Genomic DNA, 56320 nt, shown 5'->3' with positions numbered 1-56320 from the left:
GCTCCAGGCCGGGCACAAGGCCGTCGGCCTGTGCAACGTCGCCATCGGCTTCCAGCGGAAGTTCGCCGCGCACCTGGGCGTCGAGCCCGGCCAGGTCCACCTGGACCACGTCGGCCTCAACCACCTCACCTGGGAGCTGGGCGTGCGCCTGGGCGGCCCCGACGGCGAGAACGTCCTTCCGAAGCTGCTCGCCGAGCACGGCGAGGCCATCGCCGAGGACCTGCACATGCCGCAGGCCATCGTCGACCGCCTCGGCGTCGTCCCGTCCTACTACCTGCGCTACTACTACCAGCACGACGCGGTCGTACAAGAGCTGCGCACCAAGCCCTCCCGCGCCGCCGAAGTGGCCGCGATGGAGGCCGAGTTGCTGAAGATGTACGGCGACCCGACCCTGGACGAGAAGCCGGAGCTGCTCGCCAGGCGGGGCGGCGCGTTCTACTCCGAGGCGGCCGTGGACCTGGCGGCGTCGCTCCTGGGCGGAGGCGGCAGCCCGTACCAGGTGGTCAACACCCACAACAACGGCACGCTGCCCTTCCTCCCCGACGACGCCGTGATCGAGGTCCAGGCGGCCGTGGACGGATCCGGCGCGACGCCGCTGCCCGTCCCCACCCTCGACTCCCTCTTCTCCGGCCTGATCGCGAACGTCACCGCGTACGAGGACCTGGCGCTGCACGCCGCCCTGCACGGCGGCCGCGACCGCGTCTTCAAGGCGCTGCTCGCCCACCCGCTGGTGGGTCAGTACGCGTACGCGGAGAAGCTCACGGACGATCTCGTCGCACACAACCGGGAGCACCTGGCGTGGGCCTGAGCACACCGCACGGCGCGGGCCCTTCGGCGTCCACGTCACTGCTCGCCATCGACGCGGGCAACAGCAAGACCGACGTCGCGGTGGTCACGGCGGCCGGCGAGGTCGTCGGCACGGCCCGCGGGGGCGGCTTCCAGCCCCCGCTGGTCGGCGTGGAGACAGCCGTGGACAGCCTCGCCGAGGCGGTCGACGCCGCCCTCGGCGAGGCCGGTCTGCCCTCGGTCGGGCATGTCTCGGCGTGCCTGGCCAACGCCGATCTCCCGGTGGAGGAACGGGAGTTGGCGGCCGCGCTGCGGCGGCGCCGCTGGAGCACCAGCGTGGACGTGCGCAACGACACCTTCGCCATCCTCAGGGCCGGTCTGGTCGAGGACGCCGAGCCGCGCGGGGTCGCGGTGGTGTGCGGGGCGGGCATCAACTGCGTGGGCATGCTGCCCGACGGCCGCACGGCCCGCTTCCCGGCGATCGGCAAGATCTCCGGCGACTGGGGCGGCGGCGCCCACCTCGCCCAGGAGGCGCTGTGGCACGCGGCCCGCGCGGAGGACGGCAGGGGCGGCCCCACGGCCCTCATGACGGCCCTCCCCGCACACTTCGGCCTGCCCTCCATGTACGCCCTCATCGAGGCCCTCCACCTCGGCCACATCGAGCCCGCCCGCCAACACGAGCTCACTCCCGTCCTGTTCACGACCGCCGCCACCGGCGACCCCGTCGCCTGCTCCCTCGTCGACCGCATGGCCGAGGAGGTCGTCGCCATGTCCGCGGTCGCCCTCACCCGCCTGGACCTCCTGGACGAGGCGGCCCCCGTCCTCCTGGGCGGCAGCGTCCTGGCAGCCCGCCACCCCCGCCTGGACAACGCCATCCGCACCCTCCTCTCCGACCGCGCCCCCAAGGCCACCCCCCGCGTGGTGACGGAACGCCCGGTCCTGGGCGCGATCCTCCTGGGCCTGGACGAGGTGGGCGCTCCGGCCCGGGTGCACGCACGGGTACGGGAGCACTACCGCGCGGACAGCTAGCGCCCCGGGCCGGGCCGAGACCTCAGCCCGGCCCGGCAAATATTCAGCCCGTCCGGCGTTTGAGGACGAGGCGCGAAGCGCCGATTCGGCGGAGGCCCGTCCCACCCGAGGGGGCCATCGGCGGGGGGCTGGGGTCCAGGGGGCGCAGCGCCCCTGGTTACGGGAAGGGGCGGGACTGGGGAGCCTCCGGCAAGGCCCCCGGCCCGCCCTCGTACAGGGAACCGAACACGCCCCCGAGGCGTGTTCAAAGACGCCCGACGGCCGACCAATCCGCACAAGATCGAGTCAAGCCCTGTGCGGATGTCAGTCCCTACGGCGATACTTGCGGCCGTGCACTGCTTCCACCGCCACCACGGCCCGGAAGAAGGGCAGTCCACAGACCAAGGGGGAGGTCGAGGTCAGGTGACACACCCACCACAGGCACCACCGCACGCGCCCGCACCGAACCACCCGCCACTGCCGACGCAGCAGGCGGCACACCCACCACACCAGGCGCCCACGCCCGCGCGAGGCACCGCGTGGGCGGAGGGAGTGGACCGCCTGCGCGCGGCGGCGACGACGGAGCCGGGCAGACTGCGCGCCATCGGCGCGATGCTCGCGGCCCTGGTCCTGGTGTTCGGCGCGGTCACGGCCTGGCAGACGACCTCCCGGGCGGACGCGGCGGACCGCGTCCTGAACCGCAGCCAGCCGCTGAGCAACGACGCCGCCGCGATCTACCGCTCGCTGGCGGACGCCAACACGGCGGCTTCGAGCGGCTTCCTGGCGGGCGGCCAGGAGCCCGCGAAGGTCCGTGAGCGGTATCAGCGGGACGTCGACCGGGCCAGCGAGAAGCTCGCGACGGCCGCGTCGAACGCGGGCTCGGACTCCTCGTCGGCGGCGTCGGTGAGCCGCCTGAACAAGCTCCTCCCCCAGTACACGGCCCTGATCGAGCGGGCCCGCGCCAACAACCGCCAGGGCCTGCCGCTGGGCGGCGCCTATCTGCGGTACGCGAACGACACGATGCAGACCCGCATGCTCCCGGCCGCCGAGAAGCTCTACAAGGCGGAGAACGAGCGCCTGACCGACGACTACGCGGACGCGAAGCCGTATCCGTGGCTGGCGATCGCCTTCGGAGTGCTGGCCCTGGCCGCCCTCGGCTGGGCCCAGCACCGCAACTACCGCCGGACGAACCGGGTGTTCAACACGGGCCTGGTGGCCGCGACGACGGCCGCGGCGGTGGCGCTGCTGTGGCTGCTCGCCGGACACACCTTCGCCCGCTCCGGCCTGAACGAGTCCTACGACCGGGGAGTGAAGTCCCTGAACGTCCTGAACGACGCCCGCATCAGCTCCCTGAAGGCCCGGGGCAACGAGAACCTGACGCTGGTCAGCCGAGGCGCCGAGACCGTCGTCGTGGGCGACGCCACGAAGGACAAGTTCGACGTGGCCTACCAGCGGCAGATGGCGCGCCTCGCGGGCGCGAAGGCGGGCGAGAAGGGGCTGCTCGGCCGGGCGGCGGAGCTGGCCGACGACGACTCGGGCAAGCGCCCCGTGGCGGCCGCCGCGGCGAACGTGACCGAGTGGAAGGACCGCCACAAGTCGGCCCGCGCGAGCGACGACTCGGGTGACTACGAGGGCGCGCTGGACAAGGTCATAGGCGCGAAGAGCGACCGGCCGACCGGCGAGTCCTTCGACAACGTGGACGCGGCCCTCGATGTCGCGCTCGCGCACGAGCAGCGGGAGTTCAAGCGGGCCGCCGAGGACGGCAAGGGCGCCATGACGGGCCTGCCCATCGGCGCGGCCGTGCTCGCGGTCGTCGGCGCGGCGGCCGCCGTGCTCGGCATCGGCCGCAGGCTTTCGGAGTACCGGTGATGGGGGGCGCGCGGACGATGCGTACGCGACCTGGCGAGACGGAACAGCACGTCGCCGCGGCGATCCGGCGCGCGGCGCGCCCGCGCCGCGGCCTCGCGGCCCTGCGCGGCTGGGGCGGGGTCGCCTCGATGGCCCTCGCCTGCCTCCTGGCGACCGCCCTGATCCTCGCGCTGCCGCATCTGCGCGGCGGCAACGGCCCGGGGGGCGGCGGCGGTTCGGCCGACGCGGACCGGCTGACGCAGGCCGCGCCCGCGCGCGCCGACGAGTGCGAGGCGCCCGAGCGCAGCCTGCGGCCCGCCACCAAGGACGGCCCGACGATCGAGAAGATCAAGCAGCGCAAGGTCAGGAAGCTCGTCGTCGGCGTCGACCAGAACAGCTACCGCTGGGGCTACCGCGACCCCAACAAGGGCGTCGGCAAGCTGGAGGGCTTCGACATCGACCTGGCGCACGAGATCGCGGAGCGGCTGCTCGGCGACCGCGACGCCGTGGTGTTCCGCGCGATCCCCACCAACCAGCGCATCCCCGCGATCCAGAGCGGCCAGGTCGACATGGTCGTGCGCACGATGACCGTCAACTGCGACCGCATCAAGGACGTCGCCTTCTCCACGGCGTACTTCGAGACCGGCCAGCAGGTCCTCGCCCCGAAGACCTCCGACATCACCGGCTACAACACCACCCTGAAGGGCAAGAAGGTCTGCTCCGCGGCGGGCTCCACGGCGGAGACGGCCCTCAAGGAGAACAGCTTCGGTGCCGACATCAGGACCACGGTGCCGAACCAACTCGACTGCCTGGTAAGGCTCCAGCTCGGCGAGGTGGACGCGGTGGTCACCGACAGCGCGCTCGCCGCGGGCCAGGCCGCCCAGGACCCGACGGTGGAGCTGAAGGGCGCCAAGCCGTTCACCACGGAGTACTACGGCGTGGCGATGAAGAAGGACGCGGACGACCTGGTGCGGCGTGTGAACGACGTACTGGACGACTTCCGCAAGGACAAGGACGGCTGGCGCGCCTCCTACGACAGGTGGCTCGCGGACGACCTCGGCGACTCGGCGGGCCCGCCGAAGCCTAAGTACAAGGACTGATCCCGCAGGACCCGAAGCACACGGAACGCAGAGCGGAGAGGTGATCGATGAGCGTCGCGGGACCCCCCGGCCCTGTCATGGACCGGGACGAGGTGGACCGTGCGCTGGTGCGGCTCGACGCCGAGCACGAGGCGATCGAGACGTCGCTCCTCGCCCTCCAGGACCACGCGGGCCGCCGCCTCCTCGAAGGCGCGCGGCTCACCGGCACCACGCACGAACGCTGGCTCGGCACGGAAGCCCAGATCACGCTGCTCTGGACGTACTTCGACGCGTACGCGGGCGCCCTGAACACCGCCCGCGAGGTGCGCGAGCGCAGGCGCTGGCCCAACCGCGACGACCTGCTCGAACTGACCCGGCTGCTGCGCGGCCGGAGCGTCACCGTCGCGGGCGGCTCGGCGTCCGGCGCGGCGCCGTCGATCACGGGGCCCGCGAAGCTCACCGAACAGTTCACGCTCGAAGAGCTGGTCGCGCGCATGAACGACCTGTACGCGCACTCCCTGGACATGGTGGTTGCCGCCGACGCCGTCTGGTCCGCGCTGCCCGCCCGCATCGACCTGCTCGCCGCCGAACTCCAGCGCACCCGCCAGCTCGCGCACTCCGTCGGCGTGCGCCCCGGCGAGCACCCCTCGGGCGACGACCTGGAGCACATCACGCGGGAGCTGACGGCGCTGCGCGAGCAGGTCGTGTCCGACCCGCTCGCGTTCTGGCAGCCCGCGCGCGGCAGTTCGGCCCCCGGCGGCGGCCGCCCGCACACCGACCGCTACGACCACGCGGCCCGCGCCCTGGAGGACGTGCGCCGCGAGATCGACGCCGTGCTCACGGTCCGCCAGGACGCCGAGGCCCGCCTGGGCAGGCTGCGCGACGTGCTGTCCCGCGCGGACCGCACGCTGGCCGAGGCCCGCTCGGCGCGCGGCGAGGTGCTCGCGAAGATCGCCGCCTCCGAGGTGCCCGCCGTGTCCGGGCCGCCCACGGCGCTCCAGGAGCAGCTCGCGATGGCCGCGGACTACCGCAGGAACGCCCAGTGGCACCGCCTCTCGCCGCTCCTCGAATCCCTGGAGGAGAAGGCCGAGGACGAACTGCTGCGCGCCCGCGAGTCGTTGACGGCGGTCACCGCGCCGCTCGCGGTCCGCGCGGAGCTGCGCGGCCGCCTCGACGCGTACAAGGCGAAGGTCGCCCGGCACGGCCACGCGGAGGACCCGGTCCTCATCGAGCGGTACGACGCGGCGCGCCGCATGCTCTGGAGCGCGCCCTGCGACCTGCGCGTGGCCGAGCAGGCGGTGTTGCGCTACCAACAGGCGGCGGCCGACACGCTGGCGCCGAGGGTCCCGCACCAGAGCGGGCCCACCGACCGGAGGGGGGAAGCATGAGCGAGGAGAACGGCGGACAGCAGCCGTGCCAGCGGCCCAAGTGCACGGGTTCGTACGAGGACGTGGGCGGCGGCGAGCTGTACTGCGACACGTGCGGCCTCGCCCCGGTCGTGTCGGCGAGCGGGATGGTGGGCTCACCGGCCACCGGCATCACGGTCGGCGGGCGCAGCGCCCGGGGCTCGCGGGCCTCGTCCAGCGTCGGCTCGCGCGGCACCCGCGGCAGCACCCGCTCCTCCCGGTCCGCCTCGTCGCGCCGCTCGGTCTCGGGGCGCCTCTCGCGCTCCACGTCGGCCAGTACGTCGGCGCGTTCGGTGTCGGTGCGCAGCTCCGGCTCGTCGGCGGCGTCGTCGGCCCGCAGCAGGCTCGGCGTCGGCCTGGTCTCGGTGCCGCAGGTGCCGCGCCCGGACCCGCGCGGCGCGGTGCAGCAGAACCCCGAGGTGCCCGAGCGGAAGCGGTTCTGCTCGCGCTCCGACTGCGGCGCCCCGGTGGGCCGCGCGCGCGGTGAGCGCTCCGGCCGCACGGAAGGTTTCTGCACCAAGTGCGGGCACCCCTACTCCTTCGTGCCGAAGCTGGCCGCGGGCGACATCGTGCACGGCCAGTACGAGGTCGTGGGCTGTCTCGCGCACGGCGGCCTCGGCTGGGTGTATCTCGCCGTGGACCGCGCGGTGTCCGACCGCTGGGTGGTCCTCAAGGGCCTGCTCGACACCGGCGACCAGGACGCGATGGCCGCGGCGATCTCCGAGCGCCGCTTCCTCGCCGAGATCGAGCACGCCAACATCGTGCGGATCTACAACTTCGTCGAGCACCTGGACCAGCGCACCGGCTCCATGGACGGCTACATCGTCATGGAGTACGTCGGCGGCAAGTCCCTCAAGGAGATCGCCAACGGCCGCCGCACGCCCACCGGCAAGCGCGACCCGCTGCCCGTCGAGCAGGCCTGCGCGTACGGCATCGAGGCCCTGGAGGCCCTCGGCCATCTGCACAGCCGCAACCTGCTGTACTGCGACTTCAAGGTCGACAACGCCATCCAGACCGAGGACCAGCTCAAGCTCATCGACATGGGCGCGGTCCGCCGCATGGACGACGACGAGTCGGCGATCTACGGCACCGTGGGCTACCAGGCCCCGGAGGTCGCGGAGGTCGGCCCCTCGGTGGCCTCCGACCTGTACACGGTCGCGCGCACGCTGGCCGTGCTCACCTTCGACTTCCAGGGCTACACGAACGTCTTCGTGGACTCGCTGCCCGACCCGGACAACATCGAGGTCTTCCGGACGTACGAGTCGTTCTACCGGCTGCTCGTCCGGGCCACGGACCCCGACCCGGCCCGGCGCTTCAGCTCCGCCCAGGAGATGGCCGAGCAGCTGACCGGTGTGCTGCGGGAGGTCGTGGCCGTGCAGAGCGGGCGACCCCGGCCCGCGCTGTCCACGCTGTTCGGGCCCGAAGTGAAGGTCACGGACACGGAGTTGTTCGCGGAGCTGGCCGGGGAGGTGTCGGTGCTCGGGGCGCGGGGGCCGGTGGTGCGGGCTCCGGAGGGCGCCGGGGACGACGGGATCCTCGGTGGCGGAGCCGCGAGCGTGCTGGGTCTTGAGGCGTTCGAGGAAGGTTCTGGCGGTGGTGGGGGCGACGCCGGTGCGCCGCCCGGCGGGGCCGGTCGCGGCGGTCGCGGCGCAGCCGGGGAAGGCACCGCGCCCGTGTCGCTGGTGCGGACCCTCGACGCGCCCGTGACGTCGCTCGCCCTGCCCGTGCCCCGGGTCGACCCCGGCGACGCCAACGCCGGTTTCCTCGCCGGGCTCGTGGACTCGTCGGGAGCCGAGCTGATCGCCGCGCTCGGGGCCGCCCCCGCGCCCTCCACCGAGCTGCGCCTGCGCGAGCTGCGGGCGCTGCTCACCATGGGCGACCCCGCCGCCGCGGGCAAGACGCTGGAGTCCCTGGAGATCGACCACCCCGACGACTGGCGGGTGATCTGGTACCGCGGCGTCGCCTCGCTCACCAACGGCGACCACGAGATCGCGGCGCTCTCCTTCGACGCGGTGTACGACGCGTTCCCGGGCGAGCCCGCGCCCAAGCTCGCCCTCGGCGTCTGCGCGGAGGTGCTCGGCCAGCTCGACAACGCCGCCGAGTACTACCGCCTGGTGTGGGCGACCGACCCGAGTTACGTCAGCGCCGCCTTCGGGCTCGCCCGGGTGCAGCTCGCCACGGGCGACCGGAGCGGAGCGGTGCGTACGCTGGAGTCCGTGCCGGAGTCGTCCATCCACTACACGGCGGCGCGCGTCGCCGCGGTGCGGGCGCGGCTGCGGCGGCGTATGACGTTCGACACGGCGACCGGGCCCGGAGCCCGGTTCCTCGACGACCTGACGGCCGCCGCCGGGCAGGTCGAGGCGCTCGCGGGCTTCGGCCTCGACGCGGTGCGCAGAGAGCGCCTTTCGACGGAAGTCCTCGGTACGGCGCTCGACTGGGTACTCTCCGGTAGCCACCACTCCGGCCATGCCGCAGCGTCCTCGGGGCCCTCGGCGGCCGCGGGCGACGGGCGTACGGGAGCCGTACTGCTCGGCAGCGAGCTGGACGAGCGGGGCCTCCGGTTCGGTCTGGAACGTTCGTACCGGACCCTGGCCCGGCTCGCACAGGGTGGCGAGGAAAGGATCGAACTGGTGGAGCGGGCCAACCGTTTCCGCCCCCGGACGTGGGTGTGAAGATGGCGCAAATGCACCAACCGGCGGCCTTGTCCACGTGTCCGAGCTGCGAGGAGCCCCTGGAGACGGGCGACTTGTTCTGCGGCGCGTGCGGCTACGACCTCTCGGCGGTCCCGGCGCCGCCGGACGACCGGCCCACACTCGCGATCAACGGCCTGCCTCCACGGTCGGACTCCGCACCTCAGGCCGGACCGGGCTCCGGCCAGGGGGCCGCGTCCGGCCAGGGCTCCCCGTCCGGCCCAGGTTCCGCCTCCGGCCCGGATCCCGCCTTCGGCCAAGGCCCCGCCTCCGGCCCGGCTTCCGGCGCCGCGCCCGCCGCCCCCGCTGCGGCCGCCGCGGGCCAAGCCCCCGGTGCCGTGCCCGGTTCCGGCCAGTGGCCCGTCGCACCCGAGGTCGACAGCTCCGACACCCCGGCCCCGACGCACCGTTCCTCCGACCTGCCCGGCACGGACTCCTCGGGGGCCGAGCTCGGCGATTCCGGCGGCGCGGGCGCGGCGGGCGCTCAGGGCCCTGGAGCGGGGACGCCCGGCGGGTCCGCTCCCTCGGCCACCGGACCGGCAACGCCCGGTCGGCCGACCCCCTCCTCGACCACCGGCCCCGGAACTCCCGGCCACCCCGCCTCCCCCGGCGCCGAGCCCGACGACTACCCCCTGCCCGCGCCCACGCCCCCCGGCGCCGACCCGCGCACCGGCGCGCCCACCCCCGACCAGTCCGTGTCCCCGGCGGCCCCGGCAGCCCCGGCGCCCCAGGCCCCCTCCGCCCCTCCGGCGCCCCCGGCCCCCACCGCCCCCGCACCGCAGCCCGCAGCGGGCGCCGAGGCACCCACCCCGCCCGCAGGAACGAAACTCTGCGTCGCCTGCCGGTCCGGGCACGTGGCCCCCGACGGCTACTGCGAGAACTGCGGGCACGCCCAGCCGCGCGAGCGCGACCACATGGAGCAGCAGCTCGACGCGGTCGCCGCCGTCAGCGACCGGGGGCTGCGCCACCACCGCAACGAGGACGCGTTCGCGATCTCCGAGGCCGCGCTGCCCGACGGCTCGCCCGCCGTCATCGCCGTCGTCTGCGACGGCGTCTCCTCGGCGACCCGCCCCGACGAGGCCTCCCTGGCCGCGTCCCGCGCCGCCGACGCCACCCTCAGGGCCGCCCTGCCGCGCGGCACCCACCCGCAGCAGGCCATGCACGAGGCGATCGTCGCCGCCGCCGAGGCCGTGAACGCGCTCGCCGACGAACCCACCGGCGCCCGCGAGCACAGCCCGCACCAGAACGCCCCCGCCTGCACCCTCGTCGGCGCCGTCGTCGCGGGCGGCCTGCTCGTCATCGGCTGGGTCGGCGACAGCCGTGTCTACTGGGTGCCGGTCGACCGCTCCGGCCCCGCGGCCCGCCTCACCGAGGACGACTCCTGGGCCGCCCAGATGGTCGCCGCGGGCCTGATGAGCGAGGCCGAGGCGTACGCGGACGAGCGGGCGCACGCCATCACGGGCTGGCTCGGCGCCGACGCGTACGAACTGGAGCCGCACACCGCTTCCTTCAAGCCGGACCGCCCGGGTGTAGTGGTGGTGTGCACGGACGGCCTCTGGAACTACGCCGAGGCGGCCGAGGAGATGGCCCGCGCCGTCCCCCTCGACGCCGCCCGACGGCCGCTGCACAGCGCCCAGGTGCTCGTCGGCCACGCGCTCGACGGCGGCGGCCACGACAACGTAACAGTGGCGGTCCTGCCGTTCCCCGCCCCGCCGCAGGGGGCAGGATCGGCCTAGCGCGGACGGGGACCGCGCCGCGCGGCCGGTCGGTTGTCCCGGTGGCTTTCGCCCCACGCGCGTCACCGGCACCACCCGCACGCGCGGACACCGCGGCGGGCAGCAGATCCGAGTCCGTGGAAAGAAGTCCTAGGGGGGAGCAACGTCCATGGCCAATTTCTCCAAGTCGAACGTTCCGCAGTTCACCGTCGACGTCTACCAGAACGAGTACCTGCCCGAGGGCGGCCGCGAGGTCAACGCGATCGCCACGGTCACCTCGACCGGCGGCGGCACCATCGGCGCCGCTGTCGGCGCGCCCCATCTGTACGCGGTCGGCGACGGCCCCGACGCCGCGGTCGCGATCATGGTCGACTGTTCCGGCTCCATGGACTACCCGCCGACGAAGATGCGCGGCGCCCGTGACGCCACCGCCGCCGCGATCGACGCCCTGCGCGACGGCGTGCACTTCGCCGTCATCGGCGGCACCCACGTCGCCACGGAGGTCTACCCCGGCGGCGGCCGCCTCGCCGTCGCGGGCCCGCAGACCCGTACCCAGGCCAAGGAGGCCCTGCGCAAGCTCAGCGCGGGCGGCGGCACCGCCATCGGCACCTGGCTGCGCCTGGCCGACCGCCTCCTCGCCTCCGCCGACGTCTCCATCAGACACGGCATCCTGCTCACCGACGGCCGCAACGAACACGAGTCACCGGAGGACCTGCGCGCCTCCCTCGACGCCTGCGCGGGCCGCTTCACCTGTGACGCGCGCGGCGTCGGCACCGACTGGGAAGTGAAAGAGGTCACAGGCATCGCCTCGGCGCTGCTCGGCACCGCCGACATCGTCGCCGACCCCGCGGGCCTCGCGGCCGACTTCACGCAGATGATGGAGTCCGCGATGGGCAAGGAGGTCGCCGACGTCAGTCTGCGGCTGTGGACCCCCATGGGCGTGGAGATCGTGTTCGTGAAGCAAGTGGCACCCACGGTCGAGGAGTTGACCGACCGCCGCACCGAGGCGGGACCCCGTGCGGGTGACTACCCCACCGGCTCCTGGGGCGACGAGTCCCGCGACTACCACGTCTGTGTACGCGTTCCCGGCGCCGAGCTCGGCCAGGAGATGCTCGCCGCCCGCGTCTCGCTCGTCGTTCCCGCGGCCGACGGCACCGCGCAGACCCTGTCCCAGGGCCTGGTCCGGGCCGTCTGGACGGACGACATGGCGGCATCCACCTCCATCAATCCGCAGGTCGCGCACTACACGGGCCAGGCGGAGCTGGCCCAGGTCATCCAGCAGGGCCTCGACGCCCGCAAATCGGGTGATTACGACGGAGCAACGGCCAAACTGGGCAGGGCCGTTCAGCTCGCGAGCGCCTCCGGCAACGCGGACACCGCCAAGCTCCTTTCCAAGGTGGTGGACGTGGTCGACGCCGCGACAGGTACTGTTCGATTGAAGGCGCGGGTCGCCGAGGCCGACGAGATGACACTCGAGACGCGCTCGACGAAAACGGTCCGCGTGAAGAAGTAGCAGGGCGTCCCACGGCGTCCCGTACGCCGAGCACGCCCCGCGTACGCCCTGTCAGTACCGGAAGAACGCCAGTGCACGCGGCCCACGGGCCGGAGAAGGAGAGGGGGAAGCGCCGACATGCCGACCTGCCCGAACGGACACCCGTCGGGTTCCGACGACTGGTGCGAGGTCTGCGGTCACCGCATGGCTGGTGCCGTACCACCGCCACCTCCGCCACCGCCCCCGGCCGCGGGCTACGGCCACCCGCAGCAGGGCCCCGGCGGCCCCGGTCAGCCCGGTGGCCCTGGTGGCCCCGGCCAGCCCGGCGGTCCCGGCCAGCCCGGCGGTCCCGGCCAGCCCGGCGGTCCCGGCCAGCCCGGCCGCTCGCACCTCTCCGCGGTGCCGGACCTCGGGCCCGAGCCCGAGCTCTGCCCGCAGTGCCGCACGCCCCGCGAGGCCAACGCGCCGTTCTGCGAGGAGTGCCGGTGGAACTTCCTGACGGGTACGGCGACGTCGTACACGCCTGCCGCGCCCAATCCGCCGCTGCCCACGGGTGGGGCGGGGCGGCCCGGTGGTCCGGGCGGGCCCGGTGGGCCCGGTGGTCCGGGGATGCCTGGGCCCGGTGGGCCTGGTGCCGGTGGTCCGGGTGGACTCGGTGGTCCTGGCGGTCCTGGCGGTCGTGACTTTGGTGGGCGTGGGCCCGGCGCCGGTGGTCCCGGTTCCGGTCCTGGTGGGTACGGGTACCCGCCTCAGGGGCCTGGCCAGCCTGGTGGTCCGGGTCAGCCGGGTGGTCCCGGCCAGCCCGGCGGTCCGGGTGCTGGTGGGCCTGGTCCTGGTGGGTACGGCTACCCGCCGCAAGGTCCGGGGCAGCCTGGCGGTCCGGGCCAGCCCGGCGGTCCGGGTCAGCCCGGCGGCCCTGGTGCTGGTGGGCCCGGCGGCCCCGGCCAGCCCGGCGGTCCCGGTCCGGGCGGTCCCGGTGGGTACGGCTACCCGCCTCAGGGTCCCGGCCAGCCCGGTGGTCCCCACGGCCCTGGTGCTGGTGGCCCTGGTCGCCCCGGCGGCTACGACGGTCCCGGCGGCCCCGGCCCCGGTGCGCACGGCGGCCCTGGTGGGCCCGGCCCGAACGGCCCAGGTGGCCCCGGTGGGTACGACGGCCCCGGCGGACCGGGCGGCGCTCCTGGCGCCCCCAACCCCTCCCAGCAGTTCCAGCAGGGCCCTCCCCCGCCCCCGCCGGGCCCCGGCGCTCCGGGCGGCCCGGGTGGACCCGGTGGCCCTGGCGGCCCCGGCACCACCTCCCCGACCGGCCAGCAGTCCCCCGGCCCCGGCCAGGACCCCTTCGGCTACCAGGGCTCGCGGCCCTCGCAGATGAACCGCCCCGCGGAGCCGATCCCGCCGTTCGGCAACGGCAACGGCGGCTCCGCTCCCGGCGGCCCCGGCTCCGCGCCCGGCCAGGGCGGCCCCAACGGACCGGGCGGACCGAACGGTCCCGGCGCGCCGCAGGCGTTCCAGCAGCAGGGTCCGCCCGCACCGCCCGCGTTCCCGCAAGAGGGGGGCACCCCGCAGGGCCCGCCGCCCCCGCCCGGCCAGGGCGGCCCCGGTGGACCTGGCGGACCCGGCGCGGGCCCCGGCGGCCCCGGCGCGCCCTCCTTCGGCGGCGGCGGAGACGACTGGGTCCTCTCCCCGCCCTCGACCTCGGCACCCGGCCAGGGTCACCCCGGCGGCCCGGGCGGCCCCGGCGCCCCGACCCAGCAGCCCCCGCAGGGCTACCCCGGCCAGGGCGGGCCGCCCCAGCCGACGGGCCCCGGGACCTGGACCGCGACCATCGGTCCCGACCGTGACTACTTCATGGCGATGATGCAGCGCAGTGGCCCCGAGGCCGCGGGCCTGAACCTGCCCGCGTACTCCCCGGAGCAGCAGCGTCCGCTCATCGGCAACCAGATCACGATCGGCCGCCGCCGCCACTCCACCGGCGACACCCCCGACATCGACCTGTCGGTGCCGCCGGAGGACCCGGGCGTATCGCACCAGCACGCGGTCCTGGTCCAGCAGCCGGACGGCGGCTGGGCGGTCGTCGACCAGAACTCGACCAACGGCACCACGGTCAACGCCGGCGAGGAGCCCATCCAGCCCTTCGTCCCGATCCCGCTCCAGGACGGCGACCAGGTGCACGTCGGCGCCTGGACGACGATCACCGTCCGCAGGGACTGACCCCGGCCGCCGAGGTCACCCCGCACCACCGAAGGGCCGTACGCCCGCCGCCCTCACAGCGGCCAGGCGTACGGCCCTTCCGGGTCGTCCAGCCAAGCCCACGCGTACGGCCCGCTGACCGTCACCCCGAACCGCTCCCGCACCGGCCGCCGCTCCCGCTGCCACAGCGCCAGCGCCTCGTGCGGGTCGAGGCTGCCCGCCGTGAGTTCGAGCAGGAACCGGAACAGCTCGCTCTGCAGCGCCCGGCGCGGCAGCCCTCCGATGTGCTGCTCGGGCCGCGGCGGCGCACCGCCGCCGCGCAGCGGCACGAAGTACGCGGGCGTGTGCAGGAACCGCCCCTCGGCGTGCTCGGCGTCCGCGACCCGCAGCGCGATCAGGCCGGTCGCCAGCGGCGCGAGGACCCGTGCGCCGGGGCGGCACTGCGCGAGCCAGGCCCGCGGCACCGAGCTGAGCGTGCAGGTGGCGATGATCCGGTCGAAGGGCGCCCGCCGCGGACAGCCCGCGGCGCCGTCGCCGGTCGCGACGACCGGCCGGTACCCGGCGGCCGCCAGATGCCGCCGCGCGGACTCGGTGATCTCCGGGTCGAGGTCGACGGTGGTGACGTGCTCGTCCCCGAGCCGGTGCGCGAGCAGCGCCGCGTTGTAGCCCGTACCGGCCCCGATCTCCAGGACGTCGTGCCGCGCCCCGTCCCCGACGTCCAGCTCGACGAGCATCTTGGCCATCAGCGAGGGCTGGCTGCTGGACGAGACCAGCTCCCCGTCCCGTACCCGGGTGGCGAGCGGCGCGTCCGCGTAGGCCCCGCGCAGCCATCGCCCCCGCCGCACCGGGTCTGGGTCCTCGCCCCACATCCGCTCGTACCCGCCGCCCGTGCTCACGTAGTAGTACGGCACGAAGAGGTGCCGCGGCACCGCCTGGAACGCCTCCCGCCAGCCCGGGTCGTCGTCCCAGGTCCCGCCGGCCTCGATCTCCCGCACCAGGCCGGCCCGCGCCTCGGCCGCCCGCACGGGGTCCGGCCCCTCGGGTTCGTCAGCAAGTGGAGCCCTCTCACCCATACCCCCACTCTGCTGCCCCGGGCCGCTCGATGCGAGTGGTCCTAAGCCTTCCGTCCTCGTCCTTCGCGTCTGAGACCATGGAAGAGTGAATGAGATCCCGCGCGGCACGCTTCAGGAGCAGACCTTCTACGAACAGGTCGGCGGCGAGGAGACCTTCAGGCGCCTGGTGCACCACTTCTACCAGGGAGTCGCGGAGGACCCGCTGCTCCGGCCGATGTATCCGGAGGAGGACCTGGGCCCGGCCGAGGAACGCCTCGTCCTGTTCCTGATGCAGTACTGGGGCGGCCCCCGCACCTACAGCGACAACCGCGGCCACCCCCGCCTGCGCATGCGCCACGCCCCGTTCACGGTCAACAGGGAAGCCCATGACGCCTGGCTCAAGCACATGCGCGCCGCCGTCGACTCCCTCGGCCTCTCCGAGGAGCACGACCGCACCCTCTGGAACTACCTGACCTACGCGGCCGCCTCCATGGTCAACACCCCCGACTGACCATCTCGCGCGCCTGCCCGCGGCTGGAGACGATCAGCCCTGATCGCCTCCAGCACTGTGGGCAGGCGTTGCGCTGGGCGGAGCCGGTGGGCACAGGCCAAGGGTGCGCCCCCGGCCAGAGGTGCCTACTAGGTCGGCGTGACGGTCAGCGCCCCGACACCGGCCCGGCGCAGGGCAACGGACCCAAAGGGCGTCCGCAGCCGAAGCCAAGGCCCGGCCGACAGCAAGTCCAAGGCGTCCCCGCGCAAGAACCCCAACGCGTGCGCCGCATGGGCGGCCCGCACGGGCAGCTCGGTCCCCGGCACCGCCCGGGACCAAATCTCCCGCCCCACCCGGTCGAGCTCGGCCCGGACCCGCAGCTCGGGCGCCAACTCCTCGACCCGTCCCCGGAATTCGACGACAGCGCCCCGCACCAGCTCCCGCACCTCCGCTGCCGAAGGCAGCCCGCGCACCTGCCGCCAGCCCCCACGGGGCGGCAGCACCCCGGCCCACGGCGGCCCGGTGACCGCGTCCGGCACCACAGCCGTGCCCGCGGTCTCCGCGTTCTCCCCCGCCTCCGCCACGGACTCCAGGAACTCCCCCGCGGAGACGGTCATGTCGAGCGAGGTGTCGAGCCCGTACTCGTACGGCTTCGCGAGGCGTGCCGTGCGGATGGCGAGCACCTCGAACGACGGCGGCCGCCCGAACACCGCCAGGGTGTCCCCCGCGGCCTGCAACCGCACCGCGGCCGCCTTGTCGTAGTGGACGAGCCGCGCCAGGAAGGCGGTGAGATCCACCGCCTCCCCGGCATCGACGAAGTCCAGTCGCACGGTCATGCGACAAGCGCCCCCGCACCGCCCGCGCGCCGGCCACCCGTCGCGCTCGCCGTGTCCTCGGGGCGGTACTCCTCGAGCACGGCGCGCTCCTCGGCGGTGATCCGCCGCGGCCGCTGCGCCCGCAGGTCGAACGGGACGACGATCGTCGAGGCCCGCACGTACACCTGCCCGCCCGCCTCGGGCTCCTTTATCTCGTACGAGATCGTCAGCGACGCGGCCCCGATCTTCGTCACCCACGACTCGATGGTGACCGGCTCGTGCCGGTGCACCAACGGCCGCAGATAGTCGATCTCGTGACGCGCCACCACGGAGCCGCCCGAGAACGACGGTCCGCCGTCGTCGGACGAGAGCCGGAACATGAAGTCGATCCGCGCCTCTTCCAAGTACCGCAGGAAGACGGCGTTGTTGACGTGCCCGAAGGCATCCATGTCCGACCACCGCAGCGGGCAGCTGTAGATGTGGCGCGCCATGTCAGCCCCGCGTGAGCTTCTTGTACGTGGCGCGGTGCGGACGCGCCGCGTCCGGACCGAGCCGCTCGATCTTGTTCTTCTCGTACGACTCGAAGTTGCCCTCGAACCAGTACCACTTGGAGTCGCCCTCGTACGCCAGGATGTGCGTGGCGACCCGGTCGAGGAACCACCGGTCGTGGGAGATCACGACAGCGGCACCCGGGAACTCCAGGAGCGCGTTCTCCAGGGAGGACAGGGTCTCGACGTCCAGGTCGTTCGTCGGCTCGTCGAGGAGCAGCAGGTTGCCGCCCTCCTTGAGCGTCAGCGCGAGGTTGAGGCGGTTGCGCTCACCGCCGGAGAGCACCCCGGCAGGCTTCTGCTGGTCCGGCCCCTTGAACCCGAAGGCGCTGACATACGCGCGCGAGGGCATCTCGACCTGACCGACGTTGATGTAGTCGAGCTCGTCGCTCACCACGGCCCACAGCGTCTTCTTCGGGTCGATGTTGGCGCGGCTCTGGTCGACGTAGGAGATCTTGACCGTGTCGCCGATCTTGATCTTGCCGGAGTCCGGCGTCTCCAGGCCCTGGATCATCTTGAACAGCGTGGTCTTGCCCGCGCCGTTCGGACCGATGATGCCGACGATGCCGTTGCGCGGCAGCGTGAAGCTCAGGTCGTCGACCAGAACCTTGTCGCCGAAGGCCTTGGAAAGGTTCTCGACCTCGACGACGACCGAGCCGAGCCGCGGACCCGGCGGAATCTGGATCTCCTCGAAGTCCAGCTTCCGCATCTTGTCCGCCTCGGCGGCCATCTCCTCGTAACGGGCGAGGCGCGCCTTGGACTTGGCCTGACGCCCCTTGGCGTTGGACCGCACCCACTCGAGTTCTTCCTTGAGCCGCTTGGCGCGCTTCTCGTCCTTGCGGCCCTCGACCTTGAGGCGCGCGGCCTTCTTGTCCAGGTAGGTGGAGTAGTTGCCCTCGTAGGCGATGGCGCGGCCGCGGTCGAGCTCCAGGATCCACTCGGCGACGTTGTCGAGGAAGTACCGGTCGTGGGTGACGGCGATGACGCAACCCGCGTACTTCGCGAGGTGCTGCTCCAGCCAGTTCACCGACTCGGCGTCGAGGTGGTTGGTGGGCTCGTCGAGGAGGAGCAGGTCGGGCGCCTCGATGAGCAGCTTGCAGAGCGCGACGCGGCGCTTCTCACCACCGGAGAGGTTCACCACGGGCCAGTCGCCGGGCGGGCAGCCGAGCGCGTCCATGGCCTGCTCGAGCTGGGCGTCGAGGTCCCACGCGTTGGCGTGGTCCAGGTCCTCCTGGAGCTTGCCCATCTCCTCCATGAGCGCGTCCGAGTAGTCGGTCGCCATGAGCTCGGCGACCTCGTTGAAGCGCTTGAGCTTGCCCATGATCTCGGCGGCCCCGTCCTGCACGTTCTCCAGGACCGTCTTCGACTCGTCGAGCTTCGGCTCCTGCATGAGGATGCCGACGCTGAACCCGGGCGACAGGAACGCGTCACCGTTGGACGGCTGCTCCAGCCCCGCCATGATCTTCAGCACCGTGGACTTACCGGCGCCGTTGGGACCCACGACACCGATCTTCGCGCCGGGCAGAAAGCTCAGGGTGACGTCATCAAGAATCACCTTGTCGCCGTGCGCCTTGCGCGTCTTGCGCATGGTGTAGATGTACTCAGCCAAGAGAAACCGTCCGGCAATCAGTGTGTGGGCAGATACACCCCATCTTGCCTGACAGCCACCCCCCGGAGGAAACCAGTAAGGCCCGGGGCCCGTGACCTGCTCCCCTCTAGATCACTCCTGTAGTTGATCTGTCACTGGTTGTCGACGTAGGTCGCTGTCGAGCCACCTCGCACGGCCCACAGACGGCCCAGCCGATGCGGCGTCACGCCTGCTCACGCGGTCGGCGGAGCGGCTTTGGGCGGGAGCTGCTTTGGGGCGAGTGATCATGGCCCCTTACGCTGGCCGCGATTCGGGCAGCACCTCGCCTGCCCGCAACAGCCCGAATCGGGGCCATGATCTTAGAGGCTCGCCCCAAAGTGGCTGCCTAAAGCCGCTCCGCCGACCGCCTCAGCCACTGGGGCACGGCCACGGGAGCGGGAGTGCCGACACCGCACCGCCACCGCGATCCGGCCTCGTTTGTGAGCACAACGCGTCTCTGACCTGTACCGGGCCGGTGAGCCAGACCCGATTCCGTGGTGTGTTCGTGGCTGTTGTGCGGGGCGCGGGAGGGCGGCGGTCCGCAGCCGGTGACGGAGGCAAGGAGGCGGCGGGGCGGTGTCCGCCCGCGCCGCCGCGCTGTGCGCGGCCATCGATACCCGACCGTGTTGGAAGTGCGGAGTAAAGGGGCGGAAGCGACGGCCGATAGGGAGGGTCAAGGAGCGCTGAAGGGCTTCCCCTCTTGAGGCCGGATCGCGGTGGCGGTGCGGTGTCGGCACTCCCGCTCCCGTGGCCAGGACCCCGGGGGCGGAAGCGTGTCGGCGTGCCCGGCTACCAGGCGGGCAGCGAGCGCAGCGAGCCTTGATGAGGTAGAGAAACCTGTAACAGCCCGCCGGGTGCACACGCGGTCAGGTGCTGCGGCTAGTCGAGGTCGTAGTCGGCCGCAAGCTCGCGATCGGCACCCATGAAGTCACGGGCGTACTCGGTGACTTGTCCGTACTGATCCCAGTAGGTGTTCGCCATGGTCAGAGCCAGAGTTCCCGGCTCGAACTCCAGCAGTGCGGCTACGTCTTCAGGTACAGGACGGAGCGACACGACATCGCGTCGCTTTACCGCGCGGCGTCCCGTTCGATCTTCGATCAGCCCAAAGGTCATCTTTGGCAATGGGCCTGTGGACGTGAGTTCCGGGGCGGCTTCCGCCAGTTCCCCTGGCAACCAGGACGTTGACAGCGCGATCACTCCGTCCTCGTCGAGATAGCGCCGACGCCTGCGAACTACGGAGCTTCCTTCGTCGACGCCGAGAGCGTCGGCAACCTCGGCGTCTGCTGCCACAATTTCGGCGCTCACGATTTCGACCCGTTCACCAGGTCGGAAGCCGCTTCCCGTAGTCCGTTGCAACTGGAGTCGATCAGGACCGGTCGTGATCTTGCTAGGCATGCGCGCCACCGTTCCAATCCCCTGGATGGTCTCTGCGTAGCCTTCTGCCCGCAGCACTGCCGCGACTCGGGTCGCCGTGGCGACCGACACACCCTCGTCGCGGACGATGTCGCGGACAGACGGAATGCGGTCGCCCGGGTGGAGTTCTCCCCGCTCGATCCGCTCTTTGATCTGCGCAGCAATCCGCTGGTAGGGCGGCAAAGCGGGCGACGTACCGGGCATGTCCTCAGCTCCTGTTCTAAAGCACTTCAGTACACCCCTTGACTGGATGGGTGCTCTAGAACACTATAGAGCTGTGCCTCACTGCTTCGACAGGTGGGAATCAGCACATGCCACATGCCCGGGGGCGGCGTTCCACCGCCAAGCAGATCCGCCGCCCCCTTCGTCCCCGTGAAGGGAAGTTCCATCATGCGTCAGATCCCTGTTGACACGTCGACCGCCGCCGCGATGGTGGCGCAGCCCCCGCAGCAGAAGATCGCGAATCGGCAGACCGGAGAGATCGCCACGGACCGTGAGACCGGTGCCACGCTGTGGACGGTCGACGTCATGTTCGTCATGGATGGCAACGCCGAAATCCTCAGCGTGACGGTCCCGGAGACCGGTATCTCCAGCGAACTCGCCATGGGCACCCCGGTCGCCCTCACGGGCCTCATCGCGCGGCCGTGGGAGAACGAGTTCAACGGCCAGAAGCGTCACGGCATCGCCTTCCGTGCGGCGTTCGTGACCTCGCTGGCCGACGGTGCCGCGAAGTCGAAGGCGGCCTGATCATGGGCTGGTTACTGATCGGCGTCGCGCTCGTGGTCGGCCTGGCGTTGCTGCTGCGGTGGCGGTGTCCGGCCTGGTACTGGCTGCTGTTCGGCGCCGTGTTTGCCGTGGTCCGTGTCCGGGTCCGCTACGCGGCCGTGATGGAGGCCTGTCACCTGACCGTTCCGGCCTCGCGGTTGCGGCTGGCGGTGGCCCGCTGGACGAAGCGGGAGATCCCGCGTCAGCGCACCCCGCGCCTGGCTCGGATCACGCCGACGCGGACCGGAGTGCGGCTGCGGATCCGGATGCGCCCGGGACAGGACGCGTTCGAGTTCGCGGCGGCTTCCGACCGGCTGCGGCACTCCTTCGCCGTGCACCAGGTCACCTCCCGCGAACTCAAGCCCGGCACCGTCGAGATCACCCTGACCGGCTACGACGTCCTGCACCGGGTGCGCATGCCCGCCCGCGCCAGGCCCGGCACCCTGAGGGTTCCCGTCGCGCTGCGCGAGGACGGCCGCGTGCACTTCCGCGACTACCAGGCGGTGCCGCACTCGGTGACCGTCGGCGCCACGCAGTCCGGCAAGTCCGTGTTCCAGCGCACCGTGATCAAAGAACTCGCCGCGCAACGGGTCGCGCTGGTGGGCATCGACTGCAAGAACGGTCTCGAACTCGGTCCGTTCGCCCGGCGCTTCTCGGCCCTGGCCGACAACCCCGACGACGCGGCCGACCTCCTTGAAGCCCTGGTGGCCCGCATGGAGGACACCTACCAGGTGATCCGCCGGGAGCAGCGCATCAGTGCCGACATCCCGGACGCGGAGATCGCCGCGAACATCTGGGACCTGCCCGCACATCTGCGCCCCGTCCCGGTCGTCCTCACCGTCGATGAGATCGCCGAACTCGCCCTGGCCACCCGCAGGAACGATCCGCGCCGGGAGAGGATCATCACCTCGCTGATCCGCCTGGCGCAGCTCGGCCGTGCTGCCGGGATCTTCCTGGACATCTACGGCCAGCGGTTCGGCTCCGAACTCGGCGACGGCATCACCATGCTGCGCGCGCAGCTCACCGGCCGGGTCGTGCACCGCGTCAACGACGAGTCGACGGCGAAGATGGCCTTCGGGGACATCTCCCCGCACGCGGCGTTCGCGGCCACGCAGATCCCCAACGACCGCCGGGGCATGGCCGTGGTCGGCCAGTCCACCGGCGACTGGGTACGGATCCGTACCCCGCACACCTCCATGCGCCGGGCCGTGAACGCCTGCAACCGGCATGCGCATCTCACCCCGGACATCCCGGAACTGGCCCGCTTCAAGCCCGTACTCGCAACCGTCACGGGCATGGCGCCCACGACGGCCGGGCCCGCCGTGGAAGCCGCCTGAACCACCCCTTGTTCCGCCGGTCGGCGTGACCGCCTCACGCCACGTCCCTACCCCGCCCATGCCCAAATCCCGGAAGGAGCACCACCGCCATGAGTCCCCGTAACGACGACTTCGCCCGCACCGTCGGTCTGATCGTCGATCTCGCCCAGTACTCCCAGAGCGCCAGTGCCGATGACGACTTCGTGGACTCCGTCGGCCCGTCGCTGTCCGCGTCGCTGCCCGAGCCGCCGCCCGGGCTCCTGCCGCCCGACTACGACCCCAACGACGGCCCGCAGTACCCCGGCTGAGGAGTGATGACCATGCCCGACGCGAAAACGCCCCGCCCCCGCCGCAGCACCCCCGCCACGACGACGCGCAAGCCCCGGGCGCGTAAGTGCCCGCTGTGCAAGGGCACTGGCAAGGTCACCCCGACCATCCCCGCGCCCCGTGGCCTCGCCCCCTCTGCCGTCTCCGCCGTGGAGGGCCAGGAGGGCTTGTTCGACGTACAGGACCCCACCGCCGGGACCGCTGACTGAACCCGTGCCGGGGCCGGGCGGCCGGACACCGTTCCCCGCCCTGCCCCGGTTCCAGAAGGGAGCACGAGCCATGAAGGTACGGATCACCCTCACCGTCACCGTGAACCCCGACGAGTGGGCCACCGAGTACGGCGTCCCTCGCGAGGACGTGCGCGCCGACGTGAAGGACTACATCGGCCACGCAGTCGCCGACAGCTACCCCGCCGCCGAGAAGATCATCACCGCCGTGGGGTGGCAGTGATGGCCCGCCCCCGCACCTGGCGCCCGGACGCGGTACTCGTTCAGGCCGCGATCGCCGGAGCGCTGTCCTTCGCCCACCTGCACGACCTGGCCGCAGCCGCCGGGCAAGCGGGCTGGAAAGCATGGGCCTACCCGATCTCCGTGGACCTGCTGCTGGTCGCCGCCTGGCGCCGACTGCGCACCGACGGCACCTCCCACCTGGCCTGGTCCTGGTTCGTGATCGCGCTAGCGGCCTCGCTGGGCGCCAACGTCGCCACCGCCGGATTTCTCGACCTTGAACACCCCCCGGCCTGGCTGCGCTTCAGCGTCGCCGGATGGCCCGCCCTGGCATTCCTTGGCGGCACCCTCCTCGCCCATCAGTCTGCGACCGGTCCTGAACCTACTCCGGCTCCGGCATCTGAGCGTCCCGAGTCGTCAGCGCCCGCCGTGCCCGAACTGGCCCCGGACGTACCGGAAATCATTCCGCCTGCCCCGGCTCCGGCGCTGCCGGAAGCGGCCCCGGCGGTCCCCCCGGCGCTGATCGACCACGCCCGGAAGGTCGCTGCCGATCACCGCGCCCGTACCGGCTTCACGATCGATGCCGCCACCCTGCGCGCCCGCCTCGGCGTCCCCGCACCCCTGGCCGACGCGATCTGCGCCCAACTCACCTGACCAGAAAGGAAGTGCACTCATGAGCCTGTACCAGATCTTCCGCCACCTGCGCCGCGTCGGACAGGTCAGCATCGGCACCGCCCACAACCGCCGTGGCGAGATCAAGTACGTCGCCGCGTGCGCCGCCGACGACTGCGGCTGGTCGGCCGAATACGACACCCCCGCCGCCGCCATGGTCGCCGCCCAGGGCCACCGCTGCCCCGTTCGCTGACAACCCGTCCAGGAACCCATCCAGAAGAGAGGAAAGCCGTGTTCAAGCCCCGCGTCCCGACCAACCTGATGCCCACCGGAGACGTGATCCCCTACGTCACCCCGACCGCCATCACCCAGCCCGGCCAGCCGCACGCCCCGGCGGACTGCTCCTGTCGGCACAGCACCCCGCCCCCGGCGCCGGTGTCGGCCCGGCCCACGGTGCAGCTCACGCCCGGCGCCCTGATCGCCGTGGTCGTCGGCGGCACCACCGTCGTCCTGATCGTCGGCGTCGTCCTGGTCTCGCTGCTGCTCGCCATCGCCCTCACGGGCGTCTCGCTGACCATCTGCGCCCTGGTCATCCGCTCCCTGGTCAACGGCCAGGCCAAGCAGCGCTAACGGCCCCCGGAGCGGCCTCAACCGCCAAGTCTCGTCCGCTCCGGGCGCCTTCCACCTTCCTGATCCAACGGACCCGAAAGGGAGATCTCCATCATGCCGCACGGCATCCCCGCCCACGCCCGCCTCTGCCCCAACTGCGACGGCTTCCCCGTCGTCGCCATCGCCACCGGTACCCGCCGCCGCGACGGCTCCCGCGCCCTGCTGCGCGTCACCTGCCGCGTCTGCCAGGGCACCGGCATCCGCACGGCCCGTCGGCGGGAGGCATCCCGTGTCTGACCTCACCCCCACCCCCGAGTCCCCCGGTCTGCACGTCGCCAAGCCCTCCCCGTACGCCCCCGCCACCGGCTCCTACGTCTGCGGCGGCTGCGACGCTGCGGCCACCGCCCACGGCGACACCGCCGTACAGGACCTGGTACAGGACTACACCGCCCAGCACGGCCCCGCCCACACCAGGGAGGGCCACTGATGACCGACGCCGCCACTCTGGCGGGCCTCACCCCGGCCACCCTCACCGACGTGTTGAGGGTGGCTGGGGCCCCGGGCTTCGACCGCTGGCAAGACCAGATCCGCCGTACCGGCGGCTGCGCCGACCCGATCCGCCTCACCGGCGCCACCAAGACCATCGACCCGGCCACCAAGACCGTCCTGCACGCCTACACCACCGACCATGAACCCGGCGGCGTGCTCCGGATCGCGTGCGGCAACCGGCGCGCCTCCCGCTGCCCGGCCTGCGCCTGGACCTACGCGGGCGACACCTACCACCTGATCCGCGCCGGACTGGTCGGCGACCCCGCCAAGGGCACACCGCACACCGTGCGCGATCACCCCCGCGTCTTCGCCACCCTCACCGCCCCGTCCTTCGGCCCCGTCCACAACCGACCCGGCCCCCGCCCCTGCCGCTGCGGCCAACGGCACGCCGACGACGACCCGGCACTCGGTACGCCGCTCGATGCATCCACGTACGACTACGCGGGCGCCGTGCTCTGGAACAACCACGCGAGCGACCTGTGGCGCTACTTCACGATCTACCTCCGCCGCGAAATCGCCCACCGTGCCGGGCTCACCCAGAAAGCCGCCCGCGAGGCCTCCCGCCTGTCCTTCGGCAAGGTCGCGGAGTACCAGAAGCGCGGGGCCGTCCACTTCCACGCCGTGATCCGCTTCGACGGACCCGAAGGACCCGACACCTCGCCCCCGACCTGGGCCAGCGTCAGCCTGCTCACTGACGCCATCCGCGCCGCCGCTGCCCGCGTGAGCGTCGACGTACCCGCCGCCGACAACGTACCCGCCCGTAACTTGCACTGGGGCACCCAGCTCGACGTCCGGCCCATCAAGGCATTCGGAGACGGCTCACAGATCACCGAACAGGCCGTCGCCTCCTACGTTGCCAAGTACGCCACCAAGGCGGCGGAAACCACGGGCACCGTCGACCGCCGGGTCGGCAACAAGGAAGCCCTCGTCCTGCTCGGCGTGCCCGACCACCCCCGTCGGCTGATCGAAGCCTGCCTTGATCTCCACGCGGCCTACCCGGACCGGAAGTTACGCGACTGGGCCCACATGCTCGGCTTCCGGGGCCACTTCAGCTCGAAGTCCCGCCGCTACTCCACCACCCTCGGAGCCCTCCGGCAGGTCCGCGCCGACTACCGCGCCAACCAACAGCGCGAAGCCCTCGGCCTGCCCGACCCCGACGAACACCCTGAAGCCACTACCCTCACCCTCGCCCACTGGACCTACGCCGGACACGGCCACACCCCCGGCGAATCCTGGCTCGCCGCCAACATCCACCGCGACCTACACGCCAACCGCGAAACCGCCCGCGAAGAGCTACACGCCCAGCCCGCCCCCGACGTCTGGGAGGTGGGCTCATGAGTCACCCCCTCCCGACCCGGTACCTGACCCCGGTCGATGTCGCTGATCTGCTCGGCATCCCGGTGGAGACCATCTACCAGTGGCGCCGCAAGCGCATCGGCCCCCGGGGCTTCCGCGTCGGCCGCCACCTCCGCTTCGACCCCGAAGACATACGCACCTGGGTCGAGTCGCAGATGGCAGGTGCTGCCTGATGGCCGGACACATCCAAGACCGCTGGTACAAGGTCGAAACGACCTCCGACGGCCGAACCCGGAAGGTCAAGTCCGAGCGCTATGGCACCGGTCTGCGGTACCGCGCCCGGTACGTCGGCCCTGACGGCACTGAGCAGTCCAAGAGCTTCCCGGACCGTGAGAAGGGCCGTGCCGAGAAGTGGCTGACGCGGATCAAGGCCGACATGGACGCGGGCCTGCTCATCGACCCGAAAGCCGGTCAGATCACGTTCCGGGAGTACGCCGCGAAGTGGCTAAAGGGGTTAACGACGGACCTGGGCAGTCAGGAGGTCGTGGATCGGCGCATCCGGCTGCACGCGGTGCCCTACCTGGGGACGCGCCCCATGGGCTCGTTCAAGCCCGAGCACATGCGCACCTGGTTGAACGCGCTGAAGTCGGCCCTGCCGAACGCGACCTACCGCCGGGCCATCTACGACTCGGTGTCGTCGCTGTTCAACGCCGCCATTGACGACGGAGTGATCAGGGCGAACCCCTGCCACGCCCAGTCGGTCAAGGCTCCGGAGCCCGAGCCCCGGCTGATCCACCCTTGGCCCGAGGAACGGGTCTTCGCTGTCCGCGCGGGGCTGCCCGACCGGTACGCGGCCACCGTGGACGCGGGCGGCGGCTGCGGGCTGCGCCAGGGAGAGGTGTTCGGCCTCGCTGCGGACAACGTCGACTTCGACGCAGGCTGGGTGCACGTCCGCCAACAGGTCAAGCGCGTCGGCGGCACGCTGGTCTTCGCGCCGCCCAAGCGGGGCAAGCTCCGGGACGCTCCGCTCAGTCCGGTCGTGGCGTCGGGCCTGCACGACCACATGGACCAGTTCCCGCCGGTGGAGGTCACCTTGCCGTGGAAGACGCCGGACGGGCCGCCGGTGACGCACAAGCTCATCTTCACCAGTGCTTCGGGCAAGGCCATCTGGCGCAGCTACTTCGACGACTACGTCTGGAAGCCCGCTCTGGCCTCCGCTGGCGTCATCCCGCCCAAGCGCTCCGGTGAGCGCTACGCGGCGGCCCCGGACGACGGCATGCACGCCTTGCGGCACTTCTACGCCTCCGTGCTCCTGGACGCGGGCGAGAGCATCAAGGCGCTGAGCGTCTACCTCGGGCACTCGGACCCCGGATTCACGCTGCGGATCTACACGCACCTGATGCCGAGCAGCGAGGCGCGGACGCGGACGGCGATCTCCGCCGTGTTCGTACGGAAGCCTGCTCTGGTCATCGCCCCGGCGGCCTGACGGCCCCCAGACGGCCCACGGCCCGGCTCCGGCCCCTGGTTAGCGGTTCCCCCGCTGGTCAGGGGCCGTTGGCATGATCGGGCTCGGCAAAAACACCCCATCTTGCCGTACAGCCACCCCCCGGAAGAAACCAGTATCACGAGGACCCCGTGACCTGGCCCTTCCACGCCCACCTGCGTAGTTGATCTGTCACCGACCGTGGCCGCGGCCCGCCGCCGGGCGCCCCCCGCGCCCCGCTCACCCCACTCACTCCTCGGAACTCACTCCTCGGACGACGCCGCCTCCGCGGGCTCCGCCGGGGCCGCCGGGTCCTTCTTCCTGCGCAGGAGGAACACCGCGCCGCCGCCCACCACGACCAGCACGACCGCGATGGTGGCTATCAGCGGTGTCGCGTTCGACCCGCCGGTCTCCGCGAGGTCGCCGCCGCCGCTCGTACCGCCCGCCGACGCGGGGCTCGGGTTCGACGCGGGCTGCGCCTTGCCGTCGACGGCGACCGCGCTGCCCTCGGTCCGGCAGTCGAGCACTCCCTTGAACCGCTTCTCGAACCCGCCCGGCCCCATGATCGTGAAGTCGTAGGGCTGGTCCTCCTGCAGCGGTATCGTCACCGTCCGCCGCTCACCGGCCTTGATGGTGTGCTTGAACTTCATCAGGCTGAAGGTGAACGCCGCGTCCCCCTTGTTGCTCGCCGTGATGTCCACGCCGTTCTTGGCGCAGTTCTTCTCCGCGGACAGTGCGGGTATCGCGCCCTTCTCCGCCCAGTGCGCCGTCGCCGCGGCGGACACCGTGGACTCACTGGAGCCCGCGAGTATCTGCGTCTGGCTGCGGGTCTCGGAGGTGAAGGCCCGCCCGACCGGCACGGTCGTCGCCGCCTGCACCTCCAGGGCGGCCGTGCCGTCCGGCGTGCCCTTCGGCACGTCGAAGAACAGCCGGCTGCCGTCACGGGCCGTCTTGACCTTCTTGCCGTCCTTGCCGACGACCTTCACCCCGCTCGCCGAGTCCGCGGGCGGCGTGACGGTCACGCTCTCCGCGTCGGTCCGCACGGTCACCGGGCCCAGTCGCTTCCCGGCGTTCCCGGAGACGGCCGCGGGCTCCAGCGTCAACGACGCCTTCGGCTCGGGGCTGTTGCGCGCGCTGCGCTCCAGGTAGTCCGCGAGCTTCTCGGCCCGGGGATCGGCGGCCTCGACCTTGATCCTGCGCGGCTTCGCCGCTTCCCTCGCCGCGCCGGGCTCGCTCGGCTTGTCCGACGTGCGGGACTTCCACTTGCCCAGATTCTCCGAGTACCGCCAGATCGCCACCTGGGTGCCGGCCGCCGCCGACTTCTCGGTGAGCGTGCCCGCGCCCGACTGCCGCGCGAGCTGGGCGAGGTTGTTCACCCGGGGGTAGGAGTGCTGCAGGATCCAACGGATCTTGCCCGCGTGCGCGTTGCCGTTCAGGGACGTGCCGCTCCAGGGGGTCTCCTGGTACTTCGCGTCCTTCTGCGTGGGGTTGTGCAGGTCGATGCAGTACGTCTGCAGCGTGCCGCCGTTGTCCACGGACATCTCGAAGAGGCCCGCGGGGATTCTCTGGCTCTCGCCGTCCTCACGGACGACCGCCTGGCCGTACGTCTTCAGGCCGCTGAGGGTCGCGCTCGCCCCGCCCCGGTGCTGCGGGGCGTCCACCGCGGCGGCCGCGGTCGCGCCGACCGTCGCACCGGCCACGACAAGCCCCGACGCCACCGTCGCGGCGGCGATGCGGGCCGCGCCACGGCCGCGCACGGGCGATATCGCGAACGCCTTGAGTGCCCGACACCCTGACCACGCAGAAAACACAGAAATCCCCTCCGGGCGGGACCCAATTCACATGGGGGGACTGGCCCCGCCAGCAGATTCAACCGAGCAGACTCACCTGCCGACCGCCCCGCTCAGGCCTCAACCGCCTTACGGAGCCACGCCCGGCATCCTAAGGAAGCGACGCATCGCCGTTCCCAGTAGCGCCGTCAGGCAACCGATCCGAATCGGAATTGTTATCGACAACGCCCTTCTGAGCTGGGCATATCGACAAATCCATGGTTCCGCTTAGGGGATCGGGCCGTGTCCGGCCGTGCGGTGCGGGTCATCCGACGGGGGCCGGGTCCCGCTCCGACTCGACATCCTTGGCGCCTTCCGCCGCCGACTCCGGCTCACCGCCCGGCCCCGTCTCCCACTTGGTCCGTGTCTGCGCCCCCGGCCCCATCCGGGCCCGTGCTTCCTGCCGGGCCTTGGCGTGCGCCCGGTCCCTGGCACCGGGCTGGGTGGGGAACTCGAACTCCGGCTCATCCTCCGTCCCGGGCACGGCACTTCGCTCCTGCACCGCGGAGTCCACCGCCCTGCGCGTGCGCCGGAACGCGGACGTCCCGCGGGCGAGGTCGTGTCCGATGGACTGGGCGTCGATGTCCACCGACCGGAAGTGCTGCCCGCCCCGCTCCTCGTCCCGCACCCTCAACCTGCCCTGCACGATGACCGGTTCGCCGATCCCGAGCGAGCCCTGCACATTGACGCCGAGCGTCCGCCAGGCCCACACCGTGAAGAAGTTGGTGTGCCCGTCCGCCCACGCGTTGCGCGAGCGGTCGAAGTGCCGTGCCGTGACCGCGATCCGAAAGCGTGTCACCGGTCCGGACGGCAGCTCCCTGAACACCGGCGTCGTCGCCACGTTCCCCACCACCGTCACCACCGTGTCGTTCATGCCGACCCCTCCCTACGTCCACACACGTGCGGGCCCGTCCCGCACGCCCACGTCTGAGTCCGCGACCGCTCACCTTCCGCCTTCGCGCTGCCGCGTCGGCGGTCGGTGGGCTGCCGCGATCTCAGATTGCACCGGCCGGGCCGAGCCCGCTGAGCCCTGTGTCCTACTGGCCGGTTGTGGACAACTCCGTCACCCGACGGAGCCCTTCCGCTTCCCCGCACCCTGGGCCCACGCCCCTGACCCACGCCCGGACCCACGCCCGGGACCCACGTCCAGGGCCCACGCCCGAGGCCCGCACCTCGCCCCCCAGCCCTCGCCCCCCAGCCCTCACCCCCGCCGCGCCACCCGCACGTACTGCTCCCGAACCTCCCGGTACCGCAGCAATTCCGCCGCCACCGGATCAAGCACCCGTGCCCGCCCGCACCCCGCGGCCGCCTCCCGCAGCCGTCGCTCGGCCTCGAAGCCGTACCGCCGGGCAGGCCCGCGCGCCGCCATCCCGCTGGCCCACTCCACGCACGGCCCGCCGACGATGCCGAGGGCCATCAGGAGCACCGGCACGCCCAGGTTGGGCTGCGCGACCCCGACGATCTGCCCCACCAGCCACAGCCCGCCGACGACTTGAAGCAGCGTCATGGCCGCCTGCGCGAGGACCGCCGCCGGCCACCAGCCGGGCCGCGGCGGCCGCGCGTCCGGCAGGGCCGCCCGCAGTGCCAACTCGTCGAGCGCCTCGGGCAGGCCCTGGGCCCCGCGTGCGGCCGCCTCCCGCACGGCCTGCCCCCAGGGCGTGGGCAGCCCGGTGGCCGCCTCGTCGGCGACGGCCCGCACGGCGTGCTCCACGCGCGCGCGTGCCGTCGCCTCCTCGTCCGCGGGCGGCGCCACGACGTGCCTGCCCGTGCTGTGCGGGAAGCGCTGCGCCTCGTACCAGCGCCACAGCCGCAGCCACGGCGAGGAGCACGCCCGGCCCGCGTGCCTGCGCCAGGCCCGCTCGGCGGCCTGGCCCGCCGCCGCCGCGCCGACGGCTTCCCCGAGCCGATCGGAGAACTCCTCGCGCGCCTCCTCGCTGAGCCCGATCGCGCCCCGCGCGGACGCCGACCCCGCCCCGGCGGCGTACACCGGCCGCAGATGCGCCGCCGCCGCGTCCAGGTCCGCCTCGATGCGCCGTGCCGCCGCTCCCCGCTCGCGGGTGAACTGGCCGAGGGCCTCCCGCAGATCGCCGACGCCCTCACCGGTGAGGGCGGACAGCGCGAGCACCGTGGCGCCCGGTTCGCCGTGCTCGCCGAGGGCGATGCCGTCCTCGTCGAGGAGACGCCGCAGATCGTCGAGCACCTGGTCGGCGGCGTCTCCGGGGAGCCGGTCCACCTGGTTGAGCACGACGAACATGACCTCGGCGTGCCCGGCGAGGGGCCGCAGATAGCGCTCGTGGAGCATCGCGTCCGCGTACTTCTCGGGGTCGACGACCCAGATGACCGCGTCGACGAGCCCGAGGATCCGGTCGACGTGCTCGCGGTGGTCCCCCGCGGCCGAGTCGTGGTCGGGCAGGTCGACGAGGACGAGGCCCTGGAGGGTCTGCGCGTCGGCCCCCGGGAGCGGCCGTCGGCGCAGCCTCCCGGGGATGCCGAGCCGGTCGAGGAGCCCCGCGGCTCCGTCCGTCCAGCTGCACCCGATGGGCGCGGCCGTGGTCGGTCTGCGTACGCCCGTCTCCGAGATCATCACGCCCGCCAGGGCGTTGAAGAGGGTCGACTTGCCGCTGCCCGTGGCGCCCGCGAGGGCGACGACGGTGTGCCGGTCGGACAGCCGCCGCCGCGCCGCGGCCTCGTCGAGCACGCGCCCGGCCTCGGCGAGCGTGGCGCCGTCGAGCCGTGTACGGGACAGCCCGATCAGCTCGCGCAGCGCGTCCAGACGCCCCCGCAGGGGCCCTTCGTAGACGACGGTCGTGTCCTGCGCGGGGGCGCTGTTCTCGTACGGAGTGCGGGTGTCGTACGCGGTGGAGTCCCCGTACGAGGACGGCCTCTCCGTAGCGGCGGCCGACGGCGAACCGGTGGCCACCGATCCGGCGAGCACCTCGGCCACGGTTCTGGAGTCCCCGTTCGCCGGGGACGCGCCGGGCACCACGCGCCGCGCGATGAGCCCGTCGTCCCAGACGCCGTCGGCCTCGCGCGCGTGGTTGCCGTTTTCCTCGTCCTGACCGGCGTGCTCGGCGAGCCCCGCGCCCGGGGCGCTCTCAGCCTGCTCAGCGCTCTCGGCCCTCCCAGCGCCCTGGGCACCGTCAACGCCGCCTGCCGTGGCATCCGTGCTGTCCGCGCTGTCCGCGCGTTCCAAATCGCCGGTGTGGTCGGTGTGGCCCGTGACGGCGGTCACCGCGGTCACCTCTCCTTCTGCAGTACGGACAGTGCGGCGATGAGTTCGGCCTGGGGCTCCGGGTTGACGTCGAGTGCGTCGAGGGGGGCCAGGCGCCGCTCGCGCTCCGCGCCGAGGACCTTGTCCAGGTAGTCGGTGAGCAGGCGGCCGCCGCGGTCGCGCAGGCGCAGCGCCCCGTGGGCGCCGATGCGCTCGGCCAGGGTCTCTCCGGCGGTGCGTGCCCGGCGCCCGCCGAGCAGGGCGGTGGCGAGCAGCGCGGCGACGACGTCGGCGTCGGGCAGGGTGCTCTTGTCGGCGCGGTCGAGGGCGCGAACCTCCTCCTCGGCGTACTCCTCGAGTTCGCGCCGCCAGCGCCGTACGGCCATGCCGATGCGGTGTTCGGGGCTGTCGCCATCTTCGTAGGGGGCTCTTTCGTACCGTCCGCCGCTGCGGACGAGCGCGGGGGCCTGGGCGGCGGGTTCGCGCCGCCACGCGTCGTCGATGTGTTCGTCGGCGGCGGTGACCGCGCACAGCAGGAGCGCTTCGAGGCTCTCGGCGATGGCGTCCAGGAGCTCTCCGGGGCCGCAGTCGAGCGGGTAGGCGCGCCAGCGCTTCAGGGCGTCCCCGGCGAGCGCGGCACCTGCCTGGAGGCGGGCGCGTACGCGCGCGTGCTCGCTTTCGTAGGCCTCGTCGACGGCGGAAGTGAGGCGCAGGGCGGCGGCGTACTGGGCGGCGACGGCACCGGCGAGCTCGGGCATGCGGGAGTTCAGCGAACCGAGCACTCCGTAGGCGGTGCGTTCGATGGCTTGTCTACGGGAGGCGGGTTCCTGGGCGCGGTGGGCGAGCCAGGTGCGCAGGGGTTCCACGGCGGTGGCGGGGAGGAGTCCGCCGCCGCCCGCGGACTCGGGCAGTTCGGGGACGGTGAAGCGGGGTACGTCGCCGAGGCCGGCCTTGGCGAGGAGGGCGCCGTACTGCCGTGACACCTCGCCGACGACCTGGTGGGGCACGCGGTCGAGGACGGTGACGAGGGTGGCGTCCTGCTCCTTGGCGGTACGCAGCAGGTGCCAGGGCACGGCGTCGGCGTACCGGGAGGCGGTCGTGACCATGACCCACACGTCGGCCGCGCAGATCAGCTCGGCGGCGAGCACGCGGTTGTCGGCGACGAGGGAGTCGATGTCGGGGGCGTCGAGGAGGGCGAGGCCGCAGGGCAGCGTGTCGGCGGTCTCGACGCGCAGCACACGCTCGTTCTCGCCGCCCGGCCCCCTGCCCGCCCCGTCGTCGCCCGCGCCGCCCTGGCGGGGCGCCCACGCGCGCGTGAGGTGCGGCAGGACGCGCATTCCCGCGAACCAGTCCTTGTCCTCCGGGTGGCACACCAGGACGGGTGTGCGGGTCGTGGGCCGCAGGACGCCCGCCTCGCTGACCTGACGGCCCACCAGAGAGTTCACGAGGGTGGACTTGCCGGCGCCGGTGGAGCCGCCGACAACGGCCAGCAAGGGTGCTTCGGGGGCCCGTAGCCGGGGCACCAGATAGTCGTCGAGCTGTGCGAGAAGCTCGTCCCGGTTGGCCCGCGCGCGTGGCGCCCCCGCGAGGGGGAGCGGAAAGCGTGCGGCGGCGACACGCTCACGCAGGGCGGAGAGTGCGTCAAGCAGTTGAGGCCGTACGTCCAAGGTCACCACATGCGAAGAATGCCCAATTTTGACGCCTTTCTGAAGCATATGGGCACCCCTGCGCGCCGATCGGACACCCGCGACGGAAGGGACGACTGGGGCGCAGGCATAACGAGTGCACAACACCCGGGGCGACAGACGCCAAAAGCGATGCGAGATTCGCACCTGCCTGCGATTATCAGGACCGCTTCACCGAACCTCCACATCGCGTGGCGGAGGTGAAGCACCAGGGACAAGCCACCAGGAGCCCTATCCTTGTCCCCGGTCCATGGTCCACGGCCCCCGGCAAGGCCACGGACCACCCCACACCGGGCTCCAGGCCACCGGCCACCACCCGGCCCCCGTAGCTCAGTGGATAGAGCAGGTGCCTTCTAAGCACTTGGCCGCAGGTTCGAGTCCTGCCGGGGGCGCTCATCTGCGTCATGGTTCGGCCCTCCCACCGGGAGGGCCTTTTTGCTGGTCAGGGCGCTATCCACCCAACGCAAAACAGCCCCGGCCCCTCCCCCGGTGATCGCGGGGAGAGTCCGGGGCTGTCCGGCTGTCACCGGGTTTCTGCGGGTGGCTGCGGTGAATACGCGGAGAAGTTCTCCAGCGGCTCAGCCCTCCTCCGGCAGCTCGGGGAGGTCGCCCTGCGCCTCCATCCGCCGTTTGAGGTCGGGGATCTGCCCGTCGATGCAGCCCGCGTAGAAGGCGAGCAGGACCGCGACGCTGTTGCCCGCCCAGTAGGCGACCTGTGCGGGCGGCATGCCGTCATTGAGCCACTTGGTCAGGCGGGTGTGCCGGATGTCGTAGATGCGCTTCCCCATCAGGGACTGGTATTCGCGCTCTGTCAGCTCCGCCTTGCGAGCGCTTCCCCACGCCCGGCGGGTCACCGAGCCGGCGAGGATGCCGCCCTTCTCGCCTTGGAACATCCGGTCCCCCGGCTTCAGGTTCTCCTCTCTGATGTGGTCCCGGAGGATCTTCGTCAGCGGTGGCGGGCCAGGGACGGTGCGGGTGTCGTCCTCGGCGCGCCCCTTCAGCCCGCGCTCTTCGTGGATCTCGCCGTCGTCGGTCCAGTTCCGTCCGACTTCCGGTTCCGCGGTGTGGAACAGAACGTCGCACCACTGGTCTTCGGCATCTTCTGGTGGCAGTTGGACGTCGTCCACGTACATCGCCACTGCCTCTTCCGGGCGGGGCCCGGTGTAGTAGATCGTGGCGAAGTACGCGTGCAGCCGCCGGCCGCCGCGGGGGCGCCGCCGGATTCGGGCCAGGATGCGCGCCATCCGGTGCGGATGAATCAGGGACCGCCTGTCCACGGCGTTGGATGTCTTGGGTGTGGCCCCTCGCCCTTTCGGCAGGGGGTTCGCGCGCAGGATCTTGTGCTTGATGGCGTATTCCATGGCCACGTTCAGGATCCGCCGATTGCGCTTGATGGAGCTGGCCGCGGCCCGCTTGCCGTCCAGCTTCGTTTCCACGGCACGGAGAACCTCGTCCACCTTGGCGGGGTCCTCCCATGCCGCCATGGTCAGGGAGTTGCGCTCCGCCCACTTCAGGATCGTGGTCACCTCGGGTGGGGCTTCCTCCCGCCGCTTCGTGTTGAACGCGAACTCCCGCAGCGCGGTGCGCACATCGACCGGCTTGAAGCTGGTTGGCGGCGTGCGCAGGAGGGCGATCGTGGTCGACATCAGGGCCTTGGCCATGGTCTTGCGGCTGTTGCCCGCGATCCGGTCCCACTGCGCGTCCGTGAACTGGACGGCGAAGTCGTACCAGTTCACCGTGCTCGCCCCGGATTGGTGCGAGACCGGGCGCCCCGTGGCGAGGCTGAAGGGCTCGCCACGGGTCGTGGCAGCGACCAGTTGGGAGCGAAAGGCGTCCGCGAGCGCCTTCGTGGCGAGCGGCGCTCGCCACTCCTTGCCGTCCAACTCCCAGCGGACGGTGTGGGTGGTCTTGCGTCTGCCCTTGTAGACCGAGGTCTTCCAGATCTTGACGTTGAAGGTCGTGTCTTCCATCAGGCGGCGTCCTCCCGACCGTCGAGCCAGTGCTCGTAGTCGCTGCGCCGGACACGGATGTCGCCATTGGGCAGCTTGATGCAGCGCGGGGCGCGCCCCTTCGCGCGCCAGTCGTAGAAGGTGGAGCGCGAGATCTTCAGGTCCTCGCAGATCTCCGCGAGCGTGAGCTTGTCGTCTCGCGGTCGGTACGCGGCGGTCGTCACCGCGTGCTCCTCTCATCCGTAAGCGGGGCGCCACAGAAACCACGAAATACACAGAAACCCGGAATCTGCCCTCTGAGCTGGGGTGATGCTGCCGGGTGGGTGCTTCCACAGAAATCGCGGAAGGTTCCACAGAAATAGAGGCCCGGGGCACCGTGGCCGGTGCCGAGGTATTTCTGTGGCTCCTCGGACGATTTCTGTGGCAGCGCTCCGGCGGCCCCTGATCTGACTGTTCGTGCTGGTCAGGGGCCTACCGGGGCGATTTCTGTGATTCTGTGGTTTCTGTGGCCGGGCCTTAGGGGGTGGGGGTGGCCAGGCGGGGGTGGACTGCGTACCGCGGGGAGGGCGGCCGCCCGCGACCGCCGGCGCGGGTCACGGGCTGAGCGCGTACGTAGCCGTGGTCCTCCAGCAGGCTCAGCACCGGGTCCAGATCGGCCGCCGTGGGGAACTCGGAGCGGGAGAGCTTGACCATCAGGTCGCGCTTGCTGACCTCGCTCCACCGGTGGGCGCGCAGTGCCTCCAGGACGCTGCGGGCACGTTCGGTGGTGGGGTCTGCGCCCATGGCGTCGAACGCGGCCAGAGCGTGGCTGGCGAAGTACTCCGCCAGGGCGATGGCGTTGCACATCGGTGTCTCGCCGACGGGCAGCGTGTGACCCTGTTGGAGGTGTGTGGCCAGGTGCAGCAGGGCCGCGATCCTCGCGGTCGTCCCGGCAAGCTTCCCTGCCCAGTCCTGGATGTGTCCGAGCTCGCCGCCGCGGGCCGCCAGCCGGGGCTCGATGCGCTCCTGAAAGCTCTTCAGTACCTCTACCGCCTCCGGGGCGAGCTGGATGACGGCGGGGTCGGTCCAGTCCGCGAGGAACAGCGTCAGGTCGATGACGTTGCGCTGGTAGGTCGCCTTGACCGGCTCGGGGATGGGGTCAGGGTCGACGCTGCGCTGCCCGACCAGGGACTCGGGCAGCGAGTACAGGAAGCGTCCGAGCAGGCCGCGGCCGCGGGCGACATCGTTGCGGCCGATGGCCTCCAGGACTTGAGGCTGGACGCAGACGCCCATCGTCAGCGCGGGGTGCTCGATGTATTCCTTGCGGGTCTGCCGGTTGACCTTCTGCCGGTCGCCCGCGTGGCCTTTGAGGAAGATGCCGAGGTTGGGTGAGCCGCTGCTGTAGCGGCCAGCCATGATGTCGAAGATCTCGCCTTCGGCGGACATGACGCTGATGCGTTCGCCCTGCTCGGCCAGGAGCGTGGTCACGGTCTCCGCGGTCGCATCGTCCGCCAAGAGCTGCGGCACGGCGGGCACGGTAACGCTCTCAGCCGTCTGCGCCAGCCCAAGGGCGTTTGCAACCAGGGCCTCGCGCTCCTCCGCCTTGGCGCAGGCAGCTTTGGTGGTGGCCTTGTCGGCCGCTTCCTTGGCCAGCCTGGCCGTCAGCTCCGCTTCGATGATGGCCGGGCCTGCCAGCTCCTTCAGCCGCTTCTCGGCATCGAACAACGGGTCGGAGAGCAGGGTGAAGACGGCCGACTTGCGGTTGGCCGGCGGCAGCGCGACGGCAACATAAAGGTTGGTCGGCTCGCGCCAGTTGCCACGAACCTGCACCACCGCGCGGCCGCCCGCAGCAGTGGCCAGGACAGACAGTGCCAGGCAACCGGCGAGGTCGGGCGGGGTCTGGGTCTCCTCCGCGACCGCGGCCACGAACTCCGCGAGCCAGTCCGGGAGCGCGTCCAGGGGGAACGCGGTCAGCTTGCGCGACCTGGAGAGGGGAATGGGGTCTTCCCATGCTTCCGGCGGGGTGTCATCGAGGAGGCTCGGCAGATCGGCCCACAGTTCAACGCTGTCGACAGGCTGTGCGGTCACGCGGCTGTCCTCCCTTCCGGGACGAGTCCTGCTCGTTGTTCGAGCGAGGGTCGGAACGAAGAGCTGAAAGGACGCCCTGGCGGGCGGCCCTTTCTCGGTCGCACGTGCCGTCCGGACCTACCGGGCTGTTGGCGGTGTTGGCCGGGGGCGGGGGACGGGTCACTGTGGCCTCCCTGCGCTGGCCAGGCCGTTCGTGACAGCGCGGCGTGCGTAGCGCTCGGGGACGCCGACGGAGACGGCCGCGTCGATGATCTGGCGGCCGATGATGTCCAGGCCGCAGGGCCCGGGGCATCCGGTGTGTCGGGAGGCGAGGAACTGGGTCACCCCGAACGCGCTGGATCCGGCACCGGACTTGTGGTGGCTGCGGATCTTGGCCAGGCCCCGTGCCAGGCCGGTGCGGACGTAGGTCTCGGTGTGCCGGCAACCGCTGGCCACGGTGCGGTCCCATGCCGCGCGCGCTGAGACAGAAGAGACCACCTCCTCGGGCGAGGGGGTGGTCTCTTCTTCTACGAGGGCGCGCACCTGAGACGGCAGCGTGGCCATGTGGCCGGTGCCGGGGCCGAGCCAGCGGGCGTAGGCGGCGCGGGACTTGAGGTCGATGCCGGGGCGGACCGCGTTGGCCGATCGCATGGAGCCCAGGTAGATCCAGTGTTCGCCGCGGGTGGTCGCCACGGTGCGGGTGGGTGGCAGGTGCTCGCGTGCCCAGGTGACCGCGTCCGGGTCGTCCAGGTCCACGACGGTCAGTCGGGCCCCGCCTGGGTGGTAGGCGACGGCGGTGGCCTGCTGCCAGCTCGTCGCCCAGGTGCCGGAGGTGAGGACGGCGTGGTCGGTGGTGGCCGCGGCCCAGCCGTGGCAGGGGGCGGGGCACCGGCAGGCGCCTTGCGTCTTCATGTGCGGTCGCCCGCCGCAGGCCCCTCCCGCGCAGGTGGGGCAGTTGCCAAAGGGCAGCTTCCCGGCCCGCAGCGGCAGGACCGGCACGCCGGATGCCGCGAGGCTCAGGGCGGTGTGCAGAAGCTCGTTCATGCCGCCGCACCCTCCGACATGTGCGGCCTGGCCGCGCGGGTGCCCAAGAGCATCCCGTAGGCGTGGTGGGCCTGTTGGGGCACGACGCCGTTGCCGATGATGCGGAGCTGTTCCTTGCGGGGGATGCCGGGCACTGTGGTGACCCAGCCGGCCGGGAGGCCCATCATCCACTCGGCGAACGCCGGCGAGAGTCGACGGTTCCCGCGGGTTCCGGGCTCGGTCGGGCAGGGTGCGGCCTGTCCGGTGACGTGCTCCCAGCGGCGGATCGCGGGCGCGTAGTCGACGCCGTCGGTGGAGATCCACGAACCGCTGTAGGGCAGACGATTGACGACGAACTCGTTGAGCGGGCGGGCGTTGCGTTCCAGGAGGTTGGAGGCGCCGGACTTCCAGTCCCTCGCTGCCGGTGTGGGCAGCAGGATCACGGTCCCGTCGGCGGTTCCGGCAGGCGCGTGACCGCGGTTCGTAGGTTCATCCCGCCCCTGCGTTTCGGGCTGGTGCCGGGTCCGCCAGTGCCGTCCGAGACGGTCGGGGTCGGCATCAGCGGGATAGGCGAGGCAGAGCCAGCGGTCACGTTCGTGCGGGGCCCCGATTTCGGGGTCACCAGCTCGTAGGCATGTCCACCGCGCGTCATACCCGTGCGCGGCCAGGTCCGCGGCGACGACGTCCAGCCCCCGCGAGCGGAGCGCCGCCACGTTTTCCAGGAATACGAGACGCGGTCGAAGGTGGCCCACAGCCTCAGCGACGTTTTTCCAGACCTTCGACCACTGGCCATTGATCCCGTCCCTTCGTCCGGCGTTGGAGATGTTGCGGCAGGGGAAACCGGCGCTGATCACGTCCGGCCGGTACAGATCCCGCACCCGCTGCCAGTCGGCGGTGGTGACGTCCCCGATGTTCGGGATGCCGGGGTGGCGGTGGGTGTGGACGGTGGCGGCGTAGGGGTCGTTCTCCGCGCAGGCGACGATGTGGCCGCCGATGTGGGCGCGCACGGCGGCCTCCAGGCCGCCGTAGCCAGCGCACAGGGCCAGGATGCGGGGAGGCGAGCCGGGGGCTCGCGGGATGTCGGTGGGTTGGGTCATGCTGGAGACCTCCACAGGTCAGTTCGTGGCAGGTGGACAAGGGCGGCCCCGGATTCATTGGCGTGAGACGGGGGCCGCCCTTGGCGCAGCTAGAACGGGGCCTTGACCGTGCCCTCCGAGCCCGCCGGGGTGTCCACGGCGGCCCACGGGCCGGAGTCATCCGCAGCGGCGGAGTTCTTGCCTCGCGCCTGGGTGGTGACGGAGGTGAAGCGCAGGCTGGCGCCGATGTCGTCGATCTCCAGCGCGAGCATCGAGCGGTTCTCGCCCTCGGGGGTCTGCCAGTTGTGCTGCCGGATGCGACCGGAAGCCACGACGTGCTGGCCCTTGGTCAGGGAATCGGCGACGTGTTCGGCGAGCTTGCGCCAGGCAGCGCAGCGGAAGAACGTGGTGGTGCCGTCCTTCCACTGGTTGGTGGCCTTGTCGAAGGTGCGCGGGGTGGAGGCGACGGTGAACTTCACCAGGGCCGCCCCGCTCGGGGTGAACTTCAGCTCGGGGTCGGCGGTCAGGTTGCCGATGACGGTGATCGGGGTTTCTCCGAACGACATGCGGTGCTCCTTCAGCGGTGGTCGGCGGTGTCGGTGGTGCGGATGACGGCGAAGGCGTCGCCGATCGCGTCGTAGTGGACGTGGACCGGGCCGGACGCCTCCGCGCGGGCCTCGCTGACGCGGTGCACGGCCAGGAGTTCGGCGCGGGGGTTACCGGCGGAGTAGGCGTCCAGACAGATGGGGTCGTGTCCGGTGCAGTAGCGGCAGGCCATGGGGTTGCCTCCGGCGGATTCAGCCGTGGAAGTGGCTGCGTTTGATGACGGCCTTGCGGATGTTGACCGTGCTCCCGCCCTCCGCGACCGCGCGGGCCGCGGGGGCGCGCAGGATGAGGAGGAAGAGGAGGACGAGCCACAGCCCGGCGCCGGAGGTGAATCCGGCGGCGGCGCTGAGGGCCTGGCCGGTGCCGTAGCCGACGCCGGCGGACAGCGCGCCCCCGCCGATGCCGCCGCCGATGAGGCGCTGCGCGACCGGGTCGAGCAGCGGCAGCGGAGACAGGTCGCGCGGCTCGGACGCGAGGACGGGCGGCGGGGCGAGGTCCTTGGGCATGGGGACCATGCGGCCGTAGGCGTCCGGCACCCACACCACCGGCTGACGCTCCATGCCCGATGGCGCGGGCACCAGCGGCGCGGTGTACGGGTCAACAGCCGTGATCGGGATGGGGTGATGGACTTCGAGGGCCGCGGGCCGCTCGGGGTAGGTCATGTGGTGCTCCCTTCCGGCCTGACCGAGCCTCCACACACCCCCGCGCGTGGCGCCGGTGCGCGGGGTGTGCGGGGCTCGGGCCCGGGTGTCAGGCAGAGGTGTCAGGCGGTGTCAGCGGCCTCCTGTCAGGGCGCGTGACACCGCGTGTGCCTAGGGGTTTGGGTGTCAGGCGGCCGTGACGGTGTCAGGCGTCAGGCAGCCGTCAGGGCCGCGGGCGTACCGCCGTCGGGGCGGGGGACGATGCGCCACCGGCCGGTCGTGCCGGTCTCCGCCAGACGCCCTTCGAGGTAGGCCTCCTTCAGCCGCTCGGAGACCCACGGGCGCGAAAGCCGGTTCTGGTCGCACCAGTCCAGGAAGTCCTTAGGGCCGACGACCATCTGCCCGGCCGCCTCGAAGTCGTCCAGCGCCTGGGCGAACAGCGCGCGGGCCTCGGCCGGGGACGGCTTGCGGCCCGCCGCCTGGCCGAAGAGCGGGACGTCGTCGCCGTCCTGGACTTGCGGGAGTTCCTGCTCAGGGTCGATGTCCTCGTCCTCGGCATCGACCACTGGGCCGTCCTCGTCGGACACTTCCAGGTCCTCCCCACCACGAGGCGGCGACGGCGACGGCACGGGCGCGCCGCCCGCGTCCTCGGCCGGGCGGCCGGTGTAGGCGGCCCCGGCGACGCCCCTGGCGGCGCCGGCGGTGATGGGGTCGGCGCTGGCGCCGTAGCGCTGCGCCCACAGTGCGAGCAGCTCCATGGTGGCCACCGCGCTGGGGGCGAACTGCCGGGTGCGGCCCGGGGAGGCGTAGCGGTCCTCCGGGACGCCGGGGGTGACCAGGTAGCAGTAGCCGGGCCTGCGGTTGCCCCAGGCGCCGGGGTGGGCGCCCGCGTCGATGACCCGCTCGGGAAGGCTGAAGCTCTCATCACGCTCGTCGCAGCCGAGCGCGATGACCGACGGCAGCGAGGCCCGGGTGGACGTCGACATCTGGTCGTAGGAGGGCCGCTGCAGGGAGACGACCAGGCAGACGCCCGCGGAGCGGGCTTCCTGCGCGATGCCGGTGAACGCATCGTCCCCCAGATCCCGCAGCGTGTTCGCGGACTCCTCGGACCAGGCGACGAGGAACGGCATGCCGGGGCAGCCGCACGCGCGGCCGTCCGATCGGCAGGAGTGCGCGGCGCTCCGCTGCTCCTGCGCGGCTGCGGGCACCCACTGGCGGTAGCCGTGGGCACCGAGCCAGCGCGTACGCGCCGGGATGACGGCCTTGACGGCCTCCATCATGGTCTCGGTGCCGACCCCGCCCTCAACGGCCCAGTCGTAGCCTGGCAGCAGTGGCTGGAAGTCCTGGAAGGACTTGGGGTCCGACAGCCACAGCAGTACGTCGCGGCGGGAGAGGATCTCGGTCTGGAGGTTGAGCGCGGCGTCGCCCTTGCCGGACCCGGAGACGCCCGCGATCAGCACGTGGGTGCTGTTGCGGCCCGCCTCCGGATCGCCGGGCAGCCAGAGCTGCAGCGGGGCGCCGTCGTCGTAGCGGCCGATGACCAGCGGCTCGGCAATCGACCCGCCAAGGTTCGACGGCTCCTCCCACTCCACGGCCTCGGCCAGCATGTCCTCAGGCACGATGACCAGTTCGCCGCGCCGGTTGGAATCCGGGGAGCCCTGGTAGCGGACCGCTGAGGCGGGCAGGTCCAGCGCGGAGGCGAGGTTGCCCAGCGCCCCGGACATGTTGGCGTTGGTCTGCGTGCCCGGATCGAGTGCGACCTGTGCGGTGACGCGGTTGGGCTCCGCCCGGGCCGCGCGGATCTGCGCCCGCGCCAGCCCGATCTTCTCCATCAGCCCGCCGTCCGCTCCGGCCGAGCCGCCCGTGTCGGAGGTGCGCATGAACACCCGCACGTTCCACGACAGCGCGAGCGCCGGACCGCCCATCAGGTACAGGTCGTCGATGGGCCCGGCAGTCGGCCCGGCCAGGCACGCGGCCGTCAGCCACGCCGAGCCGAGCGCCATAGTGATGGCGGAGTGGAGGCGGCGCTGCTTGCTCGCGGCCTTGCCGATCACGTACGCGCCGCCGGACACCGCGACCGAGGTCAGCGTCAGGCCGACGGCGGCAGCCGGGGAAGCGGCCCACCGCTCGTGCCCAAGAAACCCGGCCGCGCCGACCCCGACCATGCCCAGCCACGGCGGCAGAAGCGGCTTGGCCCGGTGCAGGAGGTAGTTGCCGACCCCGCTCGCGCCCGATCCACCCTCGCGGGAGTTCACCAGCTGCGCGAACTGCGCCTGTGCGGTCTCATCGACCGTCGCCCGGCGCCTCACTGCTGTGCCCAGTTCATCGTCGGGGCCTTGGGCTTGCGGGCCCGGTGCCGGACGCGGTTGATCTCCTCCTGGTACTCCTGCTGGAACGCGGAGTAGCAGGCGGCGGCGTTCTTCGCCGCGGCCTTCATGCCGTCGGCGGACTTGCGGAGCTTGCGGGAGACCTTCGCCGCGCGGATCCGCGAGCCGAAGGCGCGGCCCTCGGGGTCGGGCACGGCGGCGAGGGTGCTCTGCAGGATCTCGGCCGCCATCGCGACCTCCATCGCCATCATCACGCCCGCCGCGCGCAGGGTGTTGCAGTAGTTGCGCACCTGCGCCGGGGAGTTGAACTCCGGCGGCGGCAGCAGCGACTGCCCGCCACCCCCGGCGTGACGCCCGCCGCCACGGCTGACGTTGATGTTGATGTTCGGCATGAAGGAGCCGCCCATCGCGCCGACGAACCCGCCAGCGGCGGCCCCGGCGTTCGCGAACTTGTTGCCCTTGGCGCCCGGAGCGGCGCCGTTACGGGTCGGGGTAGCCATCAGGGCTTCTCCTTCGGGGGTGTGCGACGGACTGCGGCCCGCAAGATGTAGGCGGCCAGCAGACCGAGGAACCACAGGACTTCAAGCGGCCCGGCCAGCGGACCCAGGAGGATCGCGAGCGCGGCCCACAGACCCACGACCGCGGCGAGCACGGCGGCGGCCCACTGCCATGTCCGCACCCCGCCGGTCAGGCGGCGGGCGAGCGGCGGGGTGAGCAGCGCGATCAGGGGCAGTACTCCGACCACGGCGACCAGGACGCCCGCCCACGGGGCCAGCGCGTGCAGGATCGCGGTCGCGAGCAGGGACAGTACGGCGAGCCCCGTCGGCAACAGCGCCAGGCGGTGGCGCCATAACAGGCGCCCTGCCGTGCGCAGTGCCTGGCTGGTCAGGGTGGGGCGTTCGGGCACCACGAGCAGGAACGACTGCTGGCGGCGCCCGCGCTGGCGCGGGATACGGACGGTGGTGGCCCCGACGGGCACCTTCACGGTGCGGGCCCGGGGCCGGGTACGACTGGACACAGCAGAACTCCTGGAAGAAAGGCGATGGAGGGTATGGCGCTGATCCGAGGAGCGAGCAGGGGCGCTCAGGCGGCGCCAACGTCGGGCTGCTTCTTGCCGGCTGCGGACACGTGGAACGGCGCGGCATCGAACAGGCCCAGCTCTTGCGCGGCAGCCTCGCGGGCAGCGCGGTTGCGCACACGGCGAGTGCCGTCGTAGCAGTCCGGGCACACGGCCACGAGCTGCTCAGTCGGCAATGACGCAGCGGTGACGAAGTCCCCTTCGACTGCGGGGTTGCGGGGTGCGGCGATCAACCGGACTTCGCTGCGCTTGCTCAGGCGCTGGCCGTGGAAGCGCGCGCAGCGCTGCTGCCGGCCACGGCGGAGAGGATCGTGCTTGCTGCCGCACGCGCCGTGGCACTGGCAGCGCTCCCCCGCAGCCGTCACCACGGCCTGCCACACGGCCGCGGCAGCCAGCGGCGGGCGGGTCATGACGAAGCCGCTCGCGCCGGTCCTGCGGGCTCGGGGATCGCGCGCAGCAGACTGGCATCGGGCAGGGTGCTGGTGCAGCAGGTCTGGTTCGGCTGGTCCATCAGCGTCTCCTTGACCGAAGTGGGATGTCAGTGGCTGGCGATGGCCAGCTCGGGCCGCCCGGCAGCGTCGGGCTCGCGGTGTTCGGCGTAGCGGGCGGAGACCCAGCCCACCGACCAGCCGCACAACTCGGCCGCGTCGCGGACCTTCAGCCCCGCCTCGAAGCCCGCGGCCACGATCCGGCGGGCCTCACCTTCAGGCAGCTTGCCCGGTGCGGGCCCACGCTCCAGCAGCGCATCGCGCTCACGACGCAGACGCGCGGCTTGTTCACGCTGTTCACGCGCTGCCGTCTCCGCGAGCCTGCGGCTCTCAGCTTCGGCCCGCTCGCGAGCCTCGCGTTCACGACGGCGACGGGCTTGTTCATCTTGTTCACGCTCGCGTTCACGGCGTTCACGGATCTCCCGCTCAGCCGCCGCCGCACGCTCCCGCTCCGCACGCTCCTCGCACAGCCGCCGCTCTTCCCGCTCGGCCTGTTCACGGACCAGCACGGCCTCGTGCTCACGCTGTTCACGCGCCAGCAGAGCCGCGTGCTCGCGCTCCTCCCGCGCCTGCGCACGAGCCTGCTCGGCCCGCTCGCGAGCCGCGCGTTCGGCCCGCTCGCGCTCGGCTTCGTGCTCGGCTTTCAGCGCGGCCATGGCTGCGGTGATGGCGCGGCGGTAGGCCAGGCTGGTCTCCGCCGTGACGATCAGCAGCAGCGGAGCGACCGCGTGCACAGCCACCCCGACCAGGTCCTTCTTCAGCGCGGAATCGGCGGTGTTCAGGGCCAGGGTCATCAGGCCGGTCATCCAGCGCAGGGTGATCGGCCACCGGCCGCCGTGCCCACCGAGCCGGGCCAGCACGTCATCGAGGCGAACCACGATGACGACGGCAGCGTCCACCACGAGCGGCAGGATCGGCGCCGTCCACACCCACGCTGCGGGCGTGTGCGCGGCCATCAGCGGCGTGACGGTGAGGATGGAGTAGAGCATCGCCCCGCACACGATCAGCCACGTGCCCACCGACAGCGCGCGCTCCGCTGAACGGATCTGAACCGTGTTCACGCCGCGCCCCCCACCGGTTCCGGTGCGGGCATGAACTCCCGCCGGAACCCCTTCGATCCGGGGTCGTAGGTGAACGACGACAGCCGCCACCGCGAGGCGCACGCAGGCTGTTCACCGGCGGGCACCCACTGCGCGTCCGCCGGGATCCCGTGAGTGGCGGTGTCGGCATAGGCGTCCGCACGAGAGCGGTAGATCATGCACGGCTCGCCGTAATGCCGCAGCAGGTACACCGAACCCTCGGCCTTGCGGGCCTCGGCCAGCTCCGCACGGAGCAACTTGGCTTCCTCGCGGGCCACCTTCTCGTCCCAGCGGGCTGCGAACGCTGCCGTCTCGGCTTGTTCGGCACGCTCCGTCAGTTCCGCCGTGGTGTCCTCCAAGGCGATCTGAAGGAGCAGCGCGGTGTGCCGCATGTCTTCGGTCTTGCGCTCCGCACCCTCGTACCGAGCGGTGGCGGCGAACAGCTCCTTCACGTGCTGGCCCCGCTCCCGCTCGATCGCGACGCGGACCTGCCCGGTCTGCTCCTGAGCCGTCCGGGAGGCGGTCTCCAGCGTCCGCAGGCGGGTCTGGGTGACGAGCCGGATCATGCGGCATCACCCTCTCGGGCTGCGGCGCCCTGGTTGGTGACCTCGCGCCGCGCGGCCAGCACCTTGTTCGCCGCACGGCGCAACCTGCGCTCGTCCAGCGCGCTCGTCGGCCGGTCCAGCAGAGCGATCCGCACGTCCAGCAGCTCGACTTCCGCGCGGATGAGCGGCATCTCCCGCTCGATGGCGTCCAGCTCCGCATCCGACGGGCCCTCGCCCCCCGGATCAGCGGTAACGAGCTTGTGAACAGCAACGATGAGCTTCATGGGTCGTGTTCTCCCTAGCAGTAGGAACGGCCCTAGGCGCCCACCGGAGAGGCAACTCCGGTGGGCGCACGCCGTCGAAGAGGAACAGCCGCCCGGAGAGCGGCGGTGCCCCGGGCCGGATTCGATCCGGCGTCCTCGCGGCAGACTGCCGGGGCCATGTGCGTCAGGGCTGTACGGGCTCGCGCTCCGCGCGCTGCGTCAGCCTCTGCGCGAGCGCGAGGCCGGACGGGGTGAGAACCTCGCAGGCGACCAAGTCGGCCGCATACAGGCTCATAACAGCGTCGGCGCTTGTCGACGTCACCTTGTGATCGGCACGTTGCGCGGCGCGGACGAGGATGCGCTGGTGCAGGTACGGCATCTCAGACATGCGAACTCCCTCGATGGCTCCGGCTCCCCTCAACCCCGCCCGTCCGGCCACCACACAGAGCGGGTGCCGGGTGGGCGAAGGAGGCAACCGGCGCGGCGCGAGTCGCCGCGCGAGGGCGGGGAGTAACCGGACGGCCGTGGTGCTCGCGGCCCTGGGATGAAGCGGCGCCGCTGTGCCGGTCGATCACGGCCGCGCCAAGGGATGTCGTCGGTTCACACCGACCCCCTCAACAAGAGTCGGGACACGGCTTCACCGGTGCTCCGTTGCCACGGAGCACCGGTCCCGAGCCGGAAGAATCGGGGCGTCATCATCACTGCTCTGACGCTCAGCAGGGCGGCGCGCACCAGGTGGCACCCCAGGGGCTGACCTCCAAAAATGAAGGGATGATCCCCAGGGGCGTTCTCCAGAGCCGGTACGCGGGGCAGAACAAGGCGCTCCTGCCACGAAGTGGCCGCCAACGGCCGTCACCCGGGCCGCTGCGGGGACGGGGATTCACACCCCGTCGACTTGTCACGCTGTTCAGTTCTCAAGGAACAGTCACTTTCGACGGGCGCGGTAACCCCTGGTCAGGGGCTCCCGTCTCCACGGGACTCGTCGAAGCGGCGAGTGAGTTACCTAGGTAATTCCTCGCGACGATGAAGTTACCTAGGTCGCTTGAGTGCGTCAACCCCTGCGGCCACGAAAGAAAATGACCTAGGTCAGATACGCTCTAAGGATGGATTGGAAGCCTGAGAAGCCCCCGACCGCCAAGGAGATCGCTGCCAAGTTCCGCAGCGCCATCGCCGATGGCGCGTACCCTCCGGGGCGCCAACTGCCGGGCGCCAAAGGCCTCGCCAAGCAGTTCGGCGTAGCCCTCATGACGGTGCAGAACGCCTACAGACAGCTTGCGGACGATGGGCTGGTGGCAGGCCGTCAAGGCAGCGGAACGTACGTGCTCGACCCCAAGGTGGGCGAACCTACTGCGCAGGAGAGTGCTGCGAGCCTGCGTGATCTCCAACAGCAACTGAGCCATGTCACCTCCCAGCTCTCGGAGCTTCAAGACCGAGTCGGTCGACTGGAAGCCGATCGATCCGGTCGCGCTGTCGAGAACAAGTAGGCAGCATTTCGCGCGAGTTCACAGCGGACAGGGGTTAACACCCCACCGGTGTTACCTGTTAACTCCCCACGTCAGGCGGGACGTTGGCATGATGAAGGTGCACCGCACCGTCGGACGTCGGGGAAGCGATGAAGACCAAGCTGCAGGAAGTGCGCAAGGGTCGGGGATGGTCGCAAGCGGAACTGATCGAGGCCATGGAAGTAGCGGCCACGAGGCTCGATGTCGAGCTGCCGGCGCAGTCCAGCCTCAAGACCCAGGTATCCATGTTCGAGAACGGTCGGCGAGCCCCCGGTCGGGACTACCAGGCCATCTTCTGCGAGGTCTACCAGATGACCCGAGTCGAACTCGGGCTCACCCTGGAGACTGCCCCCTCCCAGCTCGACACCTTGCCCACGTTGCCCAGCCCGCGGTTCTCTTCCCCCACGGCAAGTCCTGAGGTCATCAACTACCTGAAGTCGGTGTTCGTCCAGCACACTCAGGCCGAGCCCCTTGTCGGACCACGGTTCCTGGTGCCCGCCGTACAGAGCCAGGTGCCGCTCATCGAGGAACTGTGCAAGGAAGCATCGGGGCCACTCCGCGACGATGTGGTCCGCGTGGGCGCTCGATACGCCGAATTCCTTGGGTGGCTCCACCAGGACACCGGCGACTCACAGTCGGCCATGCTCTGGACGAACCGTGCTCTGGACTACGCGTCCGAGTTAGGTGACCCTGCCCTGAGCGCGTACGTCTTCCAGCGGCGTAGCAACATCGCTGCCGAAGCGGGCCAGGCGGGCTACGCCGTTGGACTCGCCAATGCCGCTCTCCGGCACGCGGCGGCACTGCCGAACCAGGTCAAAGCTGTCGCATTCCGAGCCCGCGCCAACTCGCACGCACTGCTCGGACAGGCCGGCGAATGTGACCGCGCCCTCGATGAAGCACGGACATTTGCCGACCGCAGCCCCGACCAAGACAGCCTTGCCCCCTACTGCTCTGTTTCGTACATCGACATGGAGGCAGCGAACTGCGCGCTCCAGCTTCGACGCCCAGAAGAAGCAGTGAAGACGCTGGAAGCGAGCCTGACTCGATGGCCCGCTGAGCAACAGCGCGACCGCGGGCTGTGCCTAGCGCGCCTTGCCACCGCGTACGCACAGCTTGGAGACGTCGAAGGTGCGTACAACGCCGCGTCGCAAGCTGCCGCCATCGCCCAGAACACCGGCTCAGCACGCATCCTCGCAGAGCTGGGTAGAGTTCAGGCGCTCCTCACACCATGGCGAAAACTGGTGGAGATTTCGGAGCTGAACCGACTGTTGGGCAGTATGAAGGGGAGCTGACCGGACCAGAGGAGAGCCGTGAACCTGCTTCCCACCATCACCACTGTCGATGTCCAGGAACAGGCACCGCGCGTAGCCGTACTCCCGATCGGGTCGTACGAGCAGCACGGGGGGCATCTGCCGCTCATCACTGACACGGCCATCGCCTGTGTCATCGCTCGCGAACTGGCCGCGGTGCACCCTGTCCTCGCACTGCCACCCATCTCGATCGCGTGCAGCCACGAGCACGGCACCTGGCCGGGCACCGTCAGCATCAGCGCGCGAACCCTGCACTTGGTGATCACGGACGTTGCGGAGTCCTTGGAGGCATCCGGCATCCGGAAGCTGGTCCTCGTCAACGCCCACGGCGGCAACTACGTGCTGTCCAACATCGTCCAAGAGGCGAACCTCACCGAGCCGCGGATGAGCCTCTTCCCGCAGGGGCGGGAATGGGACCGCGCCCGCGAGCAGGCAGGCCTAGCCACTAACGGACACGATGACATGCACGCTGGAGAGATCGAGACCTCGATCCTGCTCCACGCTGAGCCCTCACTCGTCCGCCCTGGGTACGAGACCGCCGATCACGATGGCGGGGAGCGGCCATTCCTGCTCACCCTCGGCATGAAGGCGTACACCGAAACCGGGGTCATCGGCTTCCCTTCATACGCCAGTGCCGAGAAGGGCAAGGCCGTGCTGGCCAGCCTCGTGACTAGCTTCGCGGACCACCTCACGACCCTCGGCGAGGCATAACCGCACCATTCAGTGCGAGGCCAGGTCCGCCTGCGACGTCTCGCCTACTCCCGCACGCCGAACACTGCGTCTGGATAGCAGCGCGCAATGACCTCAGGGACCCTAGGCCCGGTGACGCCGCAGGAGCGAGCACTGCTGAGTCGTGATCACCGCCGCTCTCCATCATCCAAGCGCCTGAGCCGTTCAGTCAGATTCTTTGCAGGTGACCAAACGAATTCGCGCCCGGCGCGCTCCTTAATTAGCAATCCGATACCTTCTAGCCCCATGAGGTCTTGACGCGCCGTCTCGTAGACAATGTCATGACTATTTTTGTGAGACTTGGCAGTAAACCTTGCGTTCGGCGACTTTAGGGCGTGCTCCAAGATTGCGACTTGCCGAGGGTTGAACAGGCTGGGCGCAGATGCGATTGACTTCTGCGTACTCCGCAACTCACTCATCTTTTCCGCCAAATAGACATGCAGTTGCTTGATCGCCCGACGGAGAACCTCGATCTGATAGAGATGGAAGTACGTTAGATCATTCTCATCTTCGGCGTATAGATAGCTGCGCGCATACCTAGACGGAGCCTTCTTGAGGATAGAAGAAATTACAATAAACTCAGTGAGCCAGTAATCCTGATTCAGCATTGACCAATAAAAGAGAGCACGAGCAGTCCTCCCGTTACCGTCTTCAAAGGGATGCTCGTAACCCATCATGAAGTGTAGGGTAATCGCCCGCAGCACCGGCGAAATATACTCTTCATCTGATTCCGCGTTGGCGAATTCACAGAGCTTCTGGATCCGCCCCGGAAGATCTCCCGCATCAGGCGGTTCATGCAAACTCAGCCCGGTATCAGAGAAGACGCCGATTCTGACCTCTTCGGGAGTCTGGAATCTACCAGCTGCTTCAGGGTTAGACAGGGTGCCCTTCGTGACAATTTTATGAATGTAGCAAATGAGTTCCGGCGTCAGTTTCTCATTTCGGATCTCGCCAATGAAGCGCATAGCCTCATAGTTGTTCAGGATCATGCGCTCGTCTCGATCGCGAGGAGATCGACCTGTGCGAATCATCTCCTTCGCAACACTTCTCGTGGTTGCCGCCCCTTCCAATTGACTTGAATTGATCGCCTCTTCGATGAGCGAGTTCACGAGATAACGATCGCGAGTAGCAGGGTTTGTCACCTGCTCACTGATTGCGATCTGACCACTCGTATCCCGGTTGATCTCGTCTACCGCCTTCAAGACAACGTCAGGGAGTGCGAACGTAAAAGGTCGGCCTACCTTATCTGCCAGCGGCAGCTTTCTCTGCATCTGCTGGCGCACAAACTTTACACCCAGCCACCATTCCTCCCTCGTAAGTCCAGCAGGAGGAGTTTTGAACCGGATCTTGTCCCAAGGAAGGTAGGGCGCCGAAGATCCCCTGGGAACTGCCTTGACGATCTCGCTGAATTTTCCGGGATCCGTCTCTGTGACCTTCTTAAAAAGGCTCGCAAAGTCGGGAGGCGGTGGTGGCTTCTTCACGTCTACCTCCAGGGGTGCCGTCCCACCGAGCAAGGATCACTGCTGGGTGCTCCCAGAACTACTAGAACTCCCAGTACTTCTACTAGTGGCTCACACGTTAGTAGATCGTTCGCCGACTGGGCAGCGGTGCTGCGTCCGGGCACCCGCGGTGAGGTACCCCTGACCTGGCCGGAAGGGGGTGCTGTGCTCGACGCAACAGTCCTGGCCCGTCGGCCGTGTCGAGACCCGGCGCCCGTGGAACTACTAGAACTCCCAGCGCTTCTACTAGTGGCTAGAAAATTAGTAGATCGTCCCCGGCGCCAGTGAGGATCCTCCACGCCGACACAGGCCGATGGTGGAGTGCAGACGACGTATGGGAGATGCCAGGTGTGACGGCCTCCCAGCACGCTCGCCTTGCGAGCCTGCCCTTGTAGGTACTCGGCAGAGGGGGGCGCCCCGGCGCCTTCATCGGCTCAGACCTCCGGTGCCCCCACGACGGTGTTCGAACCACCGTGGTGCGTCTTCAGGGGTTATGGGGTGGGAGGAGTGTTTGCAGGTATGCCTGTGTGGTGTGGTCAGTGGAGTAGAAGCGAGTCCCGCGGGTGCCTCTGGTTGCGAGGACGCGGTAGGTGTTGAGTGCGTACCGTAGGTATCGGTGCGGGGGCAGGCCTCTGAGGGCGGGGTCGTGGCTGGCCTCAGGGCGGGCCTGCCAACGGCCGTCGTGTCGCACGAGGTCGTTGCCGATGATGACGACGTTGTAGGCATACTCCATGCCCTGGGCCGTGTAGACACAGCCCACTTGGCCATGGCCGCCGTTGTCAGTCGCCCAGAAGGGGCGGGCGGGCACGTCGGGGCTGTCGGCCTCGTTGGCGGACGAGTTCCACGGCCGGGCCCAGGTCTTTTCACTGCCGGCCTCTTCCCAGTGCAGGACGACTTCCGGCAGGAGGGGCGGTGTGGGCGGGGAGTCCCAGGGCCAGCAGAAGCCGGCAGTGATGCGTGCGGGCAGGCCTGCGCTGACGTGTGATTGGACCCAGTGACTGAACTGGTCGGGGTCGCTGGCCAGGGCGAGGTCGTAGTCGGTGCCGTCCCAGGCTGGCGCGAGCCCTTCGGGCTGCAGGAGCTGGTCGACCCATCGGAGGTAGGCCTGGGAGCCGTTACACCGGAACTGGGTGGTCAGGTCGAAGTGCCGGAAGGCGTAGCCCATGTCCTTTGCGTGGTGGGCGAGTTCGTCGCGTGTGATGCCTTCGGTCGGGCGCACGATCTGGCGTTCGTCGAGGAACAGGACGGTGACCGAGGCCCTCTCGATCAGTTTGCCCAGGGTGAGCGGGAAGCGGTTGCGTGCTGGGTTGGGGTAGGTGCGGGCCCGGTGGGCCTCGTCGATGAGGACCACGCTGTGGGACGTCACCCCGGTGGGGATCTTGTCGAGGAAGGTGGTGATGAGGCCGCGGGAGACGTCTCCGACGGTGCGCTTGAGCTGCCGGGTCAGTGTGCCGGAGGGGCAGAGCAGCCGTGGGTTGGCGTCCGGGCGGCCGCACAGGTCGCCCATGAGGCGGCCGGCGATGACGGTCTTGCCGGTCCCCGGGCCGCCGGTCACGGCGATGATGGTCTTCGTGCCCTGCTCCTGGGCTGCCGTGACGGCGTGCCAGACCTCCTGGCGCGCGAGGTCCTGCTCGCCGATCAGCGTGAGCGCGGCATTGCCTTCGATGGCCCCGCCCATCTGGGCCAGCAGTCCGGGATTGGGCCTGTGCTCCGCCGTCAGCAGTTCCTCGAGCCTGTCCGAAGAGGCCGGCCGAAGGTCCGCACAGGAGAGTCTCTCCGCGAGCGCGGCGGCGGACGGTACGGCGGTCAGGTCATCGCGGCCCAGGATCGGGAAGGCTCTGGACGGGCCGGGCTCGGCCAGTTCCCGCAGGCGCGAGACGAAGGGCGCGGCGGCATCGTGGAGCACGGCGACGCCCCGGACGAGCAGGGGGATGTCCTCGCGGGAGACCCAGCCGCTCAGGTAGCGCACATAGCCGCCAACCTGGCGCGCTGGGTGCAGGACGGTTCGCTCGCCAGCCCGGAGCATCCCCGGGCGGTCCGGACTGCTGTCGGCGTGGGTCCACTGCTTCAGCTCGATCACGACCAGGCACGGACGACCGTCCGGAGCCGCCCCGACGAGCAGGGCGTCGATGCGTTCTCCCGTCGCGGGCAGTGAGTACTCCAGCAGCACATGGAGCTCCCTCAGCTCGGCGCTGACCAGGATGTCCATGAGAGCGGGCCAGCTGGAGCGCCAGCTCCTGACTTCTTCCGGCTTGGGCCGCGCCCCGAATCTGCTCGCGAAGCGGTGTTCAGCAGCGGCGATGAAGTCCGGCTGCCGCACCATCCGCGCGGTCTCCTCGACCGACCCCCCATACAGATGCATGGTTTGACCTATATCAGCAGCCACCGACAGGCGCGCCGCGCACCCCAGCGGTCGCGGAAGGCACTGCCAGCGCCGTCTGAAAGGCTGGGGCCATGACGATCCATGCACTCCAGCAGTCCCTGGCCGACTTCGCCGCGGAGCGTGACTGGGAGCAGTTCCACACGCCCAAGAACCTGGCCATGGCGCTGGCCGGCGAGAGCGGCGAACTCCTGGAGATCTTCCAGTGGTTGACGCCTGAGGAGTCCACCGCGGTGATGGGCGATCCGGCGCGGGCCGCGCGGGTGCGCGAGGAGATGGCGGACGTTTTCGCCTACCTGCTGCGGATGGCCGACGTGCTTGACCTGGACCTGGAGCAGGCACTGGCTGACAAGATCGAGGTCAACCGCGGCAAGTACCCGGCGCACCTGGCCCGCGGCCGCGCGGACAAGTACACACAGCTGGGGGGATGAGACAACTCATGCGCATCGTGATGCAGCCGGCCCGACGGTCGGAGAAGGTCGTCAACAAGCACTACGAAGACACGATCGCCACGCCGGTCGTCTTCGACGAGCACGCCGATCTCCTCAAACCCCAGGTCATGAGCCAGCTCCAGGAACTCTTCCCCGACGGGGCCGCACAGATGTGGGGAGTTGTCCCGGGCAAGAAGAATGTCAACGTCTCCCGCATCGAGAAGATGAGCCCCGGCGACTGGGTGTTCTTCACCGGCGACAACAAGGTCTACTTCGGCGGCACCATCGCCCTGATGTGGCACAACCGCCCCCTGGCCGAGCGCCTATGGGACACCGACGCCAACGGCAGCACCTGGGAGTACATGTACGCCCTGTCGGGAACGCGCGGCTTCGACATCCCCATCAGCGAAGTCCGCCAACTCCTGGGCTGGAAGCCGACCCGCAACATCATGGGCATCTCCGTGCTCAACGACACCGACAGCGACGCCCTCCAGACCCTCCTGACACTCGACGCGGCACCCGCGGCGACCACTCCCCTCGACCCGCAGCAGGAACAAGCTGCGGTCGACGCCTTCGACGGCGAACTGGAACGCACAGCCCAGCGCGCCCATCGCGGCGAGCAGGCCGCCCTCAAACGCCGCCTCCTGCCCGGCAGCACCGGCCAATGCGCCCTGTGCGGCCGCACCCTGCCCGGCACCTTCCTCATCGGCGCCCACATCAAAAAGCGCGCATTCTGCACCGACACCGAAAAGCGCGACCTGGCCAACATCGCGATGCTCGCCTGTACCTTCGGCTGCGACGCTCTGTACGAACACGGCTACGTCACCGTCGCACCCAACGGAACCATCAGCGTGAGCCCGCTCGCGGCGGACATCCCCGAAGTCTCCGCATACATCCAGGAGAAGTTGTCCAGCCGGACCGTCACCTGGTGGAACAACAGCCGAGAGCCCTACTACCAGTGGCACCGCACCCACACATTCAAGGACAGCCCCCCGGCATAACCAGCGCCAGACGGATCATGCATCGCGCGTTTATCCAAAGGACGAGGCTCTAGTAGTCGAGAG

56 protein-coding genes and 1 tRNA gene (2 of these 57 running past the window's edge) are annotated in these 56320 nt (G+C 70.9%); 29 read left to right on the top strand and 28 right to left on the bottom strand.

Going from position 1 to position 56320, the window contains the following annotated elements:
- From ACZ6AA_RS18085 to ACZ6AA_RS18045, 9 genes are all read left to right on the top strand, one after another.
- On the top strand, positions 1 to 808 hold the 3' portion of the coding sequence (locus ACZ6AA_RS18085) for a 6-phospho-beta-glucosidase (RefSeq protein WP_471458871.1). It extends 458 nt beyond the left edge of the window; only the last 808 of its 1266 coding nucleotides appear in the window; its start codon lies off the left edge, out of view; it ends in the stop codon at positions 806 to 808.
- On the top strand, positions 799 to 1815 hold the full coding sequence (locus tag ACZ6AA_RS18080; RefSeq protein WP_471458869.1) for an N-acetylglucosamine kinase: 1017 nt from the start codon (positions 799 to 801) through the stop codon (positions 1813 to 1815). Before ACZ6AA_RS18085 ends, ACZ6AA_RS18080 begins: the two co-directional genes overlap by 10 nt.
- A 402-nt stretch (positions 1816 to 2217) precedes the next feature.
- Positions 2218 to 3663 (top strand): hypothetical protein, encoded by a 1446-nt coding sequence (locus ACZ6AA_RS18075; RefSeq protein WP_468449777.1) that lies wholly within the window; start codon positions 2218 to 2220, stop codon positions 3661 to 3663.
- Positions 3664 to 3680: 17 nt separating this feature from the next.
- Complete coding sequence (locus tag ACZ6AA_RS18070) at positions 3681 to 4742, top strand: glutamate ABC transporter substrate-binding protein (RefSeq protein WP_471458867.1); 1062 nt, start codon at positions 3681 to 3683, stop codon at positions 4740 to 4742.
- 47 nt (positions 4743 to 4789) lie between these two features.
- Positions 4790 to 6109: a hypothetical protein gene (locus ACZ6AA_RS18065; RefSeq protein ID WP_468449779.1), complete on the top strand. Its 1320-nt coding sequence runs from the start codon at positions 4790 to 4792 to the stop codon at positions 6107 to 6109.
- Complete coding sequence (locus ACZ6AA_RS18060; protein WP_471458865.1) at positions 6106 to 8799, top strand: serine/threonine-protein kinase; 2694 nt, start codon at positions 6106 to 6108, stop codon at positions 8797 to 8799. The genes ACZ6AA_RS18065 and ACZ6AA_RS18060 overlap by 4 nt, the downstream gene beginning before the upstream one ends.
- 11 nt (positions 8800 to 8810) lie before the next feature.
- Positions 8811 to 10553, top strand: a complete 1743-nt coding sequence (locus ACZ6AA_RS18055; protein ID WP_471458863.1) for a PP2C family serine/threonine-protein phosphatase — start codon at positions 8811 to 8813, stop codon at positions 10551 to 10553.
- 148 nt (positions 10554 to 10701) lie between these two features.
- Positions 10702 to 12045 carry a vWA domain-containing protein gene (locus tag ACZ6AA_RS18050; RefSeq protein WP_468449782.1) on the top strand — a complete coding sequence of 448 codons (1344 nt, stop codon included), beginning with the start codon at positions 10702 to 10704 and terminating at the stop codon, positions 12043 to 12045.
- Positions 12046 to 13389: 1344 nt separating this feature from the next.
- Positions 13390 to 14232, top strand: coding sequence for an FHA domain-containing protein (locus tag ACZ6AA_RS18045; protein ID WP_471458861.1), 843 nt, complete (start codon positions 13390 to 13392; stop codon positions 14230 to 14232).
- Between the two features lie 53 nt (positions 14233 to 14285).
- Here the strand turns inward: ACZ6AA_RS18045 and ACZ6AA_RS18040 are convergent, their stop codons facing one another.
- Positions 14286 to 15284: a methyltransferase domain-containing protein gene (locus tag ACZ6AA_RS18040; RefSeq protein ID WP_468449784.1), complete on the bottom strand. Its 999-nt coding sequence runs from the start codon at positions 15282 to 15284 to the stop codon at positions 14286 to 14288.
- An 85-nt stretch (positions 15285 to 15369) separates the two neighbouring features.
- Between ACZ6AA_RS18040 and ACZ6AA_RS18035 the strand changes: the two genes are divergently transcribed.
- Positions 15370 to 15774: a globin gene (locus tag ACZ6AA_RS18035; RefSeq protein ID WP_468449785.1), complete on the top strand. Its 405-nt coding sequence runs from the start codon at positions 15370 to 15372 to the stop codon at positions 15772 to 15774.
- A 128-nt stretch (positions 15775 to 15902) separates the two neighbouring features.
- Here ACZ6AA_RS18035 and ACZ6AA_RS18030 read toward each other — a convergent pair whose 3' ends face one another.
- From ACZ6AA_RS18030 to ACZ6AA_RS18015, 4 genes are all read right to left on the bottom strand, one after another.
- Entirely contained in the window at positions 15903 to 16589 is a 687-nt protein-coding gene (locus ACZ6AA_RS18030) for a DUF8185 domain-containing protein (protein WP_468449786.1), read from the bottom strand.
- Positions 16586 to 17059, bottom strand: coding sequence for an acyl-CoA thioesterase (locus ACZ6AA_RS18025; RefSeq protein WP_468449787.1), 474 nt, complete (start codon positions 17057 to 17059; stop codon positions 16586 to 16588). The genes ACZ6AA_RS18030 and ACZ6AA_RS18025 overlap by 4 nt, the downstream gene beginning before the upstream one ends.
- Before the next feature lies 1 nt (position 17060).
- Positions 17061 to 18725: an energy-dependent translational throttle protein EttA gene (ettA, locus tag ACZ6AA_RS18020; RefSeq protein WP_468449788.1), complete on the bottom strand. Its 1665-nt coding sequence runs from the start codon at positions 18723 to 18725 to the stop codon at positions 17061 to 17063.
- A gap of 897 nt (positions 18726 to 19622) precedes the next feature.
- The gene (locus tag ACZ6AA_RS18015; RefSeq protein ID WP_471458858.1) at positions 19623 to 20360 is read right to left on the bottom strand and encodes a GntR family transcriptional regulator; all 738 of its coding nucleotides are present in this window, start codon (positions 20358 to 20360) and stop codon (positions 19623 to 19625) included.
- Between the two features lie 186 nt (positions 20361 to 20546).
- Here ACZ6AA_RS18015 and ACZ6AA_RS18010 point away from each other — a divergent pair, with 186 nt between their 5' ends.
- From ACZ6AA_RS18010 to ACZ6AA_RS17950, 13 genes are all read left to right on the top strand, one after another.
- A complete protein-coding gene (locus ACZ6AA_RS18010) occupies positions 20547 to 20903 on the top strand; it encodes an SCO3933 family regulatory protein (protein ID WP_471458856.1) in 357 nt (118 codons plus the stop codon).
- Between the two features lie 2 nt (positions 20904 to 20905).
- Positions 20906 to 22258: an FtsK/SpoIIIE domain-containing protein gene (locus tag ACZ6AA_RS18005; protein ID WP_471458854.1), complete on the top strand. Its 1353-nt coding sequence runs from the start codon at positions 20906 to 20908 to the stop codon at positions 22256 to 22258.
- An 89-nt stretch (positions 22259 to 22347) separates the two neighbouring features.
- Complete coding sequence (locus ACZ6AA_RS18000; RefSeq protein ID WP_471458852.1) at positions 22348 to 22545, top strand: hypothetical protein; 198 nt, start codon at positions 22348 to 22350, stop codon at positions 22543 to 22545.
- 12 nt (positions 22546 to 22557) lie between these two features.
- Positions 22558 to 22773 carry a hypothetical protein gene (locus ACZ6AA_RS17995; protein WP_471458850.1) on the top strand — a complete coding sequence of 72 codons (216 nt, stop codon included), beginning with the start codon at positions 22558 to 22560 and terminating at the stop codon, positions 22771 to 22773.
- 70 nt (positions 22774 to 22843) lie between these two features.
- The gene (locus ACZ6AA_RS17990; RefSeq protein ID WP_471458848.1) at positions 22844 to 23014 is read left to right on the top strand and encodes a hypothetical protein; all 171 of its coding nucleotides are present in this window, start codon (positions 22844 to 22846) and stop codon (positions 23012 to 23014) included.
- A complete protein-coding gene (locus tag ACZ6AA_RS17985) occupies positions 23014 to 23664 on the top strand; it encodes a DUF2637 domain-containing protein (protein ID WP_471458846.1) in 651 nt (216 codons plus the stop codon). Before ACZ6AA_RS17990 ends, ACZ6AA_RS17985 begins: the two co-directional genes overlap by 1 nt.
- Before the next feature lie 19 nt (positions 23665 to 23683).
- Entirely contained in the window at positions 23684 to 23875 is a 192-nt protein-coding gene (locus tag ACZ6AA_RS17980; RefSeq protein WP_466260708.1) for a mobile element transfer protein, read from the top strand.
- Between the two features lie 38 nt (positions 23876 to 23913).
- A complete protein-coding gene (locus tag ACZ6AA_RS17975; protein ID WP_471458844.1) occupies positions 23914 to 24252 on the top strand; it encodes a SpdD-like protein in 339 nt (112 codons plus the stop codon).
- Positions 24253 to 24345: 93 nt separating this feature from the next.
- Positions 24346 to 24528 carry a hypothetical protein gene (locus ACZ6AA_RS17970; protein WP_471458842.1) on the top strand — a complete coding sequence of 61 codons (183 nt, stop codon included), beginning with the start codon at positions 24346 to 24348 and terminating at the stop codon, positions 24526 to 24528.
- Positions 24521 to 24718, top strand: a complete 198-nt coding sequence (locus ACZ6AA_RS17965) for a hypothetical protein (RefSeq protein ID WP_471458840.1) — start codon at positions 24521 to 24523, stop codon at positions 24716 to 24718. The genes ACZ6AA_RS17970 and ACZ6AA_RS17965 overlap by 8 nt, the downstream gene beginning before the upstream one ends.
- The gene (repSA, locus tag ACZ6AA_RS17960) at positions 24718 to 26118 is read left to right on the top strand and encodes a replication initiator protein RepSA (RefSeq protein WP_471458838.1); all 1401 of its coding nucleotides are present in this window, start codon (positions 24718 to 24720) and stop codon (positions 26116 to 26118) included. The genes ACZ6AA_RS17965 and repSA overlap by 1 nt, the downstream gene beginning before the upstream one ends.
- Positions 26115 to 26309: a helix-turn-helix domain-containing protein gene (locus ACZ6AA_RS17955; protein WP_471458836.1), complete on the top strand. Its 195-nt coding sequence runs from the start codon at positions 26115 to 26117 to the stop codon at positions 26307 to 26309. The genes repSA and ACZ6AA_RS17955 overlap by 4 nt, the downstream gene beginning before the upstream one ends.
- Entirely contained in the window at positions 26309 to 27562 is a 1254-nt protein-coding gene (locus ACZ6AA_RS17950) for a tyrosine-type recombinase/integrase (RefSeq protein ID WP_471458834.1), read from the top strand. The genes ACZ6AA_RS17955 and ACZ6AA_RS17950 overlap by 1 nt, the downstream gene beginning before the upstream one ends.
- A 260-nt stretch (positions 27563 to 27822) precedes the next feature.
- On the opposite strand, the gene ACZ6AA_RS17945 is transcribed toward ACZ6AA_RS17950, so the two are convergent.
- The 4 genes from ACZ6AA_RS17945 to ACZ6AA_RS17930 form a co-directional block, all read right to left on the bottom strand.
- Positions 27823 to 29325 (bottom strand): LAETG motif-containing sortase-dependent surface protein, encoded by a 1503-nt coding sequence (locus ACZ6AA_RS17945; RefSeq protein WP_471458978.1) that lies wholly within the window; start codon positions 29323 to 29325, stop codon positions 27823 to 27825.
- Positions 29326 to 29653: 328 nt separating this feature from the next.
- Positions 29654 to 30262 (bottom strand): single-stranded DNA-binding protein, encoded by a 609-nt coding sequence (locus ACZ6AA_RS17940; protein ID WP_471458832.1) that lies wholly within the window; start codon positions 30260 to 30262, stop codon positions 29654 to 29656.
- Positions 30263 to 30589: 327 nt separating this feature from the next.
- A complete protein-coding gene (locus tag ACZ6AA_RS17935) occupies positions 30590 to 32620 on the bottom strand; it encodes a YfjP family GTPase (protein WP_471458830.1) in 2031 nt (676 codons plus the stop codon).
- A gap of 5 nt (positions 32621 to 32625) precedes the next feature.
- A complete protein-coding gene (locus ACZ6AA_RS17930) occupies positions 32626 to 34275 on the bottom strand; it encodes a dynamin family protein (protein ID WP_468449792.1) in 1650 nt (549 codons plus the stop codon).
- Positions 34276 to 34603: 328 nt separating this feature from the next.
- Here ACZ6AA_RS17930 and ACZ6AA_RS17925 point away from each other — a divergent pair.
- Positions 34604 to 34676 (top strand) — tRNA-Arg (locus ACZ6AA_RS17925).
- A gap of 186 nt (positions 34677 to 34862) precedes the next feature.
- Here ACZ6AA_RS17925 and ACZ6AA_RS17920 read toward each other — a convergent pair.
- From ACZ6AA_RS17920 to ACZ6AA_RS17845, 16 genes are all read right to left on the bottom strand, one after another.
- Positions 34863 to 36254, bottom strand: coding sequence for a tyrosine-type recombinase/integrase (locus ACZ6AA_RS17920; RefSeq protein ID WP_471458828.1), 1392 nt, complete (start codon positions 36252 to 36254; stop codon positions 34863 to 34865).
- Positions 36254 to 36457, bottom strand: coding sequence for a helix-turn-helix transcriptional regulator (locus ACZ6AA_RS17915; RefSeq protein ID WP_471458826.1), 204 nt, complete (start codon positions 36455 to 36457; stop codon positions 36254 to 36256). The genes ACZ6AA_RS17920 and ACZ6AA_RS17915 overlap by 1 nt, the downstream gene beginning before the upstream one ends.
- A gap of 292 nt (positions 36458 to 36749) precedes the next feature.
- Positions 36750 to 38300, bottom strand: coding sequence for a YfjI family protein (locus ACZ6AA_RS17910; RefSeq protein ID WP_471458824.1), 1551 nt, complete (start codon positions 38298 to 38300; stop codon positions 36750 to 36752).
- A 159-nt stretch (positions 38301 to 38459) separates the two neighbouring features.
- Entirely contained in the window at positions 38460 to 39323 is an 864-nt protein-coding gene (locus ACZ6AA_RS17905; RefSeq protein WP_471458822.1) for a bifunctional DNA primase/polymerase, read from the bottom strand.
- Entirely contained in the window at positions 39320 to 40399 is a 1080-nt protein-coding gene (locus ACZ6AA_RS17900) for a DNA cytosine methyltransferase (protein WP_471458820.1), read from the bottom strand. The genes ACZ6AA_RS17905 and ACZ6AA_RS17900 overlap by 4 nt, the downstream gene beginning before the upstream one ends.
- An 89-nt stretch (positions 40400 to 40488) precedes the next feature.
- Entirely contained in the window at positions 40489 to 40944 is a 456-nt protein-coding gene (gene ssb, locus ACZ6AA_RS17895) for a single-stranded DNA-binding protein (protein WP_471458819.1), read from the bottom strand.
- 11 nt (positions 40945 to 40955) lie between these two features.
- Positions 40956 to 41156, bottom strand: coding sequence for a hypothetical protein (locus ACZ6AA_RS17890; protein ID WP_471458817.1), 201 nt, complete (start codon positions 41154 to 41156; stop codon positions 40956 to 40958).
- A 19-nt stretch (positions 41157 to 41175) separates the two neighbouring features.
- Positions 41176 to 41646, bottom strand: a complete 471-nt coding sequence (locus ACZ6AA_RS17885) for a hypothetical protein (protein WP_471458815.1) — start codon at positions 41644 to 41646, stop codon at positions 41176 to 41178.
- Between the two features lie 191 nt (positions 41647 to 41837).
- Positions 41838 to 43880, bottom strand: a complete 2043-nt coding sequence (traB, locus tag ACZ6AA_RS17880) for a plasmid transfer protein TraB (protein ID WP_471458976.1) — start codon at positions 43878 to 43880, stop codon at positions 41838 to 41840.
- A gap of 50 nt (positions 43881 to 43930) precedes the next feature.
- Positions 43931 to 44452 (bottom strand): plasmid transfer protein TraA, encoded by a 522-nt coding sequence (traA, locus tag ACZ6AA_RS17875; protein WP_471458814.1) that lies wholly within the window; start codon positions 44450 to 44452, stop codon positions 43931 to 43933.
- On the bottom strand, positions 44452 to 44970 hold the full coding sequence (locus tag ACZ6AA_RS17870; protein WP_471458813.1) for a hypothetical protein: 519 nt from the start codon (positions 44968 to 44970) through the stop codon (positions 44452 to 44454). The genes traA and ACZ6AA_RS17870 overlap by 1 nt, the downstream gene beginning before the upstream one ends.
- Positions 44971 to 45035: 65 nt before the next feature.
- Complete coding sequence (locus ACZ6AA_RS17865) at positions 45036 to 45440, bottom strand: hypothetical protein (protein WP_471458811.1); 405 nt, start codon at positions 45438 to 45440, stop codon at positions 45036 to 45038.
- Between the two features lie 128 nt (positions 45441 to 45568).
- Positions 45569 to 46579: a DUF2637 domain-containing protein gene (locus ACZ6AA_RS17860; RefSeq protein WP_471458809.1), complete on the bottom strand. Its 1011-nt coding sequence runs from the start codon at positions 46577 to 46579 to the stop codon at positions 45569 to 45571.
- A complete protein-coding gene (locus ACZ6AA_RS17855; RefSeq protein WP_471458807.1) occupies positions 46576 to 47163 on the bottom strand; it encodes a hypothetical protein in 588 nt (195 codons plus the stop codon). Before ACZ6AA_RS17855 ends, ACZ6AA_RS17860 begins: the two co-directional genes overlap by 4 nt.
- On the bottom strand, positions 47160 to 47426 hold the full coding sequence (locus ACZ6AA_RS17850) for a DUF6284 family protein (protein WP_471458805.1): 267 nt from the start codon (positions 47424 to 47426) through the stop codon (positions 47160 to 47162). The genes ACZ6AA_RS17855 and ACZ6AA_RS17850 overlap by 4 nt, the downstream gene beginning before the upstream one ends.
- 163 nt (positions 47427 to 47589) lie before the next feature.
- Positions 47590 to 47793: a hypothetical protein gene (locus ACZ6AA_RS17845; protein WP_471458803.1), complete on the bottom strand. Its 204-nt coding sequence runs from the start codon at positions 47791 to 47793 to the stop codon at positions 47590 to 47592.
- A gap of 715 nt (positions 47794 to 48508) precedes the next feature.
- Here ACZ6AA_RS17845 and ACZ6AA_RS17840 point away from each other — a divergent pair.
- The 3 genes from ACZ6AA_RS17840 to ACZ6AA_RS17830 all read left to right on the top strand — a co-directional run bounded on the left by ACZ6AA_RS17840 (position 48509) and on the right by ACZ6AA_RS17830 (position 50928).
- On the top strand, positions 48509 to 48889 hold the full coding sequence (locus ACZ6AA_RS17840) for a GntR family transcriptional regulator (RefSeq protein WP_471458801.1): 381 nt from the start codon (positions 48509 to 48511) through the stop codon (positions 48887 to 48889).
- A 128-nt stretch (positions 48890 to 49017) separates the two neighbouring features.
- Entirely contained in the window at positions 49018 to 50199 is a 1182-nt protein-coding gene (locus ACZ6AA_RS17835; protein WP_471458799.1) for a hypothetical protein, read from the top strand.
- Between the two features lie 18 nt (positions 50200 to 50217).
- The gene (locus ACZ6AA_RS17830) at positions 50218 to 50928 is read left to right on the top strand and encodes a creatininase family protein (RefSeq protein WP_471458798.1); all 711 of its coding nucleotides are present in this window, start codon (positions 50218 to 50220) and stop codon (positions 50926 to 50928) included.
- Between the two features lie 146 nt (positions 50929 to 51074).
- On the opposite strand, the gene ACZ6AA_RS17825 is transcribed toward ACZ6AA_RS17830, so the two are convergent.
- Positions 51075 to 52427: a Fic family protein gene (locus ACZ6AA_RS17825; protein ID WP_471458796.1), complete on the bottom strand. Its 1353-nt coding sequence runs from the start codon at positions 52425 to 52427 to the stop codon at positions 51075 to 51077.
- Positions 52428 to 52929: 502 nt separating this feature from the next.
- Complete coding sequence (locus tag ACZ6AA_RS17820; protein WP_471458795.1) at positions 52930 to 54768, bottom strand: DNA/RNA helicase domain-containing protein; 1839 nt, start codon at positions 54766 to 54768, stop codon at positions 52930 to 52932.
- A 131-nt stretch (positions 54769 to 54899) separates the two neighbouring features.
- On the opposite strand from ACZ6AA_RS17820, the gene ACZ6AA_RS17815 reads away from it, so the two are divergent.
- Together ACZ6AA_RS17815 and ACZ6AA_RS17810 are read left to right on the top strand one after the other, a co-directional pair.
- Positions 54900 to 55256 (top strand): nucleotide pyrophosphohydrolase, encoded by a 357-nt coding sequence (locus ACZ6AA_RS17815; protein ID WP_471458793.1) that lies wholly within the window; start codon positions 54900 to 54902, stop codon positions 55254 to 55256.
- 8 nt (positions 55257 to 55264) lie between these two features.
- Entirely contained in the window at positions 55265 to 56257 is a 993-nt protein-coding gene (locus ACZ6AA_RS17810) for a hypothetical protein (protein ID WP_471458791.1), read from the top strand.
- Positions 56258 to 56306: 49 nt separating this feature from the next.
- On the opposite strand, the gene ACZ6AA_RS17805 is transcribed toward ACZ6AA_RS17810, so the two are convergent.
- Positions 56307 to 56320, bottom strand: partial view of a caspase, EACC1-associated type gene (locus ACZ6AA_RS17805; protein WP_471458789.1) — the 3' portion only. It continues 1528 nt past the right edge of the window; only the last 14 of its 1542 coding nucleotides appear in the window; its start codon lies off the right edge, out of view; it ends in the stop codon at positions 56307 to 56309.

It is taken from the genome of Streptomyces sp. NPDC040610, from assembly GCF_055594065.1.
The sequence above is the reverse complement of the archived record's forward strand: the minus strand, read 5'-3'. Positions and strand labels throughout refer to the sequence as shown.

Coding starts and splice junctions, on each gene's coding strand:
- ACZ6AA_RS18070 (WP_471458867.1), top strand. CDS start 3,681: ATGCGTACGCGACCTGGCGAGACGGAACAGCACGTCGCCGCGGCGATC.
- ACZ6AA_RS18065 (WP_468449779.1), top strand. CDS start 4,790: ATGAGCGTCGCGGGACCCCCCGGCCCTGTCATGGACCGGGACGAGGTG.
- ACZ6AA_RS18060 (WP_471458865.1), top strand. CDS start 6,106: ATGAGCGAGGAGAACGGCGGACAGCAGCCGTGCCAGCGGCCCAAGTGC.
- ACZ6AA_RS18055 (WP_471458863.1), top strand. CDS start 8,811: ATGCACCAACCGGCGGCCTTGTCCACGTGTCCGAGCTGCGAGGAGCCC.
- ACZ6AA_RS18050 (WP_468449782.1), top strand. CDS start 10,702: ATGGCCAATTTCTCCAAGTCGAACGTTCCGCAGTTCACCGTCGACGTC.
- ACZ6AA_RS18045 (WP_471458861.1), top strand. CDS start 13,390: ATGAACCGCCCCGCGGAGCCGATCCCGCCGTTCGGCAACGGCAACGGC.
- ACZ6AA_RS18040 (WP_468449784.1), bottom strand. CDS start 15,284: ATGGGTGAGAGGGCTCCACTTGCTGACGAACCCGAGGGGCCGGACCCC.
- ACZ6AA_RS18030 (WP_468449786.1), bottom strand. CDS start 16,589: ATGACCGTGCGACTGGACTTCGTCGATGCCGGGGAGGCGGTGGATCTC.
- ACZ6AA_RS18025 (WP_468449787.1), bottom strand. CDS start 17,059: ATGGCGCGCCACATCTACAGCTGCCCGCTGCGGTGGTCGGACATGGAT.
- ACZ6AA_RS18015 (WP_471458858.1), bottom strand. CDS start 20,360: ATGCCCGGTACGTCGCCCGCTTTGCCGCCCTACCAGCGGATTGCTGCG.
- ACZ6AA_RS18010 (WP_471458856.1), top strand. CDS start 20,547: ATGCGTCAGATCCCTGTTGACACGTCGACCGCCGCCGCGATGGTGGCG.
- ACZ6AA_RS18005 (WP_471458854.1), top strand. CDS start 20,906: ATGGGCTGGTTACTGATCGGCGTCGCGCTCGTGGTCGGCCTGGCGTTG.
- ACZ6AA_RS18000 (WP_471458852.1), top strand. CDS start 22,348: ATGAGTCCCCGTAACGACGACTTCGCCCGCACCGTCGGTCTGATCGTC.
- ACZ6AA_RS17995 (WP_471458850.1), top strand. CDS start 22,558: ATGCCCGACGCGAAAACGCCCCGCCCCCGCCGCAGCACCCCCGCCACG.
- ACZ6AA_RS17990 (WP_471458848.1), top strand. CDS start 22,844: ATGAAGGTACGGATCACCCTCACCGTCACCGTGAACCCCGACGAGTGG.
- ACZ6AA_RS17985 (WP_471458846.1), top strand. CDS start 23,014: ATGGCCCGCCCCCGCACCTGGCGCCCGGACGCGGTACTCGTTCAGGCC.
- ACZ6AA_RS17980 (WP_466260708.1), top strand. CDS start 23,684: ATGAGCCTGTACCAGATCTTCCGCCACCTGCGCCGCGTCGGACAGGTC.
- ACZ6AA_RS17970 (WP_471458842.1), top strand. CDS start 24,346: ATGCCGCACGGCATCCCCGCCCACGCCCGCCTCTGCCCCAACTGCGAC.
- repSA (WP_471458838.1), top strand. CDS start 24,718: ATGACCGACGCCGCCACTCTGGCGGGCCTCACCCCGGCCACCCTCACC.
- ACZ6AA_RS17955 (WP_471458836.1), top strand. CDS start 26,115: ATGAGTCACCCCCTCCCGACCCGGTACCTGACCCCGGTCGATGTCGCT.
- ACZ6AA_RS17950 (WP_471458834.1), top strand. CDS start 26,309: ATGGCCGGACACATCCAAGACCGCTGGTACAAGGTCGAAACGACCTCC.
- ACZ6AA_RS17940 (WP_471458832.1), bottom strand. CDS start 30,262: ATGAACGACACGGTGGTGACGGTGGTGGGGAACGTGGCGACGACGCCG.
- ACZ6AA_RS17920 (WP_471458828.1), bottom strand. CDS start 36,254: ATGGAAGACACGACCTTCAACGTCAAGATCTGGAAGACCTCGGTCTAC.
- ACZ6AA_RS17905 (WP_471458822.1), bottom strand. CDS start 39,323: ATGAACGAGCTTCTGCACACCGCCCTGAGCCTCGCGGCATCCGGCGTG.
- ACZ6AA_RS17900 (WP_471458820.1), bottom strand. CDS start 40,399: ATGACCCAACCCACCGACATCCCGCGAGCCCCCGGCTCGCCTCCCCGC.
- ssb (WP_471458819.1), bottom strand. CDS start 40,944: ATGTCGTTCGGAGAAACCCCGATCACCGTCATCGGCAACCTGACCGCC.
- ACZ6AA_RS17890 (WP_471458817.1), bottom strand. CDS start 41,156: ATGGCCTGCCGCTACTGCACCGGACACGACCCCATCTGTCTGGACGCC.
- ACZ6AA_RS17885 (WP_471458815.1), bottom strand. CDS start 41,646: ATGACCTACCCCGAGCGGCCCGCGGCCCTCGAAGTCCATCACCCCATC.
- traA (WP_471458814.1), bottom strand. CDS start 44,452: ATGGCTACCCCGACCCGTAACGGCGCCGCTCCGGGCGCCAAGGGCAAC.
- ACZ6AA_RS17865 (WP_471458811.1), bottom strand. CDS start 45,440: ATGACCCGCCCGCCGCTGGCTGCCGCGGCCGTGTGGCAGGCCGTGGTG.
- ACZ6AA_RS17855 (WP_471458807.1), bottom strand. CDS start 47,163: ATGATCCGGCTCGTCACCCAGACCCGCCTGCGGACGCTGGAGACCGCC.
- ACZ6AA_RS17850 (WP_471458805.1), bottom strand. CDS start 47,426: ATGAAGCTCATCGTTGCTGTTCACAAGCTCGTTACCGCTGATCCGGGG.
- ACZ6AA_RS17845 (WP_471458803.1), bottom strand. CDS start 47,793: ATGTCTGAGATGCCGTACCTGCACCAGCGCATCCTCGTCCGCGCCGCG.
- ACZ6AA_RS17840 (WP_471458801.1), top strand. CDS start 48,509: ATGGATTGGAAGCCTGAGAAGCCCCCGACCGCCAAGGAGATCGCTGCC.
- ACZ6AA_RS17835 (WP_471458799.1), top strand. CDS start 49,018: ATGAAGACCAAGCTGCAGGAAGTGCGCAAGGGTCGGGGATGGTCGCAA.
- ACZ6AA_RS17820 (WP_471458795.1), bottom strand. CDS start 54,768: ATGGTGCGGCAGCCGGACTTCATCGCCGCTGCTGAACACCGCTTCGCG.
- ACZ6AA_RS17815 (WP_471458793.1), top strand. CDS start 54,900: ATGACGATCCATGCACTCCAGCAGTCCCTGGCCGACTTCGCCGCGGAG.
- ACZ6AA_RS17810 (WP_471458791.1), top strand. CDS start 55,265: ATGCGCATCGTGATGCAGCCGGCCCGACGGTCGGAGAAGGTCGTCAAC.